Source organism: Pseudomonas sp. H26/SER47-MNA-CIBAN-0231 (genome assembly GCF_040310465.1).
Lineage (GTDB): Bacteria > Pseudomonadota > Gammaproteobacteria > Pseudomonadales > Pseudomonadaceae > Aquipseudomonas > Aquipseudomonas atacamensis.
Map to the genome: position 1 here is coordinate 166,180 of NZ_JBEOPW010000007.1, position 55,735 is coordinate 221,914.

53 protein-coding genes, 1 tRNA gene, 2 pseudogenes and 1 riboswitch (2 of these 57 running past the window's edge) are annotated in these 55,735 nt (G+C 60.7%); of the genes and pseudogenes, 27 read left to right on the forward strand and 29 right to left on the reverse strand.

All coding sequences use genetic code 11. The annotated features are described in order from the left end of the window. From AAEZ10_RS13650 to AAEZ10_RS13665, 4 genes are all read right to left on the reverse strand, one after another. A protein-coding gene (locus AAEZ10_RS13650; protein WP_350569576.1) for a calcium-binding protein crosses the window boundary here: on the reverse strand, positions 1-469 show its start. It extends 5,063 nt beyond the left edge of the window; the window shows 469 of its 5,532 coding nt (coding positions 1-469); its start codon is at positions 467-469; its stop codon lies off the left edge, out of view. Positions 470-471: 2 nt separating this feature from the next. Then, positions 472-1,326, reverse strand: a complete 855-nt coding sequence (locus AAEZ10_RS13655) for a hypothetical protein (protein ID WP_350569578.1) — start codon at positions 1,324-1,326, stop codon at positions 472-474. After that, positions 1,327-2,631 carry a glycosyltransferase family 4 protein gene (locus AAEZ10_RS13660; RefSeq protein ID WP_350569579.1) on the reverse strand — a complete coding sequence of 435 codons (1,305 nt, stop codon included), beginning with the start codon at positions 2,629-2,631 and terminating at the stop codon, positions 1,327-1,329. A 137-nt stretch (positions 2,632-2,768) separates the two neighbouring features. Continuing rightward, positions 2,769-3,173, reverse strand: coding sequence for a hypothetical protein (locus AAEZ10_RS13665; RefSeq protein WP_016771286.1), 405 nt, complete (start codon positions 3,171-3,173; stop codon positions 2,769-2,771). A gap of 349 nt (positions 3,174-3,522) precedes the next feature. Continuing rightward, positions 3,523-3,623: riboswitch (guanidine-I (ykkC/yxkD leader) on the forward strand. 63 nt (positions 3,624-3,686) lie between these two features. Between AAEZ10_RS13665 and AAEZ10_RS13670 the strand changes: the two genes are divergently transcribed. The 16 genes and pseudogenes from AAEZ10_RS13670 to AAEZ10_RS13745 form a co-directional block, all read left to right on the forward strand. Beyond that, the gene (locus tag AAEZ10_RS13670; protein WP_350569581.1) at positions 3,687-4,754 is read left to right on the forward strand and encodes a putative urea ABC transporter substrate-binding protein; all 1,068 of its coding nucleotides are present in this window, start codon (positions 3,687-3,689) and stop codon (positions 4,752-4,754) included. Between the two features lie 18 nt (positions 4,755-4,772). Next, positions 4,773-5,588 carry an ABC transporter permease gene (locus tag AAEZ10_RS13675; RefSeq protein ID WP_024011982.1) on the forward strand — a complete coding sequence of 272 codons (816 nt, stop codon included), beginning with the start codon at positions 4,773-4,775 and terminating at the stop codon, positions 5,586-5,588. Continuing rightward, positions 5,585-6,373: an ABC transporter ATP-binding protein gene (locus tag AAEZ10_RS13680; RefSeq protein ID WP_350569583.1), complete on the forward strand. Its 789-nt coding sequence runs from the start codon at positions 5,585-5,587 to the stop codon at positions 6,371-6,373. The genes AAEZ10_RS13675 and AAEZ10_RS13680 overlap by 4 nt, the downstream gene beginning before the upstream one ends. Before the next feature lie 13 nt (positions 6,374-6,386). After that, positions 6,387-7,112, forward strand: a complete 726-nt coding sequence (locus AAEZ10_RS13685) for an urea amidolyase associated protein UAAP1 (RefSeq protein WP_350569585.1) — start codon at positions 6,387-6,389, stop codon at positions 7,110-7,112. An 11-nt stretch (positions 7,113-7,123) separates the two neighbouring features. Next, positions 7,124-7,765: an urea amidolyase associated protein UAAP2 gene (locus AAEZ10_RS13690; protein ID WP_016771291.1), complete on the forward strand. Its 642-nt coding sequence runs from the start codon at positions 7,124-7,126 to the stop codon at positions 7,763-7,765. Positions 7,766-8,043: 278 nt separating this feature from the next. Beyond that, complete coding sequence (gene uca / locus AAEZ10_RS13695) at positions 8,044-11,679, forward strand: urea carboxylase (protein ID WP_350569587.1); 3,636 nt, start codon at positions 8,044-8,046, stop codon at positions 11,677-11,679. Between the two features lie 25 nt (positions 11,680-11,704). Continuing rightward, positions 11,705-13,477, forward strand: a complete 1,773-nt coding sequence (gene atzF, locus AAEZ10_RS13700) for an allophanate hydrolase (RefSeq protein ID WP_350569589.1) — start codon at positions 11,705-11,707, stop codon at positions 13,475-13,477. 217 nt (positions 13,478-13,694) lie between these two features. Continuing rightward, entirely contained in the window at positions 13,695-15,182 is a 1,488-nt protein-coding gene (locus AAEZ10_RS13705; protein WP_110644976.1) for a sensor domain-containing diguanylate cyclase, read from the forward strand. Beyond that, complete coding sequence (locus AAEZ10_RS13710) at positions 15,175-15,405, forward strand: cysteine-rich CWC family protein (RefSeq protein WP_073473113.1); 231 nt, start codon at positions 15,175-15,177, stop codon at positions 15,403-15,405. Before AAEZ10_RS13705 ends, AAEZ10_RS13710 begins: the two co-directional genes overlap by 8 nt. A gap of 33 nt (positions 15,406-15,438) precedes the next feature. Continuing rightward, complete coding sequence (locus AAEZ10_RS13715) at positions 15,439-16,131, forward strand: pseudouridine synthase (RefSeq protein ID WP_350569592.1); 693 nt, start codon at positions 15,439-15,441, stop codon at positions 16,129-16,131. Between the two features lie 316 nt (positions 16,132-16,447). Continuing rightward, positions 16,448-17,332, forward strand: a complete 885-nt coding sequence (locus tag AAEZ10_RS13720) for an alpha/beta fold hydrolase (RefSeq protein WP_016771295.1) — start codon at positions 16,448-16,450, stop codon at positions 17,330-17,332. Between the two features lie 157 nt (positions 17,333-17,489). Further along, positions 17,490-17,563, forward strand: a tRNA-Gly gene (locus tag AAEZ10_RS13725). A gap of 64 nt (positions 17,564-17,627) precedes the next feature. Beyond that, positions 17,628-17,918, forward strand: a complete 291-nt coding sequence (locus AAEZ10_RS13730) for a hypothetical protein (RefSeq protein WP_273528314.1) — start codon at positions 17,628-17,630, stop codon at positions 17,916-17,918. A gap of 72 nt (positions 17,919-17,990) precedes the next feature. Next, a complete protein-coding gene (locus tag AAEZ10_RS13735; protein ID WP_016771297.1) occupies positions 17,991-18,170 on the forward strand; it encodes a type II toxin-antitoxin system HicA family toxin in 180 nt (59 codons plus the stop codon). Between the two features lie 35 nt (positions 18,171-18,205). Further along, positions 18,206-18,613 carry a type II toxin-antitoxin system HicB family antitoxin gene (locus tag AAEZ10_RS13740; RefSeq protein ID WP_024011974.1) on the forward strand — a complete coding sequence of 136 codons (408 nt, stop codon included), beginning with the start codon at positions 18,206-18,208 and terminating at the stop codon, positions 18,611-18,613. 59 nt (positions 18,614-18,672) lie between these two features. Beyond that, positions 18,673-18,900, forward strand: a pseudogene (locus AAEZ10_RS13745) (transcriptional regulator); the annotation flags it as partial. 527 nt (positions 18,901-19,427) lie between these two features. On the opposite strand, the gene tam reads toward AAEZ10_RS13745, so the two are convergent. Further along, entirely contained in the window at positions 19,428-20,198 is a 771-nt protein-coding gene (gene tam, locus AAEZ10_RS13750) for a trans-aconitate 2-methyltransferase (RefSeq protein ID WP_350569595.1), read from the reverse strand. A gap of 159 nt (positions 20,199-20,357) precedes the next feature. Here tam and AAEZ10_RS13755 point away from each other — a divergent pair, with 159 nt between their 5' ends. Then, positions 20,358-20,768 (forward strand): low affinity iron permease family protein, encoded by a 411-nt coding sequence (locus tag AAEZ10_RS13755; RefSeq protein ID WP_016771301.1) that lies wholly within the window; start codon positions 20,358-20,360, stop codon positions 20,766-20,768. Between the two features lie 161 nt (positions 20,769-20,929). On the opposite strand, the gene AAEZ10_RS13760 is transcribed toward AAEZ10_RS13755, so the two are convergent. From AAEZ10_RS13760 to AAEZ10_RS13805, 10 genes and pseudogenes are all read right to left on the reverse strand, one after another. Further along, on the reverse strand, positions 20,930-21,433 hold the full coding sequence (locus tag AAEZ10_RS13760) for a DUF4142 domain-containing protein (RefSeq protein ID WP_110644971.1): 504 nt from the start codon (positions 21,431-21,433) through the stop codon (positions 20,930-20,932). A gap of 152 nt (positions 21,434-21,585) precedes the next feature. Beyond that, positions 21,586-22,935: a sensor domain-containing protein gene (locus AAEZ10_RS13765; protein ID WP_073475793.1), complete on the reverse strand. Its 1,350-nt coding sequence runs from the start codon at positions 22,933-22,935 to the stop codon at positions 21,586-21,588. A 75-nt stretch (positions 22,936-23,010) separates the two neighbouring features. Further along, positions 23,011-23,649, reverse strand: coding sequence for a LysE family translocator (locus AAEZ10_RS13770; RefSeq protein ID WP_016771303.1), 639 nt, complete (start codon positions 23,647-23,649; stop codon positions 23,011-23,013). A 61-nt stretch (positions 23,650-23,710) separates the two neighbouring features. After that, positions 23,711-23,842: pseudogene (locus tag AAEZ10_RS13775) on the reverse strand (glutathione transferase); the annotation flags it as partial. Next, entirely contained in the window at positions 23,841-24,575 is a 735-nt protein-coding gene (locus tag AAEZ10_RS13780; RefSeq protein WP_350569598.1) for a PA3715 family protein, read from the reverse strand. The pseudogene AAEZ10_RS13775 and the gene AAEZ10_RS13780, both read right to left, overlap by 2 nt. Before the next feature lie 194 nt (positions 24,576-24,769). Then, positions 24,770-26,101: an MFS transporter gene (locus AAEZ10_RS13785; RefSeq protein ID WP_350569599.1), complete on the reverse strand. Its 1,332-nt coding sequence runs from the start codon at positions 26,099-26,101 to the stop codon at positions 24,770-24,772. Positions 26,102-26,288: 187 nt separating this feature from the next. After that, positions 26,289-27,215 carry a hydroxymethylglutaryl-CoA lyase gene (locus AAEZ10_RS13790; protein WP_350569601.1) on the reverse strand — a complete coding sequence of 309 codons (927 nt, stop codon included), beginning with the start codon at positions 27,213-27,215 and terminating at the stop codon, positions 26,289-26,291. Then, positions 27,212-28,405, reverse strand: coding sequence for a CaiB/BaiF CoA transferase family protein (locus tag AAEZ10_RS13795; RefSeq protein ID WP_350569603.1), 1,194 nt, complete (start codon positions 28,403-28,405; stop codon positions 27,212-27,214). The genes AAEZ10_RS13790 and AAEZ10_RS13795 overlap by 4 nt, the downstream gene beginning before the upstream one ends. 252 nt (positions 28,406-28,657) lie before the next feature. Continuing rightward, entirely contained in the window at positions 28,658-29,563 is a 906-nt protein-coding gene (locus tag AAEZ10_RS13800; RefSeq protein ID WP_110644965.1) for a LysR family transcriptional regulator, read from the reverse strand. Between the two features lie 62 nt (positions 29,564-29,625). Continuing rightward, positions 29,626-30,957, reverse strand: a complete 1,332-nt coding sequence (locus AAEZ10_RS13805; protein WP_339100438.1) for an NHL repeat-containing protein — start codon at positions 30,955-30,957, stop codon at positions 29,626-29,628. Positions 30,958-31,148: 191 nt separating this feature from the next. On the opposite strand from AAEZ10_RS13805, the gene AAEZ10_RS13810 reads away from it, so the two are divergent. After that, a complete protein-coding gene (locus tag AAEZ10_RS13810) occupies positions 31,149-31,826 on the forward strand; it encodes a hypothetical protein (RefSeq protein WP_273528319.1) in 678 nt (225 codons plus the stop codon). On the opposite strand, the gene yiaY is transcribed toward AAEZ10_RS13810, so the two are convergent. Continuing rightward, positions 31,787-32,935, reverse strand: a complete 1,149-nt coding sequence (yiaY, locus tag AAEZ10_RS13815; RefSeq protein WP_339100439.1) for an L-threonine dehydrogenase — start codon at positions 32,933-32,935, stop codon at positions 31,787-31,789. The two genes, AAEZ10_RS13810 and yiaY, sit on opposite strands and share 40 nt — an antisense overlap. 154 nt (positions 32,936-33,089) lie before the next feature. Here yiaY and AAEZ10_RS13820 point away from each other — a divergent pair, with 154 nt between their 5' ends. Then, positions 33,090-34,109: a DUF4917 family protein gene (locus tag AAEZ10_RS13820; protein WP_339100440.1), complete on the forward strand. Its 1,020-nt coding sequence runs from the start codon at positions 33,090-33,092 to the stop codon at positions 34,107-34,109. A gap of 111 nt (positions 34,110-34,220) precedes the next feature. On the opposite strand, the gene AAEZ10_RS13825 is transcribed toward AAEZ10_RS13820, so the two are convergent. The 6 genes from AAEZ10_RS13825 to AAEZ10_RS13850 form a co-directional block, all read right to left on the reverse strand. After that, complete coding sequence (locus AAEZ10_RS13825; protein WP_071174640.1) at positions 34,221-34,565, reverse strand: YegP family protein; 345 nt, start codon at positions 34,563-34,565, stop codon at positions 34,221-34,223. A gap of 80 nt (positions 34,566-34,645) precedes the next feature. Then, on the reverse strand, positions 34,646-35,227 hold the full coding sequence (locus tag AAEZ10_RS13830; protein ID WP_122752000.1) for a DJ-1/PfpI family protein: 582 nt from the start codon (positions 35,225-35,227) through the stop codon (positions 34,646-34,648). A gap of 177 nt (positions 35,228-35,404) precedes the next feature. After that, positions 35,405-36,631, reverse strand: coding sequence for a class I SAM-dependent methyltransferase (locus tag AAEZ10_RS13835; RefSeq protein ID WP_350569607.1), 1,227 nt, complete (start codon positions 36,629-36,631; stop codon positions 35,405-35,407). Positions 36,632-36,942: 311 nt separating this feature from the next. Then, positions 36,943-37,560, reverse strand: coding sequence for a TPM domain-containing protein (locus AAEZ10_RS13840; protein WP_024011959.1), 618 nt, complete (start codon positions 37,558-37,560; stop codon positions 36,943-36,945). Between the two features lie 33 nt (positions 37,561-37,593). Further along, entirely contained in the window at positions 37,594-38,346 is a 753-nt protein-coding gene (locus AAEZ10_RS13845) for a TPM domain-containing protein (RefSeq protein WP_223630012.1), read from the reverse strand. A gap of 13 nt (positions 38,347-38,359) precedes the next feature. Further along, complete coding sequence (locus AAEZ10_RS13850) at positions 38,360-38,968, reverse strand: LemA family protein (protein ID WP_024011957.1); 609 nt, start codon at positions 38,966-38,968, stop codon at positions 38,360-38,362. A gap of 258 nt (positions 38,969-39,226) precedes the next feature. Between AAEZ10_RS13850 and bglX the strand changes: the two genes are divergently transcribed. Continuing rightward, on the forward strand, positions 39,227-41,518 hold the full coding sequence (bglX, locus tag AAEZ10_RS13855; RefSeq protein ID WP_350569610.1) for a beta-glucosidase BglX: 2,292 nt from the start codon (positions 39,227-39,229) through the stop codon (positions 41,516-41,518). 197 nt (positions 41,519-41,715) lie between these two features. Here the strand turns inward: bglX and AAEZ10_RS13860 are convergent, their stop codons facing one another. The 5 genes from AAEZ10_RS13860 to AAEZ10_RS13880 form a co-directional block, all read right to left on the reverse strand. Further along, positions 41,716-42,873 (reverse strand): phospholipase D-like domain-containing protein, encoded by a 1,158-nt coding sequence (locus AAEZ10_RS13860; RefSeq protein ID WP_122505781.1) that lies wholly within the window; start codon positions 42,871-42,873, stop codon positions 41,716-41,718. 1 nt (position 42,874) lies between these two features. Next, the gene (locus AAEZ10_RS13865) at positions 42,875-43,465 is read right to left on the reverse strand and encodes a YceI family protein (protein ID WP_039762684.1); all 591 of its coding nucleotides are present in this window, start codon (positions 43,463-43,465) and stop codon (positions 42,875-42,877) included. A 170-nt stretch (positions 43,466-43,635) separates the two neighbouring features. Then, on the reverse strand, positions 43,636-43,932 hold the full coding sequence (locus tag AAEZ10_RS13870) for an amidase (RefSeq protein WP_122706428.1): 297 nt from the start codon (positions 43,930-43,932) through the stop codon (positions 43,636-43,638). Next, positions 43,929-45,008, reverse strand: a complete 1,080-nt coding sequence (locus AAEZ10_RS13875) for a serine hydrolase domain-containing protein (RefSeq protein ID WP_350569613.1) — start codon at positions 45,006-45,008, stop codon at positions 43,929-43,931. Before AAEZ10_RS13875 ends, AAEZ10_RS13870 begins: the two co-directional genes overlap by 4 nt. A gap of 181 nt (positions 45,009-45,189) precedes the next feature. After that, the gene (locus AAEZ10_RS13880) at positions 45,190-46,068 is read right to left on the reverse strand and encodes an acyl-CoA dehydrogenase middle domain-containing protein (protein ID WP_122747580.1); all 879 of its coding nucleotides are present in this window, start codon (positions 46,066-46,068) and stop codon (positions 45,190-45,192) included. Between the two features lie 153 nt (positions 46,069-46,221). Between AAEZ10_RS13880 and olsB the strand changes: the two genes are divergently transcribed. Both olsB and AAEZ10_RS13890 read left to right on the forward strand, forming a co-directional pair. Then, a complete protein-coding gene (gene olsB, locus AAEZ10_RS13885) occupies positions 46,222-46,977 on the forward strand; it encodes an L-ornithine N(alpha)-acyltransferase (RefSeq protein WP_016771324.1) in 756 nt (251 codons plus the stop codon). After that, positions 46,977-47,768 carry a lysophospholipid acyltransferase family protein gene (locus AAEZ10_RS13890; RefSeq protein ID WP_073475829.1) on the forward strand — a complete coding sequence of 264 codons (792 nt, stop codon included), beginning with the start codon at positions 46,977-46,979 and terminating at the stop codon, positions 47,766-47,768. Before olsB ends, AAEZ10_RS13890 begins: the two co-directional genes overlap by 1 nt. 125 nt (positions 47,769-47,893) lie before the next feature. Here AAEZ10_RS13890 and AAEZ10_RS13895 read toward each other — a convergent pair whose 3' ends face one another. Further along, the gene (locus AAEZ10_RS13895) at positions 47,894-48,472 is read right to left on the reverse strand and encodes an acyl carrier protein phosphodiesterase (RefSeq protein WP_252883307.1); all 579 of its coding nucleotides are present in this window, start codon (positions 48,470-48,472) and stop codon (positions 47,894-47,896) included. Positions 48,473-48,640: 168 nt separating this feature from the next. Between AAEZ10_RS13895 and AAEZ10_RS13900 the strand changes: the two genes are divergently transcribed. From AAEZ10_RS13900 to AAEZ10_RS13910, 3 genes are read left to right on the forward strand one after another with little or no spacing between them, the layout of a single operon-like run. Beyond that, positions 48,641-48,943, forward strand: a complete 303-nt coding sequence (locus AAEZ10_RS13900; protein ID WP_016771327.1) for an ArsR/SmtB family transcription factor — start codon at positions 48,641-48,643, stop codon at positions 48,941-48,943. A 34-nt stretch (positions 48,944-48,977) separates the two neighbouring features. Further along, complete coding sequence (locus AAEZ10_RS13905) at positions 48,978-50,144, forward strand: MFS transporter (protein ID WP_016771328.1); 1,167 nt, start codon at positions 48,978-48,980, stop codon at positions 50,142-50,144. Between the two features lie 31 nt (positions 50,145-50,175). Beyond that, positions 50,176-51,225 carry an alkene reductase gene (locus tag AAEZ10_RS13910; protein WP_016771329.1) on the forward strand — a complete coding sequence of 350 codons (1,050 nt, stop codon included), beginning with the start codon at positions 50,176-50,178 and terminating at the stop codon, positions 51,223-51,225. Positions 51,226-51,436: 211 nt separating this feature from the next. On the opposite strand, the gene emhR is transcribed toward AAEZ10_RS13910, so the two are convergent. Beyond that, a complete protein-coding gene (gene emhR / locus AAEZ10_RS13915) occupies positions 51,437-52,069 on the reverse strand; it encodes an efflux system transcriptional repressor EmhR (RefSeq protein ID WP_016771330.1) in 633 nt (210 codons plus the stop codon). A gap of 266 nt (positions 52,070-52,335) precedes the next feature. Here emhR and emhA point away from each other — a divergent pair, with 266 nt between their 5' ends. Together emhA and emhB are read left to right on the forward strand one after the other, a co-directional pair. Then, entirely contained in the window at positions 52,336-53,493 is a 1,158-nt protein-coding gene (emhA, locus tag AAEZ10_RS13920; protein WP_016771331.1) for an efflux RND transporter periplasmic adaptor subunit EmhA, read from the forward strand. Positions 53,494-53,496: 3 nt separating this feature from the next. Further along, a protein-coding gene (gene emhB, locus AAEZ10_RS13925; RefSeq protein WP_348970761.1) for an efflux RND transporter permease subunit EmhB crosses the window boundary here: on the forward strand, positions 53,497-55,735 show its 5' portion. 926 nt of this gene lie beyond the right edge of the window; only the first 2,239 of its 3,165 coding nucleotides appear in the window; its start codon is at positions 53,497-53,499; its stop codon lies off the right edge, out of view.

Sequence of the window (55,735 nt, forward strand, 5' to 3'; positions counted from 1 at the left end):
TGGCGTCGATTTCTGCGATCTGGCTGATTGACGGAACAGTCCAGGGTGCCAGTTGACCGGCAAGGGATCCGTTGATCAGGGTATTGATGAAGTTGACGGCAACCTGGTTGGATGAAAGCTGCATCAGGTCTTCACTGAAAATTGTATTCAGTCTGAGTTCACCCTGGCGGGAGGTGTAACCACGAATCAGGGCAGAGTAGGCACCGTTTCCACCGTTGGCATCAATGGCCACGGCAAGCCAGAGTCTGGCGCTTTTCAGCACCTCTCCAGCCTCTTTGTCGACAGCTACAACGTCAGAAACTTTCTCACCAATAATGTCGAATAGCTTTTGGTACAGGGGTGCGCAGCTTGCCCCTGCTAATTTCAGTGCATCGTACTGAAGTTGTTTTGAGCGCAGCCTCATTCCTTTGCAAATATTTGCTGCGTTGAAAATCTCTGATTTTTCCATATCGCTGAATACATAACTCATTGTTACTTCCTTGTAATAACAGAGCGTGAAAGATAGTCACTGAGATATTTGAGCATCTCAGGTGCTTCGCGTAATGACGCTAATCCGAGACCTACGCTACCGTGCCCCCCGGAAAAGTCGAAGTTATCCAGATTGATATTGCAGAAGAAATTCAGTTTGCCGAAATCAAGATTTTCCAATTCAGCTCTGCTGAACCTTGCCAGTTTCTCGTCAGTCAGTTTTTCCTCCGCCGCCGGGCGAATCAAGCCGTCACAGTTGATCAACCGAGGGGTTCCATCTCGCCGCGGCCAGCCAGTAATGACAAACGTTCTAACCGAGTCTTCATTCTTGAAATGCGGCGGAGGTGCATCCAGCCAAATCTCCAGCCCCGGATAATTCTTTAGTTTCACAATCAACTCATCCGGCCAGTTGACGTGTCGATAACCCCGCTCATGGGGCTCGGTAGTTTCCTTTCTGGTAAAAAGCCCGGCGTTCAATTTATAGAGCCGCCAGCTTTCGGGGATCGGTTCCAGGCGCTGATTCTGGTACCGGTGCAGCCCCGTCCCGGTCCACCAGAAAAGCCCCTTCAGAGCAATCGCCAGACACGCTTTCTTGTTCACCATCTCAGGCATGCCAACGTAAAACTCAGGGACTAGCGTCTTATCTATATAGGCGCCGCCTAATATCGGCACTTGCTTCATGCTCGCCAGCTTGTTTTGGCAAGCTTTCTCGTTTGCCTGGTGAATAGCCGCCGACTCGGCAGATTGTTCTTTGCGAATATAAAATTCCGCTACGCAATAACAGACATAAAAGAACAATCCATACTTCAATAACCTTTTAAACCACTTGATCGTCTGCTTACGCGACTTCCTGGACATTCAAACCTCCCGCTCAAACTGCGGAACGGTTGGTACGTCGTTATGCCCGGATATCGCGCTTGCAAAAACCTCAAAATATTGGCTCACGCCCGATTCCACACTGAACCGACCTGCCGTCAACTTCGCGGCGCTGGCAAGACCATCGTACTCACCTGCCGACTTCAAAACCTTGCTTACACTTCTGGCAATTCCTTGATGGTCGAAGAAATCCACCAACATGCCATTAGCCCCATCGACAATGACTTCCCTTACCGGAGCCGTATCCGACGCAACAACCACACAACCAGACGCCATCGCCTCCAGTAACGACCACGACAAGACAAACGGATACGTCAAATAAACATGGACTTTGGAACATGCGAGAACCGCGCGGTAAGTCTGGTAAGGAAGTTTCCCTGTGAAATGCACTCTGGAGTGATCGAAACTGACCTCCGCCTCCATCCTGCTGCGCCAATCCGGGTACCCGACCGGCTTACTCCCATAACTGACACCATCACCGCCAACCACGATGATCTGCACATCGGGGCACTCAGCCTGAACAAGCGGGATCGCTCGCATGAAACTGTGAAAGCCGCGATAAGGCTCAAGGTTTCTGGCGACATAGGTAACGATCGGCTGTCCGGCTCTCAGTTCGACCCCATTAGGCAATCTGACTGCCCCGACCTTGGCCAGGTCAGAAGTTTGAACTACACCCTCGTGAATGACCCGAATAGCCGACCGGTAAGCGGCCGGAAACAGGCTGCGCTGCCATTGGGTAGGCGCGATTGCGATATCACATTGTTCAAGATTCAACAGATGCAGCGAGTTGAGCACTCGCAGCCGTGACGACTCTCTTGCGGCTCGCCGGAATTCGGGGTCGAACCCGCAATCGGCGCCCTGCGCTCGATAGTAATACTCGCAATAGTGAATCAGCGGCGTATCGGCATAGACATCCTTGGCAAACAGCGTCTCTCCCCATCCGGGATGAGCAAGGATGACATCTGGCTGATAACCCGAACGTTTCAGCCTGCCCAGGATTTCAAAAACCTTGTGCCCGTCAATCACTGCTTGTTCGTAGCGGATCAGATAGGGGTGAATATTGCCGGGCGCTCGGCTGGTCGCTCGATATCGATGGATTTGCACACCGGCGACGCCCGGTGCCGTGTCCCGGCCTATCGCCACAACCTCATCACCGCGCTCCAGCGCTGCCAGCACCACATGACGGAACTGACCGGGAAAATTTTGATGAATAACCAGTAGCTTCATAGCGCTGAACGTCCATTTTTCGCCGCTATCGAGCTGAGGATTGCTCGCCTCGTTCGGCATCCATGAACGCTAACAAACACCATGAAATGAAACTGTAGGACGCTTCCGGGATTGCCTTGGGAGATGGCCCACGGAAGGACTTTTCGACGGGCAAAAAAAAGCGGCGCATCGTGCGCCGCTTTTTTATTTGCGGTCAGTTACCAGCGGTTGCCACGGCCATTGTAGTCACGACGACCGCTGTGGCGATCGTAGTTGCCGCGACCGCGGTGGTCATTGTCCCAACCGCCGCGACGGTGGCCGTCCCAGCGTCCGCGATCATTGCCGTGCCAGCGACGGCTTTCGTAATGACGCGGGGCCGGTTGATAGTGCCGAGGCGCCTGGTAATAACGCGGTTGCTGGTAGTACCGCGGCGCTGGCTGGTAGTAGCGCGGCTGAGTGTAATAAGTGCCGCCGCTGCGGTAATAGGAGCCGCCACCGCTGTAATAGGCCGGTGCGGGTGATGTGTAGACCTCTGACCTGTAATAGCTGTCTCCATAGGAATAAGGAACGCATCCGCCAAGGGAAAAAAGCATCACGGCAAGCAGTACGATTCGGCGATACATGGCGGCCTCCTGGACCGCGGGTTGGCCACACCAGCGACGCTGGCAGGCGACCGTCAGCAATTGCGTGACTGTCGAAGAATCAGACAGCGGTTTCGGAATCTGGTGCGTTTCTGCAACAAGTTGAAACAAGTGATCATGAAATCTTGTTAATCCGCAAATCAACCCCCCGTGAACCCTGAACACGCTGCATGACGGTGCAACCACGCACCACCACGATGCGCTATCGATCGCCCCGCTCACCTCGGCAATCCAGCAGATCCCCGCCGCAGAGGCCTCGGCGCGACTTGGCACGCCTCTCGCTTTAGCAAACCCGTGCAGGAGTCATCACAGGTTCGCGGCACCACAATTTGCAATGGCTGACTAGGGTTCCGGCTCGCAATCGCGAGTGGCTGGTCCGAGAGTTGGCGACCTCCAGTTGAGGTTACACGGCGGGACAAAAGCCCGGGAGACAAGCCACCGTTCGCGGTGCCGCGTTGCCTTCCTGTCCGCCCTCGATCAACTGGAGAATCCGCAATGATCCGACTACGTTTCCCCGCCCTGCTCGCCGCCGCCTTCGCCGCGCTTATCAGCACGCAATCTTCCGCCGCCCAGAAAGACCACTTCGGCGTGTGCTGGACGATCTACGCCGGCTGGATGCCATGGGAATACGCCGGCAGCCAGGGCATCGTCGACAAATGGGCGAAGAAATACGGAATCAAGATCGACGTCGTGCAACTCAACGACTACGTCGAATCGATCAACCAGTACACCGCCGGCCAGTTCGACGGCTGCACCATGACCAACATGGATGCGCTGACCATTCCCGCTGCCGGCGGCGTTGACAGCACCGCGTTGATCGTCAGCGATTTCTCCAATGGCAACGATGGCATCGTGCTCAAAGGCGAAGGTAAAAAAGTCGCCGACCTCAAGGGCATGGACGTCAATCTGGTCGAGCTGTCGGTCTCCCATTACCTGCTGGCTCGCGCGCTGGACTCGGTGGACCTGACCGAGAAAGACCTGAAGGTGGTCAACACCTCCGACGCCGACATTGCCGCCGCATTCAACACCGACGACGTCAACGCCGTGACCACCTGGAACCCGATGCTCTCGGATATCAAGGCCAAACCCGGCGTCACCGAAGTGTTCAATTCCAGCCAGATTCCCGGCGAGATCATGGACATGATGGTGGTCAACAGCGCCACCCTCAAAGACAACCCGGCCCTGGGCAAAGCGCTGACCGGGGCGTGGTTCGAAGTGGTCGCTTTGATGAACGCGAAAACCGCCGCGAGCAAAGCTGCGCTGGAACACATGGCCAAGGCCTCGGGTACTGATCTCGCCGGCTTCCAGGCGCAACTGGACACCACAAAACTGTTCGCCACGCCGAGCGAAGCGCTGAATTTCGCCACCAGCAAACAACTGCCGGACACCATGCGCAAGGTCGCGGAATTCTCCTTCGAGCATGGTCTGCTCGGCGAAGGCGCGAAGGACCCGAGCGCGGTCGGCATGTCTTTCGCCAACGGCGTGACCAGCGGCGACACCGCCAATCTCAAGCTGCGTTTCGATCCGACCTACGTGCAGATGGCCGCCGACGCCAAGCTGTAAGCCACGGAGGATTTGGCCATGCGCCTGATCAATCGCCACCCTGATCGCCCGAGCCGCCTGTTGCTGGTGATCCTGCCGTTCGCGCTGGTGCTGTTCGCCTACTTCACAGGCTCGGCCGAGCGCCTGGCGGACAACCCCAACGACAAACTGCTGCCCAGCGCCGTGCAGATGAGCGACGCGGTAAAACGCCTGGCCTTCAACGCCGACAGCCGCACCGGTGAATATCTGTTGTGGCAAGACACTGCGTCGAGTCTGCGCCGTTTGGCCATCGGCCTCGGCATCGCGGCGCTGGCGGGTCTTTGCCTCGGTATAGCGGCGGGCACGCTGCCGCTGTTCGGCGCGCCGTTGTCGCCGTTGCTGACCGTGCTGTCGATGGTGCCGCCGCTGGCGATCCTGCCGATTCTGTTCATCGTTTTCGGCCTGGGCGAGTTGTCGAAAGTCATGCTGATCGTGATTGGCATCACCCCGGCGCTGGCCCGGGATCTGGAACAGCGTGCCCGTGACATTCCGGTCGAACTGCTGATCAAGGCGCAGACCCTCGGCGCCTCGACCTGGACGCTGATGCTGCGCGTGGTATTGCCGCAGTTGTTGCCGCGCTTGCTGATCTCGCTGCGCTTGATGCTCGGTTCGGCGTGGCTGTTCCTGATTGCCGCCGAAGCGATCGCCTCCACTGATGGCCTCGGCTACCGGATCTTTCTGGTGCGGCGCTACCTGGCGATGGATGTGATCCTGCCCTACGTAGTGTGGATCACCCTGCTCGCCTGGCTGATGGACTGGGGCTTGAAACAGCTGACCCAGCGCGCTTTCCCTTGGTACGAGGGTGCGGCGAAATGAGCTTCATCACAGTAAAAAACGTCTGGCAGCAGTACGCCGATCAAGTGGTTCTGGAAGGCTTCAACCTGAGCGTCAACGAAGGCGAGTTCTGCACCTTGGTCGGCGCCTCCGGTTGCGGCAAATCGACCTTCCTGCGCCTGCTGCTCGGCCAGGAAAGCGCCAGTCGCGGGGAGATTCTGCTCGACGGCCAGCCCTTGGCCGGCGAACCGGATGCCAGCCGTGGCGTGGTCTTTCAACGCTACTCGGTGTTCCCGCATCTGAGCGTGCTCGACAACGTCGCCCTCGGTCTCGAATTGCCGCGCGCGCCCTTGCTTGGCCGGCTGTTCGGCAACGCCAAACGCGAGGCCCGCGAACAGGCTGCAGCACTGCTGAGCAAAGTCGGCCTCGGCCATGCGCTGGACAAGTACCCGGCACAGCTGTCCGGCGGTATGCAGCAACGCTTGGCCATCGCCCAGGCGCTGATCATGAAGCCGCGCGTGTTGCTGCTCGACGAGCCCTTCGGCGCGCTCGATCCGGGCATTCGCAAAGACATGCACGCGCTGCTGCTGGAGCTGTGGCGCGAGACGCAACTGACGGTGTTCATGGTCACCCACGACCTGTCGGAAGGCTTCAGCCTCGGCACGCGCCTGCTGGTGTTCGACAAGGTGCGCCTCGACCCGCACGCCCCCGGCGCCTATGGCGCACGCATCACCTACGACATCCCGTTGAACAGCGACCGCCGCGCCCAGCGCGCCGCCGTCGAGGCCCTGCCGCTGCCGCTGGCGGGCACCCTTCGCACTGCTTGAGAGGACTGCTCCAATGACTGATTCATTCCAACTCTTCCCACCCTTCGCTGAAGAACTGCTGCCGGGCGGCGGCCACCGTTCGTTCGTGCTCAAGCGCGGCCAGTTACTGCGCCTGACCGACCTGCGCGGCGGCGCCAATGTCAGCCTGACCTTGCTCAATGCCCATGAAAAAACCGAGCGACTGAACCTGCCCGACAGCCTCAAATGCCAACACACCGCCAAGCTCACTGCCGGCCACTGCCTGTACTCGGACATGGGCCGCGTACTCGCCGCGATCACCGCCGACACCTGCGGCTGGAGCGACAGCCTCGGCGGCGTGCTGTGCGCGCAAGAAGTCGCCGAAAAATACGGTCAGGGCCGCTACCAGGAACTGCGCAACGGCTTCTTTCGCAATGGCACCGACAACCTGCTGGTGGAGCTCGGCAAGTGGGGCCTGGGCCTGTCCGACCTGCTGATGACCCTCAATCTGTTCAGCCGCGTGAACGTCGATGAGGCCGGGCGTTTCCACTTCGTCGAAGGCAACTCGAAGGCCGGTGACTACATCGAGTTGTATGCGCCGATGGACACCCTGGTGGTGCTCACCGCCCTGCAACATCCGATGGACCCGTCACCCGAATACGCTCCGAAACCCTTGAAGCTGAGCTGGATGAACGCCGACGCCAGCGTCGCCGAACACTGCCGCACTTCGCGCCCGGAAAACGAGCGCGGCTTTATCAACACCGACCGTTTGTTCGCCTGAGGATCGCTGCCATGTCACTCGCAATCGCCACTTCGCACAAGCAAGCCGACAGCGCGATCTACCGCGCGACCATTCCCGCCGGCGAGCCCTGGCTGATGGAAGTCAAGGCCGGGCAGACCCTGCGCATCCTCGATCTGGAAGGCAATCAGGCCGTCGACACCTTGTTCTACAGCCTCGCCAACCCCAAGGAACGCTACGACGTGCAACGCACCTTGCGTAGGCAGAACAGCGTCTACCTGAGCACCGGCAGCGTGCTGTATTCCAACCTCGGCCAGCCGATGCTGACCATCGTTGCCGACACTTGCGGGCGCCACGACACCCTCGGCGGCGCCTGCGCGCAAGAGAGCAACACCGTGCGCTACGCCCTGGAAAAACGCTACATGCACAGCTGCCGCGACAACTACCTGCGCGCCTGCGCCCACGACGGCCGATTGAGCAAGAGCGACATCGGGCCGAACATCAATTTCTTCATGAACGTGCCAGTGACGGCGGATGGCGGGCTGACCTTCGAGGACGGTATTTCCGCGCCGGGCAAGTACGTTGATTTGCGCGCGGAGATGGACGTCATCGTGCTGATTTCCAACTGCCCGCAGTTGAACAACCCGTGCAATGCCTACAACCCGACCCCGGCGGAGTTGCTCGTATGGAACTGACCATCAGCCGTTTACGCCGTTGGCTTTTTGCCCTGTGCCAGGCGCGTTCCGGGCAGTGCCTGAAACCTTCAAGGCACTGATAGTCCTGTGGGAGCTGGCTTGCCAGCGATTGCGATGTTTCAGTCACCAACAATGTTGGATGTGCCGACCTCATCGCTGGCAAGCCAGCTCCCACAGGAGTTTGCGGTGAGTTTGAGTGATGTTTTTTCCATCCGGGACGGCCCGGATGTCTGTCGAAAAACAGCGGGACGGCCCGCTCCCCCTTCAGGGGTTATGCCATGTTCGAAAAAATCCTGATCGCCAACCGTGGCGCGATTGCCTGTCGCCTCCTGCGCACGATCAACGTGCTGAAGGCCCAAGGCGTCGCCGTGTATTCAGAAGCCGATGCTGCCAGCCTGCACATCTCCCAGGCCGCTGAAGCGTACAGCCTCGGCGAAGGCGCGGCGTCCGCGACCTATCTGGCCGTCGATAAAATCCTCGCTATCGCCAAACAAAGCGGCGCCACGGCGATTCATCCCGGCTACGGATTTCTCTCGGAAAACGCAGCGTTCGCCGAAGCCTGCGAAGCGCAGGGCATCGCCTTCATCGGGCCGACGCCGGAGCAATTGCGGGTGTTCGGCCTCAAGCACACTGCTCGCGCCTTGGCCAAACAGCACGGCGTACCCATGCTCGAAGGCACCGACCTGCTCGACAGCCTCGATTGCGCGCTGAGCGCCGCCGAACAGGTCGGCTACCCGGTGATGCTGAAAAGCACCGCTGGCGGTGGTGGCATCGGCATGCGCGTGTGCCGCAGCGCCAGTGAATTGAGCGAATCATTCGAAGCGGTGAAACGCCTCGGTCAGAACAACTTCAGCGACGCCGGGGTGTTCATCGAGAAGTACATCGAACGCGCGCGGCATCTGGAAGTGCAGGTGTTCGGCGACGGCTGCGGTGACGTCATCGCTCTCGGCGTGCGCGACTGCTCGGTGCAGCGGCGCAACCAGAAAGTCCTCGAAGAAACCCCGGCGCCAAACCTGCCAGAAGGCATGGCCGATGAGCTGTGCGCAGCGGCGATCAAACTGGCGCAAGCGGTGAATTACCGCAGCGCCGGCACCGTCGAATTCGTCTTCGACAGCGAGGCTCAGCGCTTCTATTTTCTCGAAGTGAACACGCGCTTGCAGGTCGAGCACGGCGTCACCGAGCAGGTGTGGGACGTAGATCTGGTGCGCTGGATGATCGAGCTGGCCGCCGGTGATCTGCCGCCGCTGAACGAGTTGTATCAAGGCCTGGAACCGCAGGGCCATGCGATTCAGGCACGTCTGTACGCGGAAGATCCGGGGCGTGATTTCCAGCCGAGCCCGGGCCTGCTGACCGCTGTGCAGTTTCCGCCAGCCAACGGCGTTGAGTTGCGTATCGACACCTGGGTCGAGGCCGGCGTGGAAATCCCGCCGTATTTCGATCCGATGATCGCCAAGCTCATCGCGTGGGCGCCGAGTCGCGAACAGGCTCGCGCCGAACTCCATCAGGCACTGGGCGATAGCGTGCTGTATGGCGTGGAAACCAACCGCGATTACCTGCGCCAGATTCTGCTCGATGCTCCATTCGCCAGCGGTCAGCCGTGGACCCGTTGTCTGGAAAATCTGCTGTATCACGCCAACACCTTCGAAGTGCTCAGCGCCGGCACGCAGACCAGCGTGCAGGACTATCCCGGCCGCCTCGGCTATTGGGCCGTCGGCGTGCCTCCGTCGGGGCCGATGGACAGCCGAGCGCTGCGCCTGGGCAATCGTCTGCTCGGCAATGAACAAGGCGCCGCCGCACTGGAAATCACCATGAGCGGGCCGATCCTGCGCTTCAATTGTGACGCGGTGGTCGCGGTGACCGGCGCGCCGATTGCCTTGAGCCTTGACGCTGAACCGATGCCAATGAACACCGCGCTGCTCATCCCGGCCGGCGCGACATTGCAACTGGGCAGCATCAGCGGCGCCGGCGCGCGCAGTTATCTGTGCCTGCGCGGCGGCGTGCAGGTGCCGGATTATCTGGGCAGCAAAAGTACCTTCACCCTCGGCCAGTTCGGCGGGCATGGCGGACGGGCGTTAAGGGCCGGTGACGTGTTGCATGTGCCGGCATTGGCCGACCACAGCGCCGGCCAACAACTGGCCGAACAGCACATCACCGCGCTGCCGAGCGTGCGCCAGATCCGGGTGATCTACGGTCCGCACGGCGCACCGGAATACTTCAGCGAAAACTACATCGCCACGTTCTTCGCGACCCAGTGGGAAGTGCATTTCAACTCCAGCCGCACCGGCGTGCGCCTGATCGGACCGAAACCTGAGTGGGTGCGAGAGGATGGCGGTGAAGCGGGTCTGCACCCGTCGAACATCCATGACAATCCGTATGCGATTGGTGCGGTGGATTTCACCGGGGACATGCCGGTGATCCTCGGCCCGGATGGCCCGAGTCTGGGTGGGTTTGTCTGCCCGGTGACGGTGATCGAGGCGGATCTGTGGCAACTGGGGCAGCTCAAGGCGGGCGATAAAATTCAGTTCATTCCCGTCGACCTCAAGACCGCCCGCGATCTCGCCCTGAAATGGGATGCTCCCTGTGGGAGCGAGCTTGCCAGCGATGGTGCCCGATCTGACACCGCATCAACTTCATCGCTGGCAAGCCAGCTCCCACAAGGGATTGTGTCGCCTGTGGTTCTTGAGTTGGGTCAGGGGGATCGGCGGCTTGTCGGGCGGGTTTCTGGCGACACTCATTTACTGCTGGAAATCGGCGCGCCGGAGCTCGATCTGGTCCTGCGCTTCCGCGCCCACGCGCTGATGCAGGCGCTGGAAAGCCAAGCCCTGCATGGCGTGATCGACCTCACCCCGGGCATTCGCTCGCTGCAAGTGCACTACCAGCCGGAGCAACTGCCGCTGGCCGATCTGCTCGGCATCATCGCCGGCGAATGGGACGCGGTGTGCGCCGCCAAGGACTTGCAGGTGCCTTCGCGCATCGTGCACTTGCCGCTGTCGTGGGACGACCCGGCCTGTCAGTTGGCGATCGAGAAATACATGACCACCGTGCGCAAGGACGCGCCGTGGTGCCCGAGCAATCTGGAGTTCATCCGGCGCATCAACGACCTGCCCAACCTCGACGAAGTGCAGCGCACGGTGTTCGATGCGAGCTATCTGGTGATGGGCCTTGGCGACGTCTATCTCGGCGCGCCGGTGGCCACGCCGCTCGACCCGCGTCATCGTCTGGTGACCACCAAGTACAACCCGGCGCGTACCTGGACCGCCGAGAACTCGGTCGGCATCGGCGGCGCCTACATGTGCGTGTATGGCATGGAAGGCCCGGGCGGTTATCAGTTTGTCGGGCGCACTCTGCAGATGTGGAATCGCTATCGCGAAGTCGCCGCGTTCGATGGCAAACCGTGGCTGCTGCGCTTCTTCGATCAGATCCGTTTCTACCCGGTCAGCGCTGAAGAACTGCTGCGCATCCGCCGCGATTTCCCGCTGGGGCGCTTCGATCTGAACATCGAACACAGCCAACTCAACCTCGCCGACTATCAGGCATTTCTCAGTCAGCAAGCCGAGGGCATCAGCGCCTTCCGTGCGCAGCAACAGGGCGCGTTCAAAGCTGAACGCGAGCGCTGGATCGCCAGCGGCCAGGCGCATTTCGACAGCGAAGAAGCCGTGCCTGACGCCAGCGAAGAAGCTCCACTGCAAAGCGGTGAACACAGCGTCGACAGCCACATCGCCGGCAATCTCTGGCAGGTGCAGGTCGAGGCCGGCCAGCGTGTCGCGGCGGGCGACGTGCTGGTGATTCTCGAGTCGATGAAGATGGAAATCCCTGTGCTCGCGCCGCTGGCCGGTGTCGTGCGAGAGATCCGCGTGCAACCCGGTTCGGCGGTGCGTGCCGGACAACGGGTGGTGGTGCTGGAACTCGACTGAAGCCATTTCTGAAAAGGATCAACCGATGAATCTGCAACTCGATGCACTACGCCAGGCCTATCGCAATGGCGATACCACACCGCGCCAACTGCTGCTGCAATTGCGCGAAAAAGCCGCTGCGCTGAACCCCGACTATCACCTGTTCATCCACTTGCTCAGCGTCGATGAACTGGAGCCATACCTCGCCGCCCTCGACGGTCGTGACCTCGACAGTCTGCCGCTGTATGGCGTGCCGTTCGCGATCAAGGACAACATCGATCTGGCCGGCATTCCCACCACAGCCGCGTGCCCGGCGTTTGCCTATGTGCCGCAGCAGTCGGCGACCATCGTCGAGCAGCTATTGGCGCTGGGGGCGATACCGCTGGGCAAGACCAATCTTGATCAGTTTGCCACAGGCCTCAATGGCAGCCGCTCGCCCTACGGCGCGTGCCCGAACAGTGTGCTGGCGGAGTATCCGTCCGGCGGTTCCAGCGCCGGCTCGTCGCTGGCGGTAGCGTTGGGCGTGGCGAGTTTTGCCTTGGGCACCGACACCGCCGGTTCCGGGCGAGTGCCGGCGGCGCTGAACAATCTGGTTGGCTTGAAGGCGAGCAAAGGCCTGATCTCCACCGCCGGCGTGCTGCCGGCGTGCCGCACGCTGGACTGCGTAACCACCTTCACCGCCACTGCTCGCGAGGCCAGTCAGTTGCTGGCGTTGACGGCCAGACACGATCCTCGCGATGAATACAGCCGAGGCAATCCGGCATGGAACGACGGCTCGGCATTTGGCGCGCCACGGCCGTTTCGCTTCGGCGTGCCACGGGCGCAGGACCTTGAATTTTTCGGCTGCAACGAGGGGCCACAGTTGTTCGCAGCAGCCATCGAACGGCTCAAGGCTTTGGGAGGCGAGGCAGTCGAATTGGATCTGTCGCCGTTTCTCGAAGCAGCGCGTCTGCTCTACGACGGGCCGTGGGTCGCCGAGCGTTACAGCGTCGCCGGTGAGCTGCTGGAGCAGAATCCCGAAGCGGTGCTGCCAGTGATCCGTGCGGTGCTGGCCAAGGCTCCGGCAGTGACTGGCGTGCAGACCTTCCGCGCGCAATATCGATTGCAGGCGCTGAAGGCCCTCTGCGACGAGGCCCTGGAAAATCTCGACTGCGTGCTGACACCGACCATCGGCCGTCCGGTGACCCTGGCCGAGCTTGAGGCCGAGCCGGTGCTGCGCAATTCCGAACTCGGTTATTACACCAACTTCATGAACCTGCTCGACTACGCCGCCGTCGCCGTGCCGACCGCGTTCATGGGCAACGGTTTGCCGTGGGGCGTGACGTTGTTCGGGCGGGTGTTTACCGATCAGTATCTGTTGAGCGTGGCCGATGCCTTGCAGCGCCAGCAGGACAGCGCCCTGCCAGTTCCGGCAAACCCTGCGCGCAATGGCCGCGCTCGATTGGTGGTGTGTGGCGCGCACCTGCAAGGGCTGGCGTTGAACTGGCAACTGACCCAGCGTGGCGGGCGCTTGCTGGAAACCACGTTCAGTTCGCCGGACTATCGACTGCACGCCCTCGCCGGCGGCCCGCCATTGCGGCCGGGGATGGTGCGGGTCAAGGACGCCGGCGTGGCGATTGCCGTGGAGGTCTGGGAATTGCCGAGCAGCGAGCTGGGCTCGTTTCTCACCGGGATTCCGGCGCCGCTCGGGTTGGGCAAGGTGCAATTGGCGGATGGGCGCTGGGAGAGCGGGTTTATCTGCGAGCCGTATGGCCTGGAGGGTGCGGTGGATATCAGTCATTTGGGGGGATGGCGGGCATACCTCAAAACCCTGGCCTGAATCTGTCGACCTGTGGGAGCGAGCCTGCTCGCGAATGCGGTATGTCATTCAACATTGATGTGGCTGACCCACCGCTTTCGCGAGCAGGCTCGCTCCCACAGGTTCTGGCGCACCACCCCCGAATAAAGGAACGACCATTCACGCCGCACAGGGAGCAGTTATTTGCGCGCAGTGCCACTAGAATGCATCCCATCGGGCCACTGCCAACGGATCTGCCATGCCGCTTCGTTCTCCCTTGTACTCGCAACGTTCACTGGTGCTCACCCTGGTCGCCCTGCTCGGCGCCGGGTTTCTCGCTACATCACTGTTGAGCTATTTCGCCTCCCGCGAGTCGATCCGCGACAACATCGTCAACACTGAACTGCCGCTGACTTCCGACACGGTCTATTCGGAAATCCAGAAAGATCTGGTCCGGCCGATCCTGATTTCCTCGATGATGTCCCGCGATACGTTCATGCGCGACTGGGTGGTCAACGGCGAGCAGAATCCCGAGCAGATGACCCGCTATCTCGACGAGGTCATGACCCATTACGGCGCCTACACCGCATTCTTCGTTTCCAATGCCACGCTCACCTACTACCACGCCAAAGGCGTGCTCAAGCAGGTCAAAGTCGATGAACCGCGCGACACCTGGTACTTCCGCGTGCGCGACATGCAGGACCCGTACGAGATCAACGTCGACCCGGATCTGGCCAACAAGGACAACCTGACGTTCTTCATCAACTACAAGGTCTACGACTACCACAACCGCTTCATCGGGGCGGCGGGCGTGGGCCTGACCGTGGACGCGGTGATCAAGCTGATCGACAAGTATCAACAGCGCTATCAACGCAGCGTGTACTTCGTCGACACCTTCGGCCGCCTCGTATTGACCGGTGCCGAGGGTGGCCCGGAAGGTGCGCACATCGGCCAGAGTCTTGGCGAACTGGAGAGCATGAAAAGTCTGGTCAGCCAGTTGCCCAAGCCACACAGCGGCAGCTACGAATATTCCACCCACGGCCAGGGGCATTTTCTCAACGTGCGGTTTATCCCCGAGTTGAACTGGTACCTGTTCGTCGATAAACGCGAGGACGGCGCGCTGAGCGAGATCCGCCAGTCGCTGTATCTCAACCTGCTGATTTGCCTGCTGGTGACGTTGATCGTGCTGGCCTTGCTCAATCGAGTGATCAAGCGCTTCCAGGCGAAGATTCAGGCGCACGCCACCCTCGACAGTCTCACCGAACTGCCGAATCGACGCGGCTTCGACATCCTCGCCGCGCAAGCGCTGCACGAGGCCCAACGGGAAACCAAGCCGCTGACCGCGTTGCTGCTCGACCTCGACCACTTCAAAGCCTTGAACGACACCTACGGACACATGGCCGGCGATCAGGTGTTGATCGGTTTCGCCCGCGACCTGCAAAGTTGCCTGCGCCACGCCGACATCGTCTGCCGCTGGGGCGGTGAAGAGTTCATCGTTCTGTTGAAAGACACCGACGGTGAGACCGGGCAGAAAATCGCCGAGAAGATCCGCCAGCACGTCGAACAACACGAATATGCCTACGATGGCCACACCCTGCATCTGACCGTGAGCATCGGCGCCACCACCGTGCAACGCGATGACACCTTGCACAGCCTGCTGTCGCGGGCTGATCATGCGATGTATCGCGCCAAGCAAACCGGGCGCAACCGCACCTGCATGGAAATGCCGCACTCGACCTATGCCTGATAACGACGTCAAACCCGACCACTGCCCGGCCTGCGGCGCCCGCAACGATTGCAGCCTCGCCGACCCGCGCACCGCCGACCGCGAATGCTGGTGCTATGGCGTGACCATCGAGCCGGCGGTGCTCGACGCGCTGCCGGCCGCGCTGCGCAATCAAGCCTGCCTGTGCCCGCGCTGCGCACAGGTCGAAGCGCAACTGCAAGCAGGCCGGCGGCCGATCCCGTAAGATGCGCGGCCCTTTGTTTGTTGAATCCTGACCATGCGCGTCGACCGCTTCCTCAGCAATCTGCCCCGCTACAACCGTCAGCAGGTTCGCCTGTTGCTGGTGGAAAAGCGCGTGCGGATTGACGGAAAAGTCGTCAGCGACCCGCACAGTGACGTACTGGAATTCAGCCGGGTCGAAGTTGACAATGAGGTGCTGCAAAGCGGTAAGCCGGCTCGCTATTTCATGCTGCACAAACCGCCGGGCTGCGTCAGCGCCACCCGCGATCCGCAGCATGCGACCGTGCTCGACCTGCTCGATGAACCGCACAAGGACGATCTGCACATCGCCGGGCGTCTGGATTTCAACACCACCGGGCTGATGCTGATCACCAATGACGGCACCTGGTCGCGACGCCTGACGCAGCCGCAAACCAAACTGCCGAAGGTCTATTACGTCGAAACCGAACAGGACATCGACCCGAGCTATGCGTTGAAATTTGCCGAGGGCATTTACTTCGCTTTCGAAGATCTGACCACGCAACCGGCGCAACTGGAGCTGCTCGGCCCACGCTCGGCACGGCTGAGCATCGTTGAAGGCCGCTACCATCAGGTCAAGCGCATGTTTGGGTTCTTCAACAACAAAGTCCTGCGCCTGCACCGCGAATCCATGGGCAAACTGACCCTCGATCACGCGCTAAAACCGGGCGAGTACCGCGCTTTGCGCACCGAAGAGATTCATTTGTTCTAAGCCGGCGACCGCTCAGCCGAAGTTGTCGAACAATTCGCCGAAGGCACTTGCGTGATCCTGAGTCCCCTGCTTGAATCAGGACGTCGGCCGAAATGTGACCGATGAGTCACCACATACTTCCAAGAAACTTTTTGTCGGTCGTCTGCCCTCAAGGGCTGCGCCTCAGCCGGCAATCTGCCCGCCAATAACAACACCCGTCGACCTGCCGTACCGGATCGACATGGGCCAGCAAATTTCAGGCGTATGCCTACCTGTCACAAAGCTCGTGCAATCTCGATTGCGCGCATACCCGCTTGCTTGCCAGGAGTCTTATGACATGAGGCCAGAAATCGCTGTGCTGGATATACAGGGTCAGTATCGGGTTTACACGGAGTTCTATCGCGCAGACGCCGCAGAAAAGACCATCATTCTGGTCAACGGCTCGATGGCCACGACTGCGTCGTTTGCACAGACCGTGAAAAACCTGCACCCGCAATTCAACGTGGTCTGCTATGACCAGCCCTACGCGGGCCGCTCAAAAGCCCACAACCGGCATGAGAAACATCTGACGAAGGAAGTCGAAGGGCAGATCCTGCTGGAGCTGATCGATCACTTCGCCGCCGAACACGTGCTGTCGTTCTCCTGGGGCGGCGCCGCCACCCTGGTCGCCCTCGCCCAGCAACCGCGGCGCATTGAAAAAGCCGTGATCAGCTCGTTCTCACCGGTGATCAATGCGCACATGCTCGATTACCTCGAGCGCGGCGTCGACTACCTCGGCAGCCGCGACGGCGACCGGGTCGGCCATCTGGTCAACAACACGATTGGCAAACACCTGCCGTCGCTGTTCAAGCGCTTCAACTATCGCCACGTCAGCAGCCTCGCCGAACATGAATACGGACAGATGCATTTTCATATCAACGACGTGCTGCACAGCGATCGCCAGTGCTATCTGAATGCGGCGAAAAAGATCAGCGTGCCGGTGCTGTTCCTGAATGGCGAATGGGACGAATACACCGCCGCTGAAGACGCACGCCTGTTTGGCAATCACGTAGCGCACAGCAGCTTCACCACCCTGCAAGCCACCGGGCACTTCCTCGACATGGAGCACAAAGCCGCCTGCCGCGACAGCCAGAACGCCCTGCTTGGCTTTCTGAAACCTGCGCCGCAAGCCAGCCGAACGCGCTACTCGTTTGTGCAGGATCACCATGCCCTGGCCATTTGAAACAGCGTCATCGCGGGCAAGGCTGCAAGCTTGAAGTGCCTGCTGCACCGGTGCAGCCCTTGCTCGCGATCGACCGATTTCTGCGCGGCAAAGCCCTCGCAGAGAAAAGAAAACTTCAAATCCGTGGCCGAGTCTGGTACAAAGTCAGCCGCTCTGAGCGGGTATAGTTTAGTGGTAGAACGAAAGCTTCCCAAGCTTTAGATGAGGGTTCGATTCCCTCTACCCGCTCCACCGAATATTGATCTCGCGTTGTGTTGTCCGACGGGGGATGCAGGAATAGAAAAGACCGGCCTTGATGGCCGGTTTTTTTTGTGTCTGGAAGTTGGTGAAAGACAATTTCCAAGGAAAAGCCTTCAGCTCCAAAAAGAACCCCAGCGACTCTGAAAATCATCCAGAGAAGGATCGTTACCAACGTCGCCCTCCTTACGGCCTGGCTCGCTCTATCAGTCGCAATGCCTGGCTGAGCGATCTGCTTTCATTTTGCCGCGTAAATGTCACCGCAAAACACTGCAACACAACCATCGTTCCTCCAAACACACGCGGCCTAGACTGGGTTGACCACCTCGCCGGACGCCACAATGGCTGAACGGTAGCAAGTCTATTGATCTGTAGAATTCAGTAGGTATAGTAACCACCAAGCACATCACAGGGAGGTGTTGTGAACAGCCGTTTTTTAATCGGACAACTCGTCGCGGACGGTTGGTTTCTGGTACGTATCCGGGGCAGTCATCACCACTTCAAACATCCAACCAAACCAGGATTGGTAACAGTGCCGCATCCAAAAAAGGATCTGCTCAAAAAAACGGCCATCAGTATTTTGCAACAGGCCATGCTCTGAATCCGTTCTCAGCGTTGCCTTGGAGGATCTCGAACATGCTTTACCCGATTGCGATTTCAATAGGCGACGAGGAACACGCGTGGGGAGTTGAAGTGCCGGACATTCCTGGCTGCTTTTCTGCCGGCGACGACCTTGATGACGCTGTCGCCATGGCGCGCGAGGCGATCGAAGGTCATTTCGAAATTCTGGCAGACGACGGTGCGCCGATTCCATCGGCCAGCAAATTGAGCCTGCATGTCGCCAATCCGCAGTACGCCGGATGTGCGTGGGCGGTAGTGGATATCGACGTGGTCAAATACCTGGGCAAAGCACAGAAGCTCAACATCACTCTGCCGGGGCACTTGCTCAATCGCATTGATGAGTACGTGTTGCATCATCCTGAGGAGAAAAGCCGATCGGGGTTTCTGGCTTCGGCGGCGTTGAAGGTCTTGCAGCAGGGTTAAAAAATTCTTACTGCCCAACCGGCTCTAAGTCGCCGGTTTTTTCATGTCTGACGTTTGGGGAAATTCTCGCTCTGCTGATTGAAAAGTATGAGGAGCAGCATTTTCCGATGCCGCCCTCTGATCCCATTGAAGCCATCAAATTCCGTATGGATCAGCAAGGCTTGACGCCGCGGGATCTCGAGTCCTTTATTGGCACCAGTGGCCATGTTTCGGAAGTATTGAACCGCAAGCGCAAGCTGAGTCTGGCAATGATCAAACGTCTGCACGATGGCTTGCGTATTCCTTAGCAGACCGGTAGGAAGTCCAAAACCCGGCGCACCCGAGGGTGCCATGCGCACAGCCACCAACAAGTGCAGGCGAAGCCTGACTGGAAGGTACATGTGCAACCGTTGGTCAATCCTGGCCGGGCTGCTAAACCCGATCACTGGAAATCAGTGACGCGAACCAAGTTACCGACCGCCCTCCAGGCGCACAAGCCGGCGGATTCTGGCGTACCGGTAGGCAGCGGCGCAAGGATTTGTAGGCATCGGGACGTAACGCGGTTCGACTTTAAACAGCCATGGCGCACCACGTGTAAAAGCCTGGAAAACAGAAGGAAATTTCCGACGAGTTCAGCGTGAACGAGTTGAAAGGATGCCAGAGGACGATGATGGTGGCGGCGCAGCGGTGATCGGGTTTTCAAGCGCCAGCGAGCCCCTCACCCTAACCCTCTCCCGAGGGAGAGGGGACCGATCGGGTTGTTCTTGCGAGTTACGCCGACCTGAACCAATGCGTCGAACTCACGATAAAAAACGAGCTAGACGAATGAATATTTTCAACGGGTCGCAACAATAAACAAACGTGGAAACGGCAACAGCACCGAGCCGTCAGCCAAGGCCGGATAAGCATTGGCAACCTCCGCCAGATACCGCCGCAGATACTGCGCCCGCTCCTCCTCGGTCAATGGGCTCAGGAATGGAATCAACCCGCTACCCTTGAACCACTCCACCACCCCCGCCGCCCCGTCCCGAAGTCGGTGGTGATAGGTGGTGCGCCACACATCGACCCGCGCGCAATGCGGGCGCAGCATTGAAAAATACTCACTGGCACTGGCCATGTCGGTACGCTGCCCGGCTGCGTCTGCCAGCTTGCTCGCCCACGGCCCATTGGCGGCGACTTCACGCATCAAGCGGTGGGACGGGTCGTTGAGGTTGTCCGGCATCTGGATCGCCAGGCTGCCACCATCTGAAAGCTTGCTCGCCAGGGCTGGCAGCAACGAAGCGTGATCAGGCACCCATTGCAGCACCGCATTGGCGAAGATCACATCGAACGGGCCTTCATCGGTCCACTTGTCGATCTCGGCCACCTCGAACTGCACATCGGGCAAGCGCTTGCGCGCGGCGGCGATCATGTCCGCCGAACTGTCCAGGCCACTGACCCGGGCCTCGGGAAAACGCTGCACCAGCAACTCGGTGGAATTGCCCGGCCCGCAACCAATATCCACCACCGCCCGGGCGTGCGCCGTGGGTATCGCCGCCAACAGATCACGGGCCGGGCGGGTGCGTTCATCTTCGAAAGCGACGTATTGCTGGGCAGACCAACTCATTGCGTTCTCCTGTTGGGGTTTTCTGTCGACTGTCGACACGATACCGCGATCTGCGCCGTACGCCTTCCCTACCAAAGTCCTGCACCGAAACTTGTAAACAGAATTTTCAGCGCAACGCCGATGTCTGAATTTCAAGCTCCCAAAACAAGGACTCCCATCATGAAATTCGCAAAAATTGCCCAAAAACTTGCCCTGTGGGCCGGTAGCCCGAAGACGTTCATGGGGGCGTTGATTCTGATCGGGTTGTGGGGTTTGAGCGGGCCGATTTTCGGTTACAACGACACTTGGCAACTGATCATCAATACTTCGACGACGATCATCACGTTCCTGATGGTATTCCTGATTCAGAACACGCAGAACCGCGATACCGACATTCTGCACTTGAAACTCGATGAGCTGCTGCGGGTGAACAAGGAAGCGCAGAACGCGATGCTCGGGCTGGAGGCGCTGGATCTGAAACAGCTTGAAGCGCTGCGCCGGCATTACCGCGCGCTGGGTGAGAATCAGGTGTTCGATCTTGAGGGGCTTGGCGACAAGAGCAAGCCAAAGCAGGATTTGAATGAGTGCTGAGCAAGTAAACACACCCTGTGGGAGCGAGCCTGCTCGCGAAGACGGAGGGTCAGTCAAAACATCATTGACTGACAGACCGCTTTCGCGAGCAGGCTCGCTCCCACAGGGGAAGCATCGCTTTTCAACTCAAGATTTCGTTCGCGCTGAACAATACGGCGAAGTTAGCGACTGGCCTGCAACGCCCGGGCCTTCTCCAGATGGCTTTGCAGCTTCGGCAAAGTCTCATCGGCAAACGCTTTGATTTCCGGCACGTCGGTGGTCTGTGCCTGTTGCTCAATCTGGGTGATGGCCTCTTCGGTCGCCTTGACCTGACTGGCGGCGTAAGCCTGATCGAATGTCGCGCCGTCCTTCACTTCCGGCATCAACTCTTTGGCCTTGTCGGCGAGTTCTTCGCGGGGGGCAACCGGCAGGTCGAGTTTCTTGGCGATCTTCGCCAGATGCTGGTTGGCTGTAGTGCGGTCGTTGATCACAACGATGGTGTAATCCTTGACCTCTTTCGATTCGGTCTTGCCGTGGGCCTGACGGCTGGCTTCGATGTCAGCCATGCCTTTGGCGGAGGCATCGTTGATGAATTCGGCAGGCGACTGGGCGAACGCACTGCTGGCGCACAGGCCCAGCAGGGTTGCAAAACTGACGTTACGTAAACGGGTGGCCATCCGGCTCATGGTCGCGCCCTCCTTCGTGGAAAATTCAAACGGGCCGTGATTCGCCCGCTGCTCAAATGTCGCGGCGGACAATTGTCCGCCTCAGTTAGGAATGCTTTAGCGGTCAAAGGTTTAGAAAATCTGCCTGAACCGCGACGAACGGCGCGCTCGCTTCAGCTGCCCAATGCCCGATGATTCAGGCGTTTGGCCGCATACATGGCTTGATCGGCATGCCGGAACAGTTGCTGTTCTTCTTCACCGTGTTCAGGGAAACGCGCCACGCCGATGCTCGGTTCGATACGCAGGTCATGGCCGTCGAGGCGCATGGGCTGCGCCAGCACCTGACGGATTTTTCCGGCGACACTGTCGGCATCTTCGGCGGCATGCACGCTATGCAACAGCACGACAAACTCATCGCCACCGATACGCGCCACAGTGTCGGTTTCACGCACGCAGCCTTTCAGCCGATTGGCCACGGTTTGCAGGAGCATGTCACCGACGGCATGGCCATGGGTGTCGTTGACCTGTTTGAAGCGATCCAGATCGACATACAGCAGCGCCATGTGTCCGTGCACGGTTCGCGCATGGGCCAACGCAGCCCTGAGCCGATCACGCAGCAGTTCGCGGTTGGGCAGTTGCGTCAGTTGATCATATTGCGCCATGCGCTTGAGCCGCGCATGCAGTTGCTGACGTTCGATGGCCGTGGCGACTTGTGCGCAGACGTATTGCAGCAGTTCCTTGTCCTGCTCGGTGTAGCGTTCGCCGCCAGCGAGGCTTTTGACGATCAAGGCGCCGATGGTGCCGTTTTTTGAGCTCAGCGGTACGCCGAGCCAGCAAGGCGCGTTCTGCTCCGCCACCAGCGCAGCGAAGTCGGGCGTGGCATCGGCGCTGTCCGGGGTCAGCAACATTGGCTGGCCGCTGCGGATCACTTGCGCGCAAAGCCGTCCGATGACGGTGCCGGGCTGCTCGGGCTGCAATTCGTGATCGTCGACGTGATAGGGAAAATTCAGCTGCCCGCAGTGTTCGTCGTACAGCGCCACGGAAAAATTCAGCGCCGGCAGCCATTCGCCAATGAGCAAATGGACGCGTTTGAACAGCGCCAGCAAATCTTCCGCCGCATGCGCCGCCTCGGAAATTGCGTACAACGCCGCTTGCCGCGATTCGGCCTGCTTGCGCTCGGTGATATCGCGGGCGACGGCGATGCGCAGTTGGTCGACCTCCGACCAGCGCGCCGACCAGGAAATATGCGCGACGCTGCCGTCCTTGCGCAGGTAGCGGTTCTCGAAATTGTGCTTCGGGTCGCCGCCCATGATTTCGCCTGCGGCCGCGAGGGTGCGCTGGCGATCGGCCGGGTGCACCAGCTCGATCATCGAGCGGCCGATCAGTTCGTCAGGCGTGTAGCCGAAAATCCGCTCGCAGGCAGCGCTGACAAAAACGAAACGGCCCTGTTTGTCGACCGCGCAAACGGCGTCCAGCAACAGGTCCATGTAGCTCGCCAGCGGCGCAGGGTTAGGGCTTTGCATGGTTCTACGGGGTGTCCGCGCAGTGCAGCGATTTCAATCGTCCATGATCGTGATTGCGCGTCCCTGCCCATTTCATCAAGTCTTGTTCGGCAGCAGCCCCGGCAGCGCGTGCATCAACGCATTGATGGCGAAGCCGATAAACATCACGCCGCATAAACGGGTGATGAGCAGCTCATGACGCTGATACACCGTGCGCACCCGCTGCGCGCCGACCACGCCGATGAGGATAGCGTAAGCCAGAGCACCGCCGATGAAACTCAGGGCGATCAGTGCGGGCAGCATCGACCAGTTGAGCAGTTCGGCGCGGCTCGACAGCAGCGCCGTGAAGGTCGCCACCGCCACCGGGTAGGCCTTGGGATTGGTCAGTCCGAAGACGATGCCGTGCCAGAACGGCTGCCGCGCCGCCCCTTGCGCCTCGTCGCCGCTGCGGCGTTGGGCACGCACCGCACGCCAGCCGAGCCAGAACAGGTACACCGCGCTGAGCACGCCGAGTACATCGAACGCGGTGCTGCCGATTTCCCGCGCACCGACAATCGCCACCAGCGCGGTGCTGCACCAGATCACATCGCCGAGCAGATGCCCACACAGAAACCCCGCCCCGGCGCGCCGCCCATGGGCCGCGCCAATCCCGAACACCGCCAGCACGCCCGGCCCGGGGGTGATCCCGTAGATGAAACCCGAAGCCAGAACGGCCAACAGCAATGATGGAGTCATGAGAAACCTGCAAGCGCCAGAACACGTGGCGCAGAGTCTATATCACCGCGATTGAAGCGGATCAGGGTTCGTCGCAGAAACGCATGCCGGGATACGGTTTCTGCCGACACGTAGCCCGCCGCGATTGCAAATCGCCGACATGGACCTCGAGCTTGTGCCCGTCGGGATCGAGGAAGTAGAACGACGCGCCTTCAATAGCCTCTCAGATTTTCGGGAATGAAATATTGCTGTCCGTCATAGCGCAACGTGGTCAGCACCGGCTTTTCGTGGGTAGTTTTCGACTCGCAGGTGTCGGGTGGCCCCTCACCGACCAGCCCCGTGGTGACCGAGCGGACAATGATATCGGCGTAACCATGGGAACTGGTTTTGCCCATCTCAAGCGTACGCACCGTCTCCGAGCGCTCTCCGGCGCAATTGCCATCCCATTCGCCACTGAAGCTGTAGACGACCAAACGATCCAGCACCGGGCGCAGTTTGTCGCCCTCTTTCACGTAGAGCGACAGCAGGGTTTCATCCAGCGGATTGACGCGCGACGAGCCTTTGAAATTGGCGCGTACGCCGAAGGCACGGAGGTCGGACGTGAGTTTATAACGCGCCGTATCCAGCTCCAGACTCTCCAGCGCGATGGCATCGGAGAGAAACGCCGACCGCTGATGATAGGTCGCCAGCGGCTTGGGGCTGCCAGCGGTAGTGACGGCCAGAGCCAGATCGTATGAACCCACCCTGCCGTCCTGGCCATAGACCGGATCGGGCACGAACGTCGATAGCGCGGTAATCGTCAGCGACGGATAAGCCGGCCAGTCCTTGCACAAAGAAAAGTCCGCTTCGCCACTGACCGCAGGCGGCGTGCAATCGGCCCAAGCCTGCCCAGCCATCAACCACCCGCAGAGCGCCGCAGCGGTGATCCACGTGGACTTCATTGTCACTTCCCGCTCCTTGAAGATATTTCCAGGCGCGCACTATCCCTTTCTGCATCGGAGGATTCAACAGATCTGGCCAGCGAATCCTCTCATGTGTCTGAAGTCGGAATTCGCGAGCAGGCTCGCTCCCACAGGAAATCCGCATTGCAAATGTGGGAGCGAGCCTGCTCGCGAAGGCGTCATCGCCGACGCCGCCAATCTCAATACTTGTCCAGCGTACGCAACTTCTGCGGCAAGCCCCACAGCAGCAAAGCGGCCGCAATCAGCGCGGCGACGCCGATGACGTACAGCGCCGGGGTGGTGCTGCCGGTGAGGTCCTTGATGCGCCCGACCATGACCGGGCTGACGATCCCGCCAAATTGCCCCAGGGTATTGATCACCGCGATCCCGCCCGCTGCGCCGGCACCGGCGCCCGCCAGCAGTTTCGGTGGCAGGGTCCAGAAGCTCGGAATCGAAGCGATGATGCCCGCGCCGAGCAGGCCGAGCGCGACGATCAGGAAGGTCGTGTGGCTGGCGAAGATTCCCGCGCTGAAAAAGCCGATCGCGCCGACGATCACCAGCCCGGCGACAAACTTGCGCCGTTCACCGGTGGCGTCTGACAAGCGCCCGATCACCACCATGCTGATCGCCCCGCAGATGTACGGAATGGCGGTCAGCAGGCCGATCATCACCGGGCTTTCGGTGCCGGCGCTGCGGATCAATTGCGGTGCCCAGAAATTCAAACCGTAGGACGCGACCTGGATCAGGAAGTAGATCAAACCCAACGTCAGGAACCCGGGAATTTTCAGCGCCGCGAGCAATGAGCCGCCGCTCTTGTGTGGTTCGTGATGAGCGATGCGACTGGAGAGCAATTTCTTCTCGTCAGCGGTGAGCCAGTGCGCATCCTCGATGCGGTCCTTGAGCTGGGTCAGCACCAGAAAACCGAGTGCGATGCATGGCACGCCTCCGAGCAGGAACAACCAGTGCCAGCCGCGCATCTGCAACACGCCGTCAAGGTGTTGCAACACCAAGCCCGAGAACGGCGCGCCGACCAGCCCGGCAAACGCCGAGGCAAGGAACAGCATCGAGGTGATGCGGCCACGGAAGTGCTGCGGAAACCACAGGGTCAGGTAATACAGCACGCCCGGGGCAAAGCCGGCTTCCATCGCACCGATGACGAAGCGCAGCGCATAGAACTGCCATTCGCTGTTGACGAAGACCATCGCCGCCGTCGCCACGCCCCACGACATCATGATCCGCGCGATCCAGCGCCGCGCGCCGACCTTGTACAGCATCATGTTGCTCGGCACTTCGAACAGCACGTAACCGACCACGAACAGCCCGGCGCCCAAGCCATACGCGGTATCGCTCAGGCTCAGGTCGGTCTGCAACTGGAATTTGGCGAAGCTGATGTTGATGCGATCGAAAAAGGCGAACAGGTAGCAGACCATAATCAGCGGCATCAGGCGCCAGGCGACTTTGCTGATCAGGGCTTTTTCGGCGTCGTGATCGACGGACGGATTCACGCCCGCCTTCATTACGTTGAGGCTCATAGATTTTCTCCAGGCGGACTACCGATGGGCGTCCGATTGTTTTTGTTGTCTGGTGATGACGCTCACTGTGGAGCGCTTTTGTGTGGGAGCTGGCTTGCCAGCGATGGCGTCAGTTCAGCTAACGCTTTCGTTGCATTTGCTGCCGTCATCGCGGGCAAGCCCGCTCCCACAGGGGTACTGGTGTGTCTCAGGTCGGCATCGGATGCAGATCGCAATTGCGCCCGGCCTTGGCCAGTTGGCCGGGGACATCGTGGCCCAGCAGCGCCGGCAAGCCGCGCGAAAGCTTCAGCAACAGCGGCAAATCGATCCCGGTGGGAATGCCGACTTCAGCGCACAGGTTCACCAGGTCTTCGGTGCAGATGTTGCCCGACGCCCCCGGCGCGAACGGACAGCCACCGAGGCCACCCAGCGCCGCATCGAAGCGCCGCGCGCCGGCCTCGTAAGCGGCCAGCACATTGCACAGACCAAGGCCTCGGGTGTTGTGGAAATGCAGGGTCAGATCGGCGGGCGAAACCCGTTGCAAAACGCGCCGCACCAAGCGATCCACCTGACGCGGATTGGCCATGCCGGTGGTGTCGGCGAGGCTGATGCCCTGAATGCCGAGCTCCTGATAAGCGTCGACGATTTGCAGCACGCGATCCTCGTCAATCTTGCCTTCGAACGGGCAGCCGAACGTGGTGGCGATGCTGCCGTTGAGGCGCACACCTGAGCCGCTGACAAACGCAACGATGTCAGCGAACGCCGCCAGCGACTCTTCGCAACGCATGCGCATATTGGCCAGGTTGTGGGTCTGGCTGGCAGACATCACCAGGTTTAACTCATCGGCATTCGCCGCCAGTGCGCGTTGCGCGCCTTTGAGGTTGGGGATCAACGCCACGTAAATAACACCCGGCTGACGCTGGATGCCTTTGAACACTTGCTCGCCGTCACGGAGGGCCGGAATGGCTTTGGGCGAGACGAACGAGCCGGCTTCGATGCGGCTGAATCCGGCCTGTGACAATTGATTGATCAGGGCGATCTTGTCAGCGGTTTCCACCCACGTCGGCTCGATCTGCAAACCGTCGCGGGGCGAGACTTCCTGGACGATCAGGGTTTGCGAATAGTCAGTGATCATTGCACCACCCCCTGGCCTTTCAGACGTTCGATATCGAGTTCAGTCAGGCCAAGATTGGCGAGAATAGCGTCGGTGTGCTGGCCCAGTTTCGGCCCGGACCAGTTCACCCCGCCGGGGGTCTCCGAGAGTTTGGGGACAATGCCGGGCATCTTCACCGTTGCGCCACCGGGCAACTCGGCATCGAGCAGCATGTCCCGCGCCTGATAGTGCGGATCGGCGACGATGTCAGCCACCGAGTAGATGCGCCCGGCCGGCACTTCAGCGGCTTCGAGGGCGGCCAGTACCTCGTCGATTGGCAGGCTGCTGGTCCAGTGTGTGATGGCTGCATCGAGCAAACCGCTCTGCGCCGCGCGGCCGTCGTTGTGGGCGAACTCTTCTGCCTCGGCCAGATCAGCACGGCCGATGGTGTGCATCAGACGCTTGTAGATCGGGTCGCTGTTGCCGGCAATCACCACGTAGGCGCCGTCGGCGGTGAGGTAGGTGTTGGAGGGCGCGATGCCCGGCAAGGCGCCGCCGCTGCGTTCGCGGACATGGCCGAGCATGTCGTATTCCGGCACCAGACTTTCCATGACATTGAACACGCTTTCGGCCAGCGACACATCGACGATCTGTCCACCGCCCTGCCCGGTCTTGACCCGCAACAGCGACATCAGCGCGCCGATCACCGCGTGCAGCGAGGCCAGCGAATCGCCGAGGCTGACACCGACTCGCGCCGGTGGCGAACCGGGTGTGCCGGTGGTGTAGCGGATGCCGCCCATGGCCTCGCCAATCGCACCGAAACCAGGCCGGTCGCGGTACGGGCCGGTCTGGCCGTAGCCGGAGATACGCACCAGGGTCAGGTTTGGATTCAAGGCATGCAGCACGTCCCAACCAAGACCGAGTTTTTCCAGCGCACCGGGGCGCAGATTTTCGATGATCACGTCGGCGTCGCCGGCCAGTTGCTTGACCAGCTCGATGCCTTCAGCGGATTTGAGATTGAGCGCCAGGGATTTCTTGTTGCGCGATTGCAGGTACCACCACAGCGATGTGCCTTCGTGCAGCTTGCGCCATTTGCGCAGCGGGTCGCCCTGACCCATGGCTTCGATCTTGATCACCTCGGCGCCGAACTCGGCAAGCATGCGCGCGGCAAACGGCGCGGCGATCAGGGTGCCGATCTCGATCACTTTGATTGCACTCAAAGGGGCAGTCATCGCGGGTACCTCTTGTTCTTGGAATATGTCGCCAAGGCTAGAGGAACGATGATCGGCGAATCCAGCCGTCTCTCGGCAATGGGCGTTCGCGAAATGCGAATGCTCCGCTGTGATTGCGTGGTGAATTCAGGGCCGCCTTCGCGAGCAGGCTCGCTCCCACAAGGATCTGTAGTGGTTTCAGATTCTGTGTTCACACAAGTTCAATGTGGGAGCGAGCCTGCTCGCGAAGAGGCCATCAGCCGCAATGAAGATCTACCGCCCGCGCAAATGCTCAAACAACATCCGGCTCACCGGCGACAACCCTGCCTCATCGCGCACCACCACAATCAGCGCGCGATCCGCCCAGTCGTCGGTCAGCGGCACCGCACGCAAGCCCAGTGCCTGACCAAACAACTCATAGGCTCGCTGCGGCAGAATGCCGATGCCCATGTTCGCCTGGACCATCCGGCACACCGCATCGAATCCCGGCACATGAATGCGGATGCGCAGGACTTTGCCGGCCTGCCGCGCGGCCGCATGGGTACGCATGTTGATCGAACTGGCTGCGTGCAAGCCGACGTAATCGCTGTCGAGAGTTTCATCGAAAGTCACCGATGCGCGCGTAGCCAACGGATGCTCCGGGAGCATCACCACCACCAGTTTGTCCTGGCGGTACAACACGCTGTGCAGGCCTTTGGTGTCGCTGTCGTCGGAGCAGATGCCGAGGTCGGCGACGCCATCGAGCACGCCCTGAATCACCCCGGCGCTGGGGCGTTCTTCAAGGTCGGTCTTGACCTGCGGATGCCGCGCGGAGAAGTCGCGCAAGTCTTCAGGCAGGAACTGAATGATCGCCGAAAGATTGGCCAGCATGCGCACGTAACCCCGCACACCGTGGCTGTGCTCGCCCAGCTCCAGGCCCATCTTCTCCACATTGAAGAGCATCTGCCGGGCATGGTGCAGCAGGGTTTCACCGGCCGGCGTGAGGATCATGCCTTTGGCCTGACGCACGAACAAAGCGATGCCCAGCGCCTCCTCCAACTCCATCAGGCGCTTGCTCGCCGCCGACACCGCGATGGCCTCGCGCGCAGCCGCACGGGTCAACGTGCCTTCCTCATGGACGGCGACGAACAGTTGCAGAGTGATCAGGTCGAGACGGCGGATCAGGCTTTTTTGCAGCATGGTGGGCTCGAAGGCAGGGTTCATCCGAGCCGGCAGGATAGCCCGGTTTTACCGCTGACTGCTCAGTTGCCCATGTTGGCGCGCTGTTTTGTGACAGGTGCGGTCAGCAAGCGAACCAGCTGCGCGCTGTCGTCCCTGCGACCCAACACCAGGATCGAAGAGCCTTGCAGGCAGGCATCGATGGCTGGCCATGAAATGTCCTTCGCGCCCTCGACATCAAACGAATCATCCAATGCGCCATCGACCAGAAAGCCTCCCGTCAACAAGCCTCGTGCGCTGCCCGAGGTCTGTCCGACCGCAACGATCCGTTGGCCGGCGATGTCATCCAGCGCAAACCCTGCTTGCCAACCTCTCAGGTCGAGTTCATGCGCCGTCGGGCTGAGGACAGGGTTGTTGAACGCGTCATCCATTTGGCCGGCGTAGGTAATACCACTGATGAACCCGTGTTGCAGTTTCGTGCCTTGCGTTGACTCGACCGCCGAACCGAGCAGAAGCAGGCGCTGCGCCGTTTGCACAGCAATGTCCGCCACGCTGCTTTCGAGCAGCTTGCCATCGCGCTGAATGTTCAACAGCAGTACACCCTTGTCGCCGAACGCTTGTGCAACTTTCCCGTTGTGGTCGAACGCCATGACCAATCCCTGATTGGTTACTTCCGTTTTGCCATGCAGCAGAATCAGCCCATCGTCGAGCTGGATGATCCCGGACAGCGAAATGGCCACGCCTGGCAGCGACAGGGGCAGCCAACCGTTGCTGGCGAACGATAAATCGTCCGAGCCATCGAGATGGAATCGCGTCAACAGGCCACTGCCCTTTTGCGCTGTCACAAACAGCAGCCTGTCCGGCTGCGCAAGCTGCGGATCGGATTTCGCCAGCAGCAGTTGCCCATGGGTGGCCCCAAAAAGTGCCGGAATCCGCATGGGCACAATCAGGTAGCCATTCCTGTCGCCGCCGAACTCGATATCCGGCGAACCGTCGGGCAGAAACCGCGCGATGACTTGCTGGTATTCAAGCGTCTGGTCTTTGACCACGCCAATCACACCGCACATCCAGATCCGTCCGAGCGCATCAACAATCAACGGCCCGCCTTGCGTGAGCGAGCCTGTGCCGAACTCGCCATTGAGATATCCGCCGTCGCCGAAGGCCGGATCCGGATTGCCATCGGCATCCAGCCGCGCAAGGCCGTAGTACGAATGGCCCGATAGCTCGACGGTAGCGCTGACCATGATCTGCCCCGAAGGCGTGATCGCCACGCCTTTGGCAATGGTCTTGCCCGCTCCGGGAAATTTCAGCGTTCGCAGACCAAACAGAGCATCCAGCTCCCCGGCTGACTGCGCGGTTGGGGGCAATGGCGCGTTGGATTCCGGCATGTTCGTATTCTCCTGTGGGATCGACATCGATCCCCTCGCTGAGAGCATTCGACCCGAAGAAGCCACGCCGGACAACTGACACAAATGACAGTTTTTTAGACGGAAACGAAATTGATCACCGTGCAAAAAAGACTGGAGGACTGGTAGTTCTTACAGGTTCGAATTCAGGCACGTCATGCCAACCTCAGCGTTCAAATCAGTCATGGACGAGAAGAACGATGAGCACTTGCGACGAGCAAATGTCACAACCTGCCCCGGCCCCTACCATCACCTACCCCGAGGAGGCCAGCACGACGGGACCTGCGACATTGTTGCTCGGCAGCGGCATGCCCGATGCGCTTGTACAGGTCTGGAACATTGAAAACACCCATTCGCTCGGTGCAGGGCTGGTCAGCGCAAAGGGACGATGGGCGTTCAGCATCAGCGGCGCCCAGGCTCCAGGCCAGCAGAAGATTCACGCCCACCAGACGTATGCAGGCATCACGTCTGAATGGAGTGAAGAGCGCGGATATGAGGTGCGACTGCGGCCCGAAATCGACGTCCCGGGCGTCTTCGAACCGCTTGAGGGAGCGGAGGTAAATGCGCCTCTGATGTTGTCGGGAGATGTCACACGGGCCGAGGGTTTCGTCAGTATTTTCGATCTGGACACTGGCCTGGAGATTGCCAGAGCAGCGGTCGAAAGCGACCGGAAATGGCAAACACCGGCTGCACACTCATTGGCAGTCGGGCAGTACCGTATATCCGCCGTTCACAACATCGCCGGCCAGGTTTCAGACTGGGGCCGTGTGCGAACATTTACCGTGGTCGCAGAAGCAAGCGAAGGACTGTTCGACTTCGCTCGCCTGCGCGCCTTCATTCAAAACGCGTTGCGGAAAATTTCCTCGATCTGGCGCTGATCTGCCGCCCGTGGATTGGTCAGTCCACAGGCGTCCTTCAAGGCGTTGGTGGCGAGCACCGGGATATCGCTGAGTTTCGCGCCCAGCTCACGCAGTCCGCCGGGAATCTCGACGTCTTTGGCAAGGTTGCGAATGGTATTGATCGCCGCCTGCGCGCCCTCCTCTGCGCTGAAACCACGAATATCCGCGCCCATGGCGTGGGCGACATCCCTGAGTCGGTCAGCGCAGACCAGCGCATTGAAACTCTGCACATGTGGCAGCAGCACGGCGTTACAGACGCCGTGGGGCAAGTCGTAGTAGCCGCCGAGTTGATGCGCCATGGCGTGGACAAATCCAAGTGAGGCGTTATTGAACGCCATGCCGGCGAGGAACTGCGCGTAAGCCATGTTCTCCCGCGCCGCGAGGTCGCTGCCGTCGCGCACGGCCAGACGCAGATTGCTGCTGATCAGGCTCATGGCCTTCAAAGCGCAGGCGTCGGTGATCGGGTTGGCGGCGGTCGAGACGTAGGCTTCGATGGCGTGGGTCAGCGCGTCCATGCCGGTGGCGGCGGTGAGGCTTTTGGGCATGGCGACCATCAGTTCCGGATCGTTGACTGACAGCAGCGGCGTGACGTTGCGGTCGACGATGGCCATTTTCACGTGGCGCGATTCGTCGGTGATGATGCAGAAGCGGGTCATTTCGCTGGCAGTGCCGGCGGTGGTGTTGATGGCGATCAGCGGCAATTGCGGCTTGCTCGAGCGGTCGACGCCCTCGTAATCGCCGATCTGCCCGCCATTGGTTGCGCACAGCGCGATGCCCTTGGCGCAATCGTGTGGCGAGCCGCCACCCAGCGACACGACGAAATCGCAACGGCTTTCCTTCAACAGCCCCAACCCGGATTCGACATTGGCCGTGGTCGGGTTCGGTCTGGCGCCATCGAAGATCACCGAATCGATGTCCTGCATCGCCAGTTTCTCGGCGATCATTGCGGCCACGCCCGCCTTGGCCAGCCCGGCGTCGGTGACAATCAGCGCCTTGCGAAAACCATAATTGCGAATCGCGACCATGGCTTCGTCGAGGCAGCCGCTGCCCATGATGTTGACCGCCGGAATGAAGAAGGTGCTGCTCATCGTGTGTCTCCTGACTGAAGCCGGATCGACTGCCTCGATTCGGCGGGTGCACACAGGATCGACCGATCGGTCACGAGCAATGTTGATCTGGCTCAATGTCCGCTCGTGATAAAGTCGCCGTCCATCTGCCCTTTGTTTTGAGACCGCCCACGCAATGACCGATTTTCTCGATGTCGACGCCACCCTCGAAGACTGGAATGCCTTGCGCGCCGCGAACGATTTCCAGGGTTTGCTGGTGGGCAATGGCGCCAGCCGCGCGGTGTGGGATGACTTCGGCTACGACTCGCTGTTCGAAAACGCCCGTACGGTCGAAGAGAAACCGCTGAGCCCATCGGAACTGGCGGTGTTCGACGCGCTGCAAACCCGCAGCTTCGAGCAAGTGCTGGGCGCCCTGAAAACCACCAGCCGGGTCAACAAGGCGCTGGCGGTCAGCTCGGCGGCGCCGCGCAATCGCTATTACGCGATCAAGGAAGCGCTGATCAACACCGTGCACGCGGTGCACATCCCGTGGCGGCTGGTGCAGCCTTCGACGCTGGCGGTGCTCAATGCTGAACTGACGCGCTATCGCACGGTGTTCACCACCAACTACGACCTGCTCAATTACTGGGCGCTGCAACACCCGGGCGAGGCCATCGACGACCTGTTCAACGGCGCGGACGCGAGTTTCGATCTGAGCCAGAGCGCCACCGACAAACCGCGTCTGCTGTACCTGCACGGTGGTCTGCATCTGGTGCGTAATCAGGACGGCACCGCACGCAAACTGACCTCGACCGAGGGCACCCTGCTCGGCAGTTTCGCCATCAACAATACGATCAAGACCCTGGACGACGTGCCTCTGTTCGTCACCGAAGGGCCGAGCGCCGACAAGCTCAAGACCATTCGCAGCTCCGATTATCTGTCGTTCTGCTACGAGCAATTACTGGCCCATGGCGACAGCCTGTGCATCTTCGGCCATGCCCTGGGCGAGCAGGATGCGCACCTGGTGCGCGCGTTGCGCCTGGCCCGACCGAAATGCGTGGCGATCTCGATTTACCCGCGCAGTGCCGCGTTCATCCAGCATCAGAAGCGTCACTACGCCAAGGTGTTTGAAGGTACCGGGGTTGAGTTGCGGTTCTTTGATGCCAAGAGCCATGCGTTGGGTGATCCGCAGTTGTCGGTACCGGTTGAGGTATGAACCAAGATCAAAAGATCGCAGCCTTCGGCAGTTCCTACATGGAAATGCATTCCAGGTGTAGGAGCTGACGAAGGCTGCGATCTTTTGATTTCAAAGGCTCATGCCCTGAGCTCAGAGGACAGGCAGGGTCTTGTCCTTGATGGTTTTCGTCGGGCCGTTGGCCTTCACGCTGGCGATGCCCTTGTCGCACGCGCCATCCGATGAATACGACTCGCTGCTGCCGATGACCTGGTGATTGGCCGCCTTGAGATTGAAGTACGGGTGGCCGTCCTTGGTCGATTTTTTCTCGTAACGCTCGTCCAGCGGGCTGTTGGCCTGCACCGAGGCGATGCCGCCGTCGGCGCCGGCGCGGGTGCTGTAGAGCTCGCTGGTCAGAATCGTTTCGGCGTTCGCCGCTTTCAACACGAACCTGAATTGGCCGTTGCTGCTTTTGCTCACTTCGTACCATCCGGACATGTCTGTTTCTCCTGGGGGCGATTGAGAGATTTCGCGCTTCAGAGTAAAGACCAGCGTCTGCGATCTGTCGCCTGCCTCGACTACAAGGTGATTTTCGTACCGAGCAGACCGAGGAAACCGGCCAGCCATTCAGGATGCGCCGGCCACGCCGGAGCGGTGGCGAAATTCCCCTGAACATGGCCATCGGTCACCGGAATGTCGATGTAGGTGCCGCCGGCCAGACGTACTTCCGGGGCGCAGGCCGGATAAGCGCTGCACTCACGCCCCTCGAGCACACCCGCCGCCGCGAGCAGTTGCGCACCATGGCAGACCGCTGCGATGGGCTTGCCGGCGTTGTCGAACGCGCGCACCAGTTCGAGGACTTTGTCGTTCAGCCGCAGGTATTCCGGCGCACGACCGCCGGGAATCAGCAGCGCGTCGTAATCAGTTTCGCGGGCCTTGGCGAAGTCGAAATTGAGCGCGAACAGGTGACCGGGTTTTTCGCTGTAGGTCTGATCACCTTCAAAATCATGAATCGCCGTGCGCACGGTGCTGCCGGCGGACTTGTCCGGGCACACGGCGTGGACCGTGTGGCCGACCATCTGCAGGGCCTGGAACGGCACCATCACTTCGTAGTCTTCGACGTAATCGCCGACCAGCATCAGGATCTTTTTCGCGGCCATGGGAATACTCCTCGGGGAAAGGTCTGGGAGTATTCAAGGTAGACCCAAATTGAGCTGCAAGCTGCAAGCTTCAAGCTTCAAGCTTCAAGCTTCAAGAAAAAATAGGATCACCCATATCAGGCACACCAGCGTCATGCTGCAACTTGCAGCTTGCCGCTTGAAGCTTGCGGCTGCCTGTTAAGGCATATAGCCGTCAGCGCGCAGCAGTGTTTCCAGGCAGTGTTCGCTGATGTGGTAGAACGCCTTGAGCTCTGTGATCTTCGCCAACAACTGCGTCGGATCAACCGGCTCGGCGCGTTTCACCGCGAGAATCATCTTGTTCTTGTTGGTGTGTTCCAGCGAAATGAATTCGAAGACTTTGGTCTCGTAACCGCACGCTTCGAGGAACAGCGCGCGCAAGCTGTCGGTGACCATTTCCGCCTGTTGGCCGAGGTGCAAGCCGTATTGCAGCATCGGCTTGAGCAGCGCCGGGCTCTGGATCTGCAGGCGGATCTGTTTGTGACAGCACGGTGAGCACATGATGATCGACGCACCCGAGCGGATGCCGGTGTGGATCGCGTAATCGGTGGCAATGTCGCAGGCATGCAGGGCGATCATCACGTCCAGCTCACTCGGCGCCACTGTGCGCACGTCACCGCACTTGAACACCAGCCCCGGATGCTCAAGCTTCGCCGCAGCGGCGTTGCACAGGTTGACCATTTCTTCGCGCAGCTCGACGCCGGTGACTTCGCCCGCGGCCTTCAGCGTGTTGCGCAGGTAGTCGTGAATGGCGAACGTCAGGTAGCCCTTGCCCGAACCGAAATCGGCGACCCGCACCGGTTTGTCCAGCGCCAGCGGCGACGAGGTCAGGGCATGGCTGAACACTTCGATGAACTTGTTGATCTGCTTCCACTTGCGCGACATCGCCGGGATCAGCTCGTGTTGCGCATTGGTCACGCCCAAGTCCTTGAGGAACGGGCGGCTCAACTCAAGAAAGCGGTTTTTCTCGCGGTTGTGCTCGGCGGACGGCGCTTCACGCAATTGCTGAGGTTTGCTCTTGAACAGCGAACTCTTGCCCTTTTTGCTGTATTCCAGCTGCGCTTCGTCGGTCAGCGCCAGTAAATGCGCATTTTTGAACGAGGTCGGCAGCAGACCGGCAATCAGCGCCACGCCCTCGTCAAGCGGCAGGTTCTTGGTGATGTCGCGGGTCTTGTAGCGATAAACGAAAGACAGACACGGCTGCGCCTTGACCGTCACCGGTTTGATGATGACCCGCTGCAGATCCGCCTCTTCACCGACGTACTTGGCCAGCACCAGCTTGATAAAACCGCTGTCGTCGAGGCTGGTTTGCAGCAGCTCGATGAACTGGGCGTGGTGATCGGCGGCCGGTTTGGCGGACGGCGCGGAAGAAGCGGAAACGGACATGGACAAACGGCCTCGGACGGGCGGAATCGGGAGTGACGGGTATTTTAGGGGGGATGGGGGTTGGGGACACCCTCTTATTTACCCAACGGTGCAGAAGCCCCTCACCCCAGCCCTCTCCCGGAGGGAGAGGGGGCCGATCGCGCTGTTCTCCAGAACTACGCCGACCTGAAAAAACGAGCCGAACTCAGGTTCTCAATCCATAGCCGACTCGGACGTTCAGGTCGGTGTCGAGCAAAGGACACCTCGGTCGGCTCCCTCTCCCTCCGGGAGAGGGCTGGGGTGAGGGTCTGGGGCTCAAGTGAAAAGCCATATCAGCCCAACACCACCAACCGATTCGGCAACTCGTTCCGCACCTGCGTCACCGGCACGTGCACCTTCAACAACTCGCCACACGCCTCCACGCACGTGACAAACCCTTCCAGCGTGCGCCCCTGCCTGACCTGTTCGGTAAACGCCGCGACAATCGCGTCCCAGTTGCTGTTGTCCAGCCGTTTGGAAATCCCCTCGTCCACCAGAATTTCCACATAGCGCTCAGCCTCGCAGACAAAAATCAGCACGCCGGTGCTGCCCACGGTGTGGTGCAGGTTCTGTTCGAGAAACTGCCGCCGCGCCAGGTTGGAAGCGCGCCAGTGGCGCACGCGGCGCGGCACCAGATGCGTGGTGATTTTTGGCAGACGAAACAGCAGGCAGAGGACGATGAACATACCCCATTGCACCAGCAGCAGACTGCGCAGGGTCAGCCAGCCCGTGAGGTAGTGGACGATGCCCGGCAACACCAGCGCCAGCAGGCTGGCCCAGAGCAGCGGGATGTACGCGTAATCGTCGGCACGGGCAGCGAGCACCGTGACCAGTTCGGCGTCGGTGTCGCGCTCGACCCGGGCGATGGCCTCGGCGACTTTGCGTTGTTCGTGTTCAGTCAGTAATGCCATGTCGAAAAGTGCCTGCTCATTATTCTTTTGATCTCACCAGCCGCCGGACGAACCGCCGCCGCCGAAACTGCCCCCGCCACCGCTGAAGCCGCCACCGCCTCCGCCGCCGAATCCGCCCCCACCGCCAAAGCCGCCCCCTCCTCCGGAGCCACCCCGGCCGGCAGGCAGGATACCGAGCATCTGGCAGACAAACACCGTCACGATGAACAACATCACCAGAAACATGAACAGCGCAGGGTGCCGCGAGATGAAATCATCCGCCGGGTCGCCGCTGGATTCGTACACGGTGGACGGCTCATCGAGCGGATTGCCACCGAGCACCACCAACATCGCCGCAACGCCATCGCTGATGCCTTTGCTGAAGTTGCCGGCCTTGAACGCCGGCGTGATGACCTGATGAATGATCACCGACGACTGCGCATCGGTCAGGCGATCCTCCAGGCCATAGCCGACTTCGATGCGCAGTTTGCGCTCGTCACGGGCGACGATCAGCAAGGCGCCGTTGTTCTTGTCCTTCTGGCCGATGCCCCAGTGCCGACCAAGCTGAACGCCGAAATCCTCGATGGTGGTGCCCTGCAGATCCGGCAGCGTGACCACCACCAATTGCTCGCCGGTGGCCTGCTCGTGCGCCTGCAATTGCTGGCTCAGTTGCGCGCGAATCGATGGCTCGAGCATCTGCGCCTGATCGACCACGCGCCCGCTCAGCGGCGGAAACGTCAATTCGGCCCGGGCGCTGACGGCGAACAGCCACAGCAGCAGCACCAGGCCCAGTTTCAACACACGCATGGGCAACCTCGAATCAGAATTTCACTTCCGGGGCTTTTTCCGCGCCGGGCGTGGTGGCTTCGAAGGTTTCGCGCATCGGCAGATCGCTGTACATCACGCTGTGCCACAGGCGACCGGGGAAGGTGCGGATCTCGGTGTTGTACTTCTGCACCGCCAGAATAAAGTCGCGACGCGCCACGGCAATGCGGTTTTCCGTGCCTTCGAGTTGCGATTGCAGAGCGAGGAAGTTCTGGTTGGCCTTCAGATCCGGGTAGCGCTCGGAGACCACCATCAAGCGGCTCAATGCGCCGGTCAATTGATCCTGCGCCTGCTGGAACTGCTTGAGTTTCTCGGGGTTGTCGAGGGTGCTGGCATCGACCTGAATCGAGGTGGCCTTGGCCCGCGCTTCAATCACGGCGGTCAGGGTTTCCTGCTCATGGGCGGCATAGCCCTTCACGGTTTCCACCAGATTGGGGATCAGGTCGGCACGGCGCTGGTACTGGTTCTGCACCTGGCCCCAGGCGGCTTTGGCCTGTTCGTCGAGCGTCGGGATATTGTTGATGCCGCACGCGGTCAACAGCGTGGCGAACACCAGCAACGTGGCGATCTGTAACCGTGAACGGGAGGTTGAGCTGATATTCATTGCAGTGATGCTCCATGACACATTTGATTTAAAAACCGAGCGCTGGGCATTCCCGGCCAGCGGTTGGGGCATAATCGGCGCCGCCACTGGCATGCGACGGGTTAATCGGCTAAAAAGTGCCCTTCGCGTTCACGTTGCCGCTGTCGGCTGCGGTTTTCCGGCTCAGGATTTTGCGCCGGTATCCGAACAACAATAGTCGCTCCCTACATTTTGGCTGGCCGGTGTTGCATCACCGTTTGGGCTCTAGAGAAAAAATTCATGAAGAAGCTGTGTTTGCTGGGTCTGTTCGTCAGCCTGGCCAGTCATCAGGTACTGGCCGCCACGACCCCGGTACCTTTGGAAAACAAGGACGCTTTCATCAGCAACCTGATGAAACAAATGACCCTCGACGAGAAGATCGGCCAGTTGCGCCTGATCAGCATCGGCCCGGAAATGCCCCGCGAGCTGATTCGCAAGGAAATTGCCGGCGGCAACATCGGTGGCACGTTCAACTCGATCACCCGCGCGGAAAACCGTCCGATGCAGGACGCGGCCATGCGCAGTCGCCTGAAGATTCCGATGTTTTTCGCGTACGACGTGATCCACGGTCACCGTACGATTTTCCCGATTCCGCTGGCCCTTGCGTCGAGTTGGGACATGGACGCCATTGGCCGGTCCGGTCGCGTTGCGGCTAAAGAAGCCGCCGCCGACAGCCTCGACATCACCTTCGCGCCGATGGTGGATATCTCCCGCGATCCACGCTGGGGCCGCAGTTCCGAAGGTTTCGGCGAAGACACCTACCTGACCTCGCGCATCGCCAAAGTCATGGTCAAGGCCTATCAGGGCGAGACCCCGAGCGCCGCCGACAGCATCATGGCCAGCGTCAAGCACTTCGCCCTGTATGGCGCGGTCGAGGGCGGCCGCGACTACAACACCGTCGACATGAGCCCGGTGAAGATGTACCAGGATTACCTGCCGCCCTACCGCGCCGCGATCGATGCCGGTGCTGGCGGTGTGATGGTGGCGTTGAACTCGATCAACGGCATCCCGGCCACGGCCAACACCTGGTTGATGAACGACCTGCTGCGCAAGGACTGGGGCTTCAAAGGCCTGGCGGTCAGCGATCACGGCGCGATCTTCGAGCTGATCAAGCACGGCGTCGCTCGCGACGGTCGCGAAGCGGCGAAGCTGGCGATCAAGGCCGGCATCGACATGAGCATGAACGACACCCTCTACGGCAAAGAACTGCCGGGGTTGCTCAAGTCCGGCGAGATCGAACAGAAAGACATCGACAACGCTGTGCGCGAAGTGCTCGCGGCCAAGTACGACATGGGCCTGTTCAAGGACCCGTACCTGCGCATCGGCAAGGCCGAGGATGATCCGGCCGACACCTACGCCGAGAGCCGCCTGCACCGCGCCGAGGCCCGCGAAGTCGCGCGGCGCAGTCTGGTGCTGCTGAAGAATCACAACGAAACCCTGCCGCTGAAGAAAGACGCGAAAATCGCGCTGGTCGGTCCATTGGCGAAAGCGCCGATCGACATGATGGGCAGCTGGGCCGCCGCCGGGCGCCCGGCACAATCGGTCACTTTGTTCGATGGCATGAGTTCGGTAATCGGCGACAAGGCCAACCTGATCTACGCCCGTGGCGCCAACATCACGGGCGACAAGAAGGTCCTCGACTACCTGAACTTCCTCAACTTCGATGCTCCGGAAGTGGTCGATGACCCGCGCCCGGCCAAGGTGCTGATCGACGAAGCGGTGAAAGCGGCGAAGGATGCTGACGTGATCGTCGCCGCTGTCGGCGAGTCCCGTGGCATGTCCCACGAATCCTCAAGCCGCACTGACCTGAACATCCCGGAAACCCAGCGCGAATTGATTCGCGCACTTAAAGCCACTGGCAAACCGCTGGTACTGGTGTTGATGAACGGCCGTCCGCTGACGATTCTCGAAGAGAACCAGTCGGCCGATGCGATTCTGGAAACCTGGTTCAGCGGCACCGAGGGCGGCAACGCCATCGCCGACGTGCTGTTCGGCGACTACAACCCGTCGGGCAAACTGCCGGTGACCTTCCCGCGTTCCGTGGGCCAGATCCCGACCTACTACAACCACCTGAGCATCGGCCGGCCGTTCACTCCGGGCAAACCGGGCAACTACACCTCGCAGTATTTCGATGACACCACCGGCCCGCTGTTTCCGTTCGGTTATGGCCTGAGCTACACCACCTTCGCCCTGAGCGATATGGCGCTGTCATCGACCACCCTCAACGCCAGCGGCAAACTCGACGCCAGCGTCATGGTCAAGAACACCGGCAAGCGTGACGGCGAAACCGTGGTGCAGTTGTACATCCAGGACGTCACCGGTTCGATGATCCGCCCGGTGAAAGAACTGAAGAACTTCCAGAAAATCATGCTCAAGGCCGGCGAACAGAAAGTCGTGCACTTCACCATTACCGAGGAAGACCTGAAGTTCTACAACGCCCAGCTCAAATACGCAGCCGAGCCTGGCAAGTTCAACGTGCAGATCGGCCTGGATTCGCAGGCGGTGACGCAGCAGAGCTTTGAATTGCTGTAACAGCAAGCACACTGCCCCCCCTGCACTGATCGTTCCCACGCTCTGCGTGGGAATGCAGCCCGTGACGCTCCGCGTCACTGGACGCGGAGCGTCCCTGGAGGCATTCCCACGCGGAGCGTGGGAACGATCAAATGACACACCGCTTTCGCGAGCAGGCTCGCTCCCACATTGGATTCAGGGTGTATTCAAAATCGTGGTTATCCGCGACGGTCGAGAATATTCACCACCAACCGATCCACCCAGCCCCACACCCGCTGCTTGACCCGCCGCCACAACGGTCGGCGCTGCCATTCCTCCAGACTCACCAGCTGACTCAAGCCGAAGTCCTTCACAAAGCTCGCCTCCACCGCTGCCGTCAACGCCGGGTCCAGCGCCTCCAGGTTCGCCTCCAGATTGAAACGCAGATTCCAGTGATCGAAGTTGCACGAACCGATGCTTACCCATTCGTCCACCAGAACCATTTTCAGGTGCAGGAAGCACGGCTGGTATTCGAAGATCTGCACCCCGGCCTTGAGCAGGCGCGGGTAATAGCGGTGCCCGGCGTAGCGCACTGACGGGTGATCGGTGCGCGGCCCGGTCAGCAGCAAGCGCACATCGACGCCGCGCGCGGCAGCCTTGCGCAGGGAGCGGCGGATTTTCCAGGTCGGCAGGAAGTACGGGGTGGCCATCCAGATGCGTTTTTGCCCGCTGTTCAACGCACGGAACAACGACTGCAAAATGTCGCGATGTTGACGGGCATCGGCATACGCCACGCGGCCCATGCCTTCGCCCTTGTCCGGCACGCGGGGCAGGCGCGGCAAGCCGAAATGCGCGGCCGGGCGCCAGGCGCGGCGGTAGCGGTTGGCGATCCACTGGCGATCAAACAGCAATTGCCAATCGATCACCAACGGGCCGCTGATCTCGACCATCACCTCGTGCCACTCGCTGACATCATGGCCCGGCGTCCAGAATTCATCGGTCACGCCGGTGCCGCCGACCACGGCCAGGCATTGGTCGACCAGCAGCAATTTGCGGTGGTCACGATAGAAATTGCCGACCCAGCGCCGCCAGCTCAGGCGATTGTAGAAACGCAGCTCGACCCCGGCCTGAGTCAGGCGCTGGCGCAGATGCAGCGTGAACGCGAGGCTGCCGTAATCATCGAACAGACAACGCACGCGCACGCCGCGCTCGGCCGCCGCGACCAGTGCCTGGACGATGGCTTCGGCGCAGGCGCCGGCCTCAACCAGGTACAGCTCCAGTTCGATTTGCTCTTTTGCCCCGGCAATGTGCTCGAGCATCCGGGGAAAGAACTGCGGGCCATCGATCAACAGTTCGAAACGGTTGCCGTCACGCCAGGGGAACACCGCACCGCGCATGTCAGCGCGCCGTGAAAATCAGCACCGCACCCACCGGCACCGACAGACTGATCGCCGACAGATCGGCGAGTTTGCGCAGGTTTTCCAGGCCCGGCGCCAGATCGAAATCCTCGGCGTTGATCACCAGCGGCTCCAGTGTCACCACCTGAAAACGCCGATCATCCAGACGCGTGGCGAGCAACTCGGCCGGGTATTCGTGCTGCTTGCCGTGCAGGCTGACGGTCAGCGGCAGGCGCAACTCCAGCTGCGCGCCGGGCGCCAGATCGTTAATCGGGCGCAGATCGATCTGGGTGGTGATGGTCGCTGCCGGAAATTGCTCGATCTGGAACAGCTCCTTGCGCATGCGCTCATCGCGCAGCGGGATGCCGCTGTTGATCGATTCGAGTTCGACTTCGACCTCGGCACGACCGTTGGGGTCGACCTTGCCGTGCAGCACCAGAAAACGCTGCACTTCCGACACGCTGGCATTTTTGGTGCTGACGAACGACAGCCGCGACGACTCGCCGTCCAGGTACCAATTGGCCTGGGCCGGCAGCGCAGCGGCGGTCAACAGCAGACTGGCGAAGGTTGTATAGAGGGAGCGGTTGAACATTGAACACTCGTGGGGGCGATAAACCTGCACGAACCTTAACCGCCCGCCAAGTTATTGCAAGCCCTGTGGGAGCGAGCCTGCTCGCGAATGCAATGCTCCCCGCACAGCATGTATTGCGGCTTGCGACGATTTCGCGAGCAGGCTCGCTCCCACAGGGGAGACCAGATAATTCAGGGATTCAGGCGACAGCCCTGGCGTTCGCTCAGCCACTGCGCGCTGTTGCTGCGGCCCATGCCGCTGACGGTGATGGTTTTGCTCGAAGCGTCATCGGTAAAACCGCTGGTTGGCAGCCATTGCTTCACATAGCCACGGCAATACCCGGCATCGTTGTTCATCACATAACGACACGAGCAATATTCCTTGGCGGTGTAGGCGCTGATGATGTCCGGGAAAGCCCAGAGGTTTTCCCGTTCATACCAACCCCAACCGAGCAGCACGACCAACAGCAACAATAGAAACCGCCTCATGGCCGCACCGCCTGCAACACGCGTTTGAGCAATTCGTTGTGCTTATAGCTGCCATCACGATCATCGCCGTAACGCACGATCACCAGTTTCTCGCTGGGCATCACATACAGCGCCTGGCCCCAGTGGCCGAGGGCGGCGAAGGTGTCGGGTGGGGCGTCGGGCCATGGTGATGTGGCGCCGTCGACAGGACGATTGAGCCACCAATGGCCGCCGGGGACGGCTTCGTCCTGATGCGCCTTGTAGCCGGCAAACGGTGTGAGGTTGAACGCGAGCCAATCCTCGGGCAGCAACTGCCGATCGTTCCAGCGCCCGCCCCGCGCCATCAACAGACCGACCCGCGCCAGATCCCGCGCGGTGAGATAGGCATAGGACGAGGCGACAAATGTGCCGCTGGCATCGCTTTCCCACACAACGTGGCGAATGCCCAACGGCTCGAACAATGCTGTCCACGGATAATCAGCATAACGCTCTGCGCCGACCATGGTTTTCAGGGCAGCGGCGAGCAGATTGCTGTCACCGCTGGAATAACGGAAAGCCTGACCCGCTGCGGCATAACTGTCGTGTGCGGCGGTGAACGCGGCCATGTCGCGATGGCCGCGGGTGTAGAGCATTGCCACCACCGAAGATTTCAGCGGGGCGTATTCGTAGTCCTCCTGCCAATTGAGACCGGAGGCCCAGTTCAGCAGATGGCCGAGGGTGATCGCCGGGTGTTTGTCCAGCGCCGGGTAGAACTTCAGCGCTGGATCATCGAGCTTGAACCGGCCTTCGCCGTAGGCCACACCGAGAACGGTTGCCAGCAGACTTTTGCTGATTGACCAGGTCAGATGTGGGGTCTGTGCAGTGGTCGGAGCGGCGTAGCGTTCGTAGATGATCTGGCCGTCGTGGATGATCAGCAAGGCGTCGGTGCGGATGCCTTCGCGGGTGGCGTCGTTGCGGGGCGCGAAGGCGTAGCTTTCCAGTGCTTCGACAGCCGGGCCGGTGATCTGCGGGGCGATGGGCCATTGCTCGCCGGGCCACTGTTCGGCGCGGACGGTGAGGCTGATCAGCAGCAGGAACAGCGACAGGCCTTTGAACATGGTGGGCGCTCTGGGAATGAACCTGTCGAGACTAGTCGGGGTTTATGACAAATTTTAGATGTTGGTCGTCCATGAAATTGCCATCGCTGGCAAGCCAGCTCCCACAGGGGTCCCAAGTGAACACACATTTCATGAACACCTTTGAAACCTGTGGGAGCGGGCTTGCCCGCGATGAGGCCAGTCAGGCCAACGCAAGAGCCTTGGCCAAGCGCTTGGCCCGGGCCCCTGCAGCCAATTGCATCACGCCTTGATCACGCTGCCACATCGCCGCCCACGCAGGATCACCCTGCACCAACGCCTGATCTACCTCGGTCTTGAGTGATTCAAACTGCGCAAACAACCCGCCCAGCAGTACATGCCCGGGCGGATTGTTCGGCGCTTGCCGACTGGCCTCGGCGCACCCGGCCAGCAGCGCCAGCAAACGCAATTGCAGGGCCTGCGGCCAGTCGCTGTCCTGGCCGACGCCGTACAACCACGCGGTCATGGCGCTGAGCACGTAGACATCTTCAAGGGTGCGAAACGGTTTGACGTAGGCGTCCCAGCCATCGCCGGCGAGCAATTCGCACAGGGCGCCGTCGAGGTACAGGCGGCCGTGGCTGATGTCCGGCATCAACGGCAACGCCGGAAGTTTTTCCACCTTCACACCGGGCTCGCCGGGATACACCACCGCCAGACTCAGGCGCGGTGTTTCGCCCGGCTCCTCACTGCGCGCAGCCACCAGCAGCCAATCGGCGGCGTCGCCTGCGGTGACGAAATCCTTGCGCCCACTCAAGCGCAAATCGCGCAGCCGCGTTTGCATATCGGCCGGGCGCAGGCTGCGTTGTTCGGTCGCGCACAAGGCGCCGAGGCTCAGCGGCGCGCTCGGCCACAACATGCGCAGCGCCGCCTGATAACCCACCAGAAACGCCAGCCCCGGCGTCGCCATCCGCCGCCCGCCGGCCACCGCCAATTCGAACGGCGTGACGTTGCCCAGCGCCTGCAACAACGTTGCAAAGCCCTCGGCCAGATCAGCAGCGGCGGGCAAGCGTTCACGGCGGTGCAACAGATCTGGCCAGGGCATGGGCGCCTCCTTGTGGGCTGTCATATAAGCATCACCGAACGTTCATGGCGATGACACCGGGGCTACATAGCCTGACTTTGCACAACACGGCTGCATAAAGAAAGTCGATCGGCTGCAACCCACGACGGGTTAAAGGCCCGTACGGAGATTCACATGACGCAAATCGCCCGCATCAGCGACACCGGCAATGAACGCCGCCTGCAAGCCGAACGCCTGATCGGCGCCGAAGCCTTGCAGCAAGCCCAGGCCCTGCGCTTCGCCGTCTTCAGCGGCGAGTTCAACGCCAAACTCAAAGGCGCGGAACTGGGTCTGGACATGGATGATTATGATGTTCACTGCAGCCACATCGGCGTGCGTGATCTGAACACCGGGCGCCTAGTGGCGACCACGCGTCTGCTCGATCACACTGCCGCCAGCAGCCTCGGCAAGTTCTACAGCGAAGAAGAATTCAGCCTGCATGGCCTGGCGCATCTGCAAGGCCCGATCCTGGAAATCGGCCGCACCTGCGTCGATCCGGCGTACCGCAACGGCGGCACCATCGCCGTGCTCTGGGGCGAATTGGCCGAAGTGCTCAATCAGGGCGGCTACAGCTATCTGATGGGTTGCGCGAGCATCCCGATGCAGGACGGCGGCATTCAGGCCCACGCGATCATGCAGCGTCTGCGCGAGCGTTATCTGTGCACCGAACACCTGCGCGCTGAGCCGAAAAATCCTCTGCCGACGCTGGATATCCCGTCCAACGTCATCGCCGAAATGCCACCGCTGCTCAAGGCCTACATGCGCCTCGGGGCGAAGATCTGCGGCGAGCCGTGCTGGGACGAAGACTTCCAGGTCGCCGACGTGTTCATCCTGCTCAAGCGCGACGAACTCTGCCCGCGCTACGCCAAGCACTTCAAGGCGGCGGTGTGATGAGCCGGTTGCGGGTGTACGCGCGAATCGCGCGAGTGCTGCTGGTGGTGACGCTGGGGCTGACCATGGCCAGCGTCTTCGGCGTGTTCGAACGCATCGGTCTGGCCCACTCGATGGAGCGGCGCCAGCGCTGGTCGCGCTTTTTCATGGCACGGCTGAGCAATGCCCTGCCGTTTCGCGTGAGCGTGCATGGCGAGCTGCCAAAACAGCCAATGCTGTGGGTGAGCAATCACGTGTCGTGGACCGACATTCCGTTGCTGGGCATGCTCACACCGCTGTCGTTTCTGTCCAAGGCCGAAGTGCGCACCTGGCCGGTGGCCGGCTGGCTCGCGGCCAAGGCCGGCAGCCTGTTCATCCGCCGTGGCTCGGGCGACAGCCAGTTGATCCGCAAGCAGATGACCCGCCATCTGCAAACCGAACATGCGCTGCTGATGTTCCCCGAAGGCACCACCACCGATGGCCGTTCGCTGCGCACCTTTCATGGTCGCCTGCTGTCGGCGGCGATCGATTCCGAGGTGATGCTGCAACCGGTGGCGATCCGTTATCTGCGTGACGGCGAAATCGACACGCTCGCACCGTTCATTGGTGACGATGATTTGCTCTCGCATCTGATGCGCCTGTTCAGCCATGACTGCGGCGATGTCGAGGTGCATCTGCTCAAGCCGATTGCCTGTCAGGGCCGCGAGCGCGCGGCGCTGGCGTTCGAAGCGCAGCAGGCGGTGCAGAAGGTGTTGTTTGGATCGATTCCGGAAACCCGACAATCGCCAATGCGCCCGGCAATCGCTGCCTGAAACACAAATCCCCAAATCACCTGGGCCCCCTGTGGGAGCGGGCTTGCCCGCGAAAGCGGTTGATCAATCAACATCAAAGTTGAATGTGCCGACGCTATCGCTGGCAAGCCAGCTCCCACAGGGATTCAGGTTGTATGTGATTGCACTGCAAAATCCTGCAATTGCGGATAAAACAGGCTGAAGTCCTCACTCAGCGGCTCATACAACCGCCGCAACTCCGCCATCGCCCCAGCCAACTCCTCGGGTCTGGTCAGGCGCCGCGAGATCCCGCGCAGCACCTGTTCCAGCACCTCAAACTCGCGATACGAGCCCAGCCAGTCGTTGGCGACCATGTGCGGGGCGATCTTTGCCAGCCGCTCCGGCAGTTGCCGTTCGCGGGACAGCACCTGATAGACGTCTGCGGTGAACTGCTCCAGCGGTCGGTCGGCATACAGCGTCCAGTCCCGCGCCAGGCAATGATCGAAAAACACATCGAGGACGATTCCGGCATAGCGCCGCCGCGTTTCGCTGAAGCGCCCCAAAGCAATGTCGACCAGTGGATGGCGATCGGTGAAGACGTCGATGCGCCGATGCAGCGCAATCGCCGCCTCCACTTCCGGGTCGAACTGGCCTTGCAGCCGACCTTTGACAAAGTCGCCATACAGGCTGCCGAGTAACTGTCCGGGGCGCTGGCCGCCGAGATGCAAATGCGCGAGATAGTTCATGGGCGCAGCTTAGCACTGCGTTCGCTCCTCCAGCATCCTCGTATCGTTATAACCCGATATAGCGATTTATGCGTTCGTCAGACCGAATTCATATTGGTATATCGCGATCCAACGATTTAAAGTTCGCTCCATCGCGATATATCGCCACTGCCACCACGAGCCCAAGCCATGAACCTCGACCTCGACGAAATAATAAAAGCCCTGGCGCACCCAGTACGGCGAGACATCCTCAACTGGCTGAAAGACCCGAAAGGCGAATTCCCCGAGCAGTTGCACAACCACGAATACGGTATTTGCGCCGGGCAGATCGATCAGCGTTGCGGCCTGTCGCAATCGACCGTGTCGGCCCACTTGGCGACGTTGCAACGGGCCGGGCTGATCAGCAGCCAGAAGGCCGGGCAGTGGCATTTCTTCAAACGTAACGAGGACGTCATCCAGGCGTTTCTCAGCACCCTCAGTAAAGAGCTCTGACCCTTAACGTCAGCCAGCCGACAAGGAAACCTGCATGCCCCTTTCGCTTCTCATCCTCGCCCTGAGCGCCTTCGCCATCGGCACCACCGAGTTCGTCATCATGGGCCTGCTGCCCGACGTGGCGGCGGACCTCGGCGTGTCGATTCCCGGCGCCGGCTGGCTGGTCACCGGTTACGCCCTGGGCGTGGCCATCGGTGCGCCGTTCATGGCGCTGGCCACCGCGAAGCTGCCGCGCAAGGCCGCGCTGGTGGCGTTGATGGGCATCTTTATTGTCGGCAACCTGCTCTGCGCCATCGCCAGCGACTACAACGTGCTGATGTTTGCCCGGGTCGTCACCGCTTTGTGCCACGGTGCATTCTTCGGCATCGGTTCGGTGGTGGCGGCCAATCTGGTCGCGCCCAACAAACGTGCCTCGGCGGTGGCGTTGATGTTCACCGGTCTGACCCTGGCCAACGTACTTGGCGTACCGCTGGGCACCGCATTGGGTCAGGAAGCCGGCTGGCGTTCGACCTTCTGGGCGGTGACCGTCATCGGTGTGATCGCGCTGATCGGCCTGATCCGCTTTCTGCCGGCCAAGCGTGACGAAGAGAAACTCGACATGCGCGCCGAACTGGCCGCCCTCAAGGGTGCCGGTATCTGGCTGTCGCTGAGCATGACCGCGCTGTTCGCCGCCTCGGTCTTCACCCTGTTCACCTACGTTGCCCCACTGCTTGGGGAAGTCACCGGTGTGTCGCCGCGTGGCGTGACCTGGACGCTGATGCTCATCGGTCTGGGCCTGACGGTCGGCAACATCATCGGCGGCAAACTCGCCGACAAAGGCATGGCCGCCACGCTGATCGGCGTGTTCATCGCCATGGCCGTGGTGTCCACGGTGCTGAGCTGGACCAGCGTCGCGCTGATCCCGACCGAGATCACTCTGTTCCTCTGGGCCACCGCGTGTTTCGCCGCTGTGCCGGCGCTGCAAGTCAATGTGGTGACCTTCGGCAAGGCTGCGCCGAACCTGGTTTCGACCCTGAACATTGGCGCCTTCAACGTCGGCAATGCCCTCGGCGCTTGGGTCGGCGGCAGCGTCATCGCCCACGGCTACGGCCTGACCAGCGTGCCACTGGCTGCCGCCGCACTGGCAGTGCTCGCCCTGCTGGTGACCCTGATTACTTTCCGTCAGAACGGCAATGCCGAGCTGGCGCCTGCTTCCAACTGATCAACTTCCTTATTAAAAGAGGCTTTTAGACATGGCGACTATTTTCGACCCGATCAAACTCGGCGACATCGAGCTGAACAACCGCATCATCATGGCCCCGCTGACCCGCTGCCGCGCCGACGAAGGTCGTGTGCCGAACGCGCTGATGGCCGAATACTACGTACAACGCGCCTCGGCCGGCCTGATCCTCAGCGAAGCCACTTCGGTAACGCCGATGGGCGTCGGCTACCCGGACACCCCGGGCATCTGGTCCAACGATCAAGTGCGTGGCTGGGCCAACGTGACCAAAGCGATTCACGGCGCCGGCGGCAAGATCTTCCTGCAACTGTGGCACGTTGGCCGCATTTCCCACCCTTCGTACCTGAACGGTGAAGCACCGGTCGCGCCAAGCGCCATCCAGCCAAAGGGCCACGTCAGCCTGGTGCGGCCACTGGCCGACTACCCAACCCCGCGCGCCCTGGAAACCGCTGAAATCGCCGACATCGTCGACGCCTACCGCACCGGCGCCGAGAACGCCAAGGCCGCCGGTTTCGACGGCGTGGAAATCCACGGCGCCAACGGTTACCTGCTCGACCAGTTCCTGCAAAGCAGCACCAACCAGCGCACCGACCAGTACGGCGGCTCGCTGGAAAACCGTGCACGCCTGCTGCTGGAAGTGACCGACGCCGCGATCGAAGTCTGGGGCGCTGGTCGCGTTGGTGTGCACCTGGCACCGCGTGCCGATTCCCACGACATGGGCGATGACAACCTCGCCGAAACCTTCACTTACGTCGCCCGTGAACTGGGCAAGCGTGGCATCGCGTTCATCTGCTCGCGTGAAAAAGAAGGCGCCGACAGCCTCGGCCCGCAACTGAAAGAAGCGTTCGGTGGCCCGTACATCGCAAACGAGAAGTTCACCAAGGAAAGCGCCAACGAGTGGCTGGCCAGCGGTAAGGCAGACGCCGTAGCGTTCGGCGTGCCGTTCATTGCCAACCCGGACCTGCCGGCACGTTTACAGGCCGATGCGCCGTTGAACGAGCCGCATCCGGAGACTTTCTACGGTAAAGGTCCGGTCGGTTATATCGACTATCCGACCTTGTAATCACGCTGTAGCGCAGAAATGAAAAAGCCCCGGACTTGTGAGAGTCCGGGGCTTTTTGTTGTTGGCGCAGGGTAAGAGCCTGCGAACACCGTTTCACAACAGCGACACAATTTCCCTACAAAATCCACGACTCGCTACGTTTAAACTCCCCGCCGCGATGATCAGCCATGGCGGCTGATTGACATCCTGCCGGGCAATTGCGCATTTTGTTTCATTTGCGCAGGCTTGGGCTCAGGCGCAGCATGTCCAGCCCGGTGTCGACCCAGCGTTCAGCCTCGGCATGCAGTTCGAAGCTGTCCGGAGCCAGCAGCCAGCCGTACAGCAGGCCGTCGATGTAGGCATGAATGCTGATCGCCGCGCGGGCGGTGTCGAGATCTTCCGGCAACTGGCCGCGATTCACCGCATTACGCAAGGTCAGGCCGATGCGCAGATTGCAATCGAGACTGGCCGTCCGGCGCTGCTGGCGCAGATCGCACATTTCATCGGTGAACTCGCACTTATGAAACAGAATTTCGTTGATGCGCCGGGTTTTCGGGTCCAGTGCAACTTGATGAAACAAATGAATCAGCAACTGCCGCATGCAGCCCAGCGGGTCCGGTTCGTCCTCGCTTTCGCTGGCCTTGGCCAGTTCATCCAGCGGTTCGTGCAGGCTGTCGAGCATGGCCTGGACCAGGTCGGCCTTGTTGCTGAAATGCCAGTAGATGGCGCCACGCGTCACGCCGGCGAGGGTCGCGATGTCCGCCAGGGTGGTGCGGGCAACCCCCCTTTCATAAAAGGCTTTCTCGGCCGCTTCCAGAATCTGGCTGCGGGTTTCCTGAGCTTCCTCTTTGGTACGACGGACCATGGCAGTAAAACCTCAAACAGGATGTTTCAGGGATGGCTGAATATCCGCTGAATAAAGAGGGGGCGATCTCTCGTGAATCGACTCCCCGGCCTACAATTTCAAACCTTGCGACGACTTTTGTATCAGGGTGGGTACGCGGCGCAGGTGTTTACAAACAACCATGAACGTAAGTATATTACTTAGCAAGCTACTTATCCACCCGGTGCCCGACTTTTACTCTTTCACACTTCTTGTGCGCTTCTTGCGCGCCTGACCCGAGGATCTTCATGCAATTCAAGCCAGCTGTTACCGCTCTGGTCACTGCCGTCGCCCTGGCATCGCTGCTCAGCGGATGTAAAAAGGAAGAAGCGGCCCCAGCCGCTCCGCCTCCTCAGGTCGGCGTCGTCACCCTGCAACCACAAGCCTTTACCCTGACCTCGGAACTTCCGGGCCGCACCAGTGCGTTCCGCATCGCGGAAGTTCGCCCGCAGGTCAACGGCATCATTCTCAAGCGCCTGTTCAAGGAAGGTGCCGACGTCAAAGCCGGCCAGCAGCTGTATCAGATCGATCCGTCGGTCTATGAAGCGACGCTGAAAAGCGCCGAAGCCGAGCTGCGTTCGACCAAGTCGATTTCCGACCGCTACAAGCAACTGGTCGACGAACAAGCCGTGAGCCGCCAGGAATACGACACCGCACTGGCCAACCGCCTGCAATCGGAAGCATCGTTGCAGAGCGCGCAGATCAACGTGCGCTACACCAAGGTCTACGCGCCGATTTCCGGCCGGATCGGCCGCTCTTCGGTGACCGAAGGCGCACTGGTCAGCAATGGCCAGGCCGATGCAATGGCAGTGATTCAGCAGCTCGACCCGATCTACGTCGACGTGACCCAATCGTCGGTGGAACTGCTGGAACTGCGCCGCGAGCTGGAAAGCGGCCGTTTGCAGAAGGCTGGCGACAACGCCGCTGCGGTCAAGCTGACCCTGGAAGACGGCAGCCAGTACAAGCTCGACGGCAAGCTGGAATTCTCCGAAGTCTCGGTTGACCAGACCACCGGCTCGGTAACCCTGCGCGCAGTGTTCCCGAACCCCGATCACACCCTGCTGCCAGGCATGTTCGTTCACGCCCAGCTGCAAGCCGGCGTCAACAGCGCAGCGATCCTCGCGCCGCAACAAGGCGTGACCCGCGACCTCAAAGGCACCCCGACCGCACTGGTCGTCGGCGCCGACAACAAGGTCGAGCTGCGTCAGCTCAAGGCCAGCCGCACTGTCGGCAGCCAGTGGCTGATCGAAGACGGCCTGAAGGCCGGCGATCGTCTGATCACCGAAGGGCTGCAGTACGTCAAACCGGGCGTCGAGGTCAAAGCGACCGAGGCGACTAACGTCGGCACCAAGAACCCGGCCCCCGCACAGGCAGCTGACAAAGCCGCCGGCGGCAAAGGGGAGTAACCCATGTCAAAATTCTTCATCGACCGTCCGATTTTCGCCTGGGTAATCGCCCTGGTGATCATGCTGGTCGGGGCACTTTCGATCCTGAAATTGCCGATCAACCAATACCCGAGCATTGCGCCACCGGCCATTGCGATCCAGGTGACCTACCCGGGCGCGTCCGCACAAACCGTGCAGGACACCGTGGTGCAGGTCATCGAGCAACAGCTCAACGGTATCGACAACCTGCGTTATGTGTCTTCGGAAAGTAACTCCGACGGCAGCATGACCATCACCGCGACCTTCGAGCAAGGCACCAACTCCGACACCGCGCAGGTCCAGGTCCAGAACAAGCTGAACCTGGCTACCCCGCTGCTGCCGCAGGAAGTGCAGCAACAGGGTATCCGCGTGACCAAGGCAGTGAAGAACTTCCTGCTGGTGATCGGCGTGGTGTCGCGTGACGGCAGCATGACCAAGGACGACCTGTCCAACTACATCGTGTCGAACATGCAGGACCCGATCTCGCGGACCGCCGGTGTCGGTGACTTCCAGGTCTTCGGTGCGCAGTACGCGATGCGCATCTGGCTCGACCCGGCCAAGTTGAACAACTTCAACCTGACCCCGGTCGACGTGAAGAATGCGATTGCTGCGCAGAACGTCCAGGTGTCGTCCGGTCAGCTCGGTGGCTTGCCTGCCGTGCAGGGCCAGCAACTGAACGCGACGATCATCGGCAAGACCCGTCTGCAGACCGCCGAGCAGTTCAAGGAAATCCTGCTCAAGGTCAACAAGGACGGCTCGCAGGTTCGCCTCAAAGACGTGGCTGAAGTCGGCCTCGGCGGTGAGAACTACGCGATCAGCGCCCAGTTCAACGGCAGCCCGGCTTCCGGTCTGGCGGTGAAACTGGCCAACGGCGCCAACGCCCTCGATACCGCCAAAGCGCTGCGCAACACCATCGACAGCCTCAAGCCGTTCTTCCCGCAAGGCATGGAAGTGGTGTTCCCGTATGACACCACCCCGGTGGTGACCGAGTCGATCAAAGGCGTGGTGCACACGCTGGTCGAAGCGATCGCGCTGGTGTTCCTGGTGATGTTCCTGTTCCTGCAGAACTTCCGCGCCACCGTCATCACCACGATGACCGTGCCAGTGGTGCTGCTCGGTACATTCGGCATCCTCGCCGCCGCCGGTTTCAGCATCAACACCCTGACCATGTTCGGCATGGTGCTGGCCATCGGTCTGCTGGTGGACGACGCCATCGTCGTGGTGGAAAACGTCGAGCGGGTGATGAGCGAAGAAGGCTTGTCACCGAAGGAAGCGACGAAGAAGTCCATGGGCCAGATCCAGGGCGCACTGGTCGGTATCGCCCTCGTGCTCTCGGCGGTACTGCTGCCGATGGCGTTCTTCAGCGGCTCCACCGGTGTGATCTACAAGCAGTTCTCGATCACCATCGTTTCGGCCATGGCCCTGTCGGTACTGGTTGCCCTGATCTTCACCCCGGCGCTGTGCGCGACCATGCTCAAGCCGATTCCGAAAGGCGAGCACGGTACCCCGAAGAAAGGTTTCTTCGGCTGGTTCAACCGTAACTTCGACCGTGGCGTACGCAGCTACGAGCGCGGCGTCGGCAACATGCTGACCCGCAAGGCGCCGTACCTGCTGGCGTATCTGCTGATCGTCGTGGGCATGATCTGGCTGTTCACCCGCATCCCGACCGCGTTCCTCCCGGAAGAAGACCAGGGCGTTCTGTTCGCTCAGGTGCAGACCCCGGCCGGTTCCAGTGCCCAGCGCACGCAGGTGGTCGTGGACGAAATGCGTGAGTACCTGCTGCGTCCGAACAAGGACGGCGGTGAGGCGGACGCGGTGGCTTCGGTGTTCACCGTGACCGGCTTCAACTTCGCCGGCCGTGGGCAGAGCTCGGGTATGGCGTTCATCATGCTCAAGCCGTGGGGCGAACGTAACGCCGACAACAGCGTGTTCAACCTCGCTGCGCGTGCCCAGCAACACTTCTTCAGCTTCCGCGACGCGATGGTGTTTGCCTTCGCCCCGCCAGCGGTTCTGGAATTGGGTAACGCCACCGGTTTCGACGTGTTCCTGCAGGACCGCGCCGGTATCGGTCACGAAAAACTGATGGAAGCGCGCAACCAGTTCCTCGGCATGGCGGCGCAAAGCAAGGTGCTGACCCAGGTGCGTCCGAACGGCCTGAACGATGAGCCGCAGTTCCAGCTGGAAATCGATGACGAGAAGGCCAGTGCCCTCGGCATCACCATCA

What these genes read in the sequence shown, in the direction of transcription:
- AAEZ10_RS13655 (WP_350569578.1), bottom strand. Translation starts at nt 1,326, where the DNA reads ATGTCCAGGAAGTCGCGTAAGCAGACGATCAAGTGGTTTAAAAGGTTA.
- AAEZ10_RS13660 (WP_350569579.1), bottom strand. Translation starts at nt 2,631, where the DNA reads ATGCCGAACGAGGCGAGCAATCCTCAGCTCGATAGCGGCGAAAAATGG.
- AAEZ10_RS13665 (WP_016771286.1), bottom strand. Translation starts at nt 3,173, where the DNA reads ATGTATCGCCGAATCGTACTGCTTGCCGTGATGCTTTTTTCCCTTGGC.
- AAEZ10_RS13670 (WP_350569581.1), top strand. Translation starts at nt 3,687, where the DNA reads ATGATCCGACTACGTTTCCCCGCCCTGCTCGCCGCCGCCTTCGCCGCG.
- AAEZ10_RS13675 (WP_024011982.1), top strand. Translation starts at nt 4,773, where the DNA reads ATGCGCCTGATCAATCGCCACCCTGATCGCCCGAGCCGCCTGTTGCTG.
- AAEZ10_RS13680 (WP_350569583.1), top strand. Translation starts at nt 5,585, where the DNA reads ATGAGCTTCATCACAGTAAAAAACGTCTGGCAGCAGTACGCCGATCAA.
- AAEZ10_RS13685 (WP_350569585.1), top strand. Translation starts at nt 6,387, where the DNA reads ATGACTGATTCATTCCAACTCTTCCCACCCTTCGCTGAAGAACTGCTG.
- AAEZ10_RS13690 (WP_016771291.1), top strand. Translation starts at nt 7,124, where the DNA reads ATGTCACTCGCAATCGCCACTTCGCACAAGCAAGCCGACAGCGCGATC.
- uca (WP_350569587.1), top strand. Translation starts at nt 8,044, where the DNA reads ATGTTCGAAAAAATCCTGATCGCCAACCGTGGCGCGATTGCCTGTCGC.
- atzF (WP_350569589.1), top strand. Translation starts at nt 11,705, where the DNA reads ATGAATCTGCAACTCGATGCACTACGCCAGGCCTATCGCAATGGCGAT.
- AAEZ10_RS13705 (WP_110644976.1), top strand. Translation starts at nt 13,695, where the DNA reads ATGCCGCTTCGTTCTCCCTTGTACTCGCAACGTTCACTGGTGCTCACC.
- AAEZ10_RS13710 (WP_073473113.1), top strand. Translation starts at nt 15,175, where the DNA reads ATGCCTGATAACGACGTCAAACCCGACCACTGCCCGGCCTGCGGCGCC.
- AAEZ10_RS13715 (WP_350569592.1), top strand. Translation starts at nt 15,439, where the DNA reads ATGCGCGTCGACCGCTTCCTCAGCAATCTGCCCCGCTACAACCGTCAG.
- AAEZ10_RS13720 (WP_016771295.1), top strand. Translation starts at nt 16,448, where the DNA reads ATGAGGCCAGAAATCGCTGTGCTGGATATACAGGGTCAGTATCGGGTT.
- AAEZ10_RS13730 (WP_273528314.1), top strand. Translation starts at nt 17,628, where the DNA reads ATGGCCGGTTTTTTTTGTGTCTGGAAGTTGGTGAAAGACAATTTCCAA.
- AAEZ10_RS13740 (WP_024011974.1), top strand. Translation starts at nt 18,206, where the DNA reads ATGCTTTACCCGATTGCGATTTCAATAGGCGACGAGGAACACGCGTGG.
- tam (WP_350569595.1), bottom strand. Translation starts at nt 20,198, where the DNA reads ATGAGTTGGTCTGCCCAGCAATACGTCGCTTTCGAAGATGAACGCACC.
- AAEZ10_RS13755 (WP_016771301.1), top strand. Translation starts at nt 20,358, where the DNA reads ATGAAATTCGCAAAAATTGCCCAAAAACTTGCCCTGTGGGCCGGTAGC.
- AAEZ10_RS13760 (WP_110644971.1), bottom strand. Translation starts at nt 21,433, where the DNA reads ATGAGCCGGATGGCCACCCGTTTACGTAACGTCAGTTTTGCAACCCTG.
- AAEZ10_RS13765 (WP_073475793.1), bottom strand. Translation starts at nt 22,935, where the DNA reads ATGCAAAGCCCTAACCCTGCGCCGCTGGCGAGCTACATGGACCTGTTG.
- AAEZ10_RS13770 (WP_016771303.1), bottom strand. Translation starts at nt 23,649, where the DNA reads ATGACTCCATCATTGCTGTTGGCCGTTCTGGCTTCGGGTTTCATCTAC.
- AAEZ10_RS13785 (WP_350569599.1), bottom strand. Translation starts at nt 26,101, where the DNA reads ATGAGCCTCAACGTAATGAAGGCGGGCGTGAATCCGTCCGTCGATCAC.
- AAEZ10_RS13790 (WP_350569601.1), bottom strand. Translation starts at nt 27,215, where the DNA reads ATGATCACTGACTATTCGCAAACCCTGATCGTCCAGGAAGTCTCGCCC.
- AAEZ10_RS13795 (WP_350569603.1), bottom strand. Translation starts at nt 28,405, where the DNA reads ATGACTGCCCCTTTGAGTGCAATCAAAGTGATCGAGATCGGCACCCTG.
- AAEZ10_RS13800 (WP_110644965.1), bottom strand. Translation starts at nt 29,563, where the DNA reads ATGCTGCAAAAAAGCCTGATCCGCCGTCTCGACCTGATCACTCTGCAA.
- AAEZ10_RS13805 (WP_339100438.1), bottom strand. Translation starts at nt 30,957, where the DNA reads ATGTCGATCCCACAGGAGAATACGAACATGCCGGAATCCAACGCGCCA.
- AAEZ10_RS13810 (WP_273528319.1), top strand. Translation starts at nt 31,149, where the DNA reads ATGAGCACTTGCGACGAGCAAATGTCACAACCTGCCCCGGCCCCTACC.
- yiaY (WP_339100439.1), bottom strand. Translation starts at nt 32,935, where the DNA reads ATGAGCAGCACCTTCTTCATTCCGGCGGTCAACATCATGGGCAGCGGC.
- AAEZ10_RS13820 (WP_339100440.1), top strand. Translation starts at nt 33,090, where the DNA reads ATGACCGATTTTCTCGATGTCGACGCCACCCTCGAAGACTGGAATGCC.
- AAEZ10_RS13825 (WP_071174640.1), bottom strand. Translation starts at nt 34,565, where the DNA reads ATGTCCGGATGGTACGAAGTGAGCAAAAGCAGCAACGGCCAATTCAGG.
- AAEZ10_RS13830 (WP_122752000.1), bottom strand. Translation starts at nt 35,227, where the DNA reads ATGGCCGCGAAAAAGATCCTGATGCTGGTCGGCGATTACGTCGAAGAC.
- AAEZ10_RS13835 (WP_350569607.1), bottom strand. Translation starts at nt 36,631, where the DNA reads ATGTCCGTTTCCGCTTCTTCCGCGCCGTCCGCCAAACCGGCCGCCGAT.
- AAEZ10_RS13840 (WP_024011959.1), bottom strand. Translation starts at nt 37,560, where the DNA reads ATGGCATTACTGACTGAACACGAACAACGCAAAGTCGCCGAGGCCATC.
- AAEZ10_RS13845 (WP_223630012.1), bottom strand. Translation starts at nt 38,346, where the DNA reads ATGCGTGTGTTGAAACTGGGCCTGGTGCTGCTGCTGTGGCTGTTCGCC.
- AAEZ10_RS13850 (WP_024011957.1), bottom strand. Translation starts at nt 38,968, where the DNA reads ATGAATATCAGCTCAACCTCCCGTTCACGGTTACAGATCGCCACGTTG.
- bglX (WP_350569610.1), top strand. Translation starts at nt 39,227, where the DNA reads ATGAAGAAGCTGTGTTTGCTGGGTCTGTTCGTCAGCCTGGCCAGTCAT.
- AAEZ10_RS13860 (WP_122505781.1), bottom strand. Translation starts at nt 42,873, where the DNA reads ATGCGCGGTGCGGTGTTCCCCTGGCGTGACGGCAACCGTTTCGAACTG.
- AAEZ10_RS13865 (WP_039762684.1), bottom strand. Translation starts at nt 43,465, where the DNA reads ATGTTCAACCGCTCCCTCTATACAACCTTCGCCAGTCTGCTGTTGACC.
- AAEZ10_RS13870 (WP_122706428.1), bottom strand. Translation starts at nt 43,932, where the DNA reads ATGAGGCGGTTTCTATTGTTGCTGTTGGTCGTGCTGCTCGGTTGGGGT.
- AAEZ10_RS13875 (WP_350569613.1), bottom strand. Translation starts at nt 45,008, where the DNA reads ATGTTCAAAGGCCTGTCGCTGTTCCTGCTGCTGATCAGCCTCACCGTC.
- AAEZ10_RS13880 (WP_122747580.1), bottom strand. Translation starts at nt 46,068, where the DNA reads ATGCCCTGGCCAGATCTGTTGCACCGCCGTGAACGCTTGCCCGCCGCT.
- olsB (WP_016771324.1), top strand. Translation starts at nt 46,222, where the DNA reads ATGACGCAAATCGCCCGCATCAGCGACACCGGCAATGAACGCCGCCTG.
- AAEZ10_RS13890 (WP_073475829.1), top strand. Translation starts at nt 46,977, where the DNA reads ATGAGCCGGTTGCGGGTGTACGCGCGAATCGCGCGAGTGCTGCTGGTG.
- AAEZ10_RS13895 (WP_252883307.1), bottom strand. Translation starts at nt 48,472, where the DNA reads ATGAACTATCTCGCGCATTTGCATCTCGGCGGCCAGCGCCCCGGACAG.
- AAEZ10_RS13900 (WP_016771327.1), top strand. Translation starts at nt 48,641, where the DNA reads ATGAACCTCGACCTCGACGAAATAATAAAAGCCCTGGCGCACCCAGTA.
- AAEZ10_RS13905 (WP_016771328.1), top strand. Translation starts at nt 48,978, where the DNA reads ATGCCCCTTTCGCTTCTCATCCTCGCCCTGAGCGCCTTCGCCATCGGC.
- AAEZ10_RS13910 (WP_016771329.1), top strand. Translation starts at nt 50,176, where the DNA reads ATGGCGACTATTTTCGACCCGATCAAACTCGGCGACATCGAGCTGAAC.
- emhR (WP_016771330.1), bottom strand. Translation starts at nt 52,069, where the DNA reads ATGGTCCGTCGTACCAAAGAGGAAGCTCAGGAAACCCGCAGCCAGATT.
- emhA (WP_016771331.1), top strand. Translation starts at nt 52,336, where the DNA reads ATGCAATTCAAGCCAGCTGTTACCGCTCTGGTCACTGCCGTCGCCCTG.